The organism is Pandoraea aquatica, assembly GCF_902459565.1.
GTDB classification, from domain to species: domain Bacteria; phylum Pseudomonadota; class Gammaproteobacteria; order Burkholderiales; family Burkholderiaceae; genus Pandoraea; species Pandoraea aquatica.
In genome coordinates this window covers 343,000-399,549 of sequence record NZ_CABPSN010000005.1, presented here as the reverse complement: position 1 = coordinate 399,549, position 56,550 = coordinate 343,000, and the positions used below count along the sequence as shown (strand labels likewise).

Below are 56,550 nucleotides of genomic sequence, written 5' to 3'. Positions count from 1 at the left end.
TCACGGCACAGGAAAGACGTGCCGCGGCTGCGACGACGCTCGCACGCGAGAAGTTGTTGTGGGAAGAGAAGATTTCGGCGGAGCAGGATTACCTCCAGGCACAGCAAGCGCTTCGAGAGGCCGATATCACGCTGCGAAATGCCCGTCATAAGCTGGACGCCGTCGGGGCCGGTGCGCAAGGGGCAAGCGGCTTGAGCCGCTTCGAATTGCGCGCGCCGTTCGACGGCACGATCGTCGCCAAACATGCGGCGTTGGGAGAGGCCGTCACTGAAGCGACCAACCTGTTTACGCTGTCCGATCTTGCCACGGTCTGGACCGAGATCGCCGTGCCTGCGCAGTCCTTGGGCGCGGTGCGTGTCGGGACACCGGTGCTCGTGCGGGCGACGGCGTTCGAGTCGCAAGCGAAGGGCAGCATCGCGAACGTTGACTCGCTGCTGGGCGAGCAAACGCGTACGGCGAAAGCGCGCGTCGTTCTCGATAATCCGGAGCGGACGTGGCGGCCGGGCGTTTTCGTCAATGTCGTCATCGGCACGCGCGAGGCGCAGGTGCCGGTTGCGGTGACGGCCGACGCGATCCAGAACGTCGAAGGACGCACCGTGGTCTTCGTCAAAACCGACGAAGGCTTCAAAGCCACTCCGGTCGAGACCGGACGCAAGGATGCCGAGTTTGTCGAAATCGTCAGCGGCTTGCAGGCAGACACGCCGTATGCGGCAGCGAATAGCTTCGTCCTCAAAGCGGAGCTCGGCAAAAGCACCGCAGAGCATGGCCACTGATCGACGGGACACGACGTATGTTCGAACGCATTATTCAATTCGCGATTACGCACCGTTGGCTGACGCTCATCGTCACGCTGGCCATCGCCCTCGCAGGCGTGTTTTCGTATCAACGGCTGCCCATCGACGCCGTACCCGACATCACAAACGTTCAGGTGCAGATCAATACTAACGTGCCGGGCTACTCGCCGCTGGAGGCCGAGCAGCGCGTCACGTTCCCCATTGAAGCCGCCATGTCCGGCCTGCCGGGGCTGGAGCAAACGCGCTCCATGTCGCGATACGGGTTGTCGCAGATCACCGTGATCTTCAAGGACGGAACCGACGTTTATTTCGCGCGGCAACTGGTGAATGAACGTATCGGGCAAGCGAAGGCGAAATTGCCCGATGGCATCAATCCCGAGATGGGGCCGATTTCGACGGGGCTCGGCGAGATTTACCTGTGGACGGTCGAGGCGAGTCCCGAGGCGCGCAAGCCGGACAACACGCCTTATACGTCGACGGACTTGCGCGAGATCCAGGACTGGGTTATCAAGCCGCAATTGCGCAGCGTGCCCGGCGTGACCGAGATCAACACGATTGGCGGTTTCGCGAAGGAGTATCAGGTTGCGCCCGACCCTGCGCGGCTCAATGCCTACGGACTCACGTTCGCAGCAGTCGTGCAGGCACTGGAGCGAAACAACGCTAACGTGGGCGCGGGCTACATCGAGCGGCGCGGCGAGCAGTATCTGATTCGTGTGCCGGCGCAGGTCCGCAATACGGACGATATCGGCAATGTCGTGCTCAACAATGTGGGCGGCGTGCCGGTCAGGGTGAAGGATGTTGCCGACGTTTCCCTCGGCCGCGAACTCCGCACAGGCGCGGCCACGGAGAACGGTCGCGAAGTCGTGCTCGGCACGGTCTTCATGCTGATCGGCGAGAACAGCCGGACGGTGTCGCGTGCGGTGTCGGAAAAGATCACCACGATCAACAAGAGTCTGCCTGCCGGTGTCTCCGCCGTCCCGGTCTATGACCGCACGGTGCTGGTAGAGAAGGCGATTGCGACCGTCAAGAAGAACCTGCTTGAGGGGGCGGCGCTCGTCATCGCCATCTTGTTCCTGTTCCTCGGAAACCTGCGTGCCGCGCTGATCACTGCGATGGTGATTCCGCTGGCCATGCTCATGACCTTCACGGGCATGGCCGCGACCCGTGTCAGCGCGAATCTGATGAGTCTGGGCGCACTCGACTTCGGCATCATCGTGGATGGTGCCGTGGTGATCGTCGAAAACTGTGTTCGCCGTCTGGCGCACGCCCAGCAGGCGGCGGGGCGTCCGCTGCTGCTTCGGGAGCGACTGACCGAAGTCTTCGCCGCCGCCCGGGAGGCGCGTCGTCCGCTGCTCTTCGGGCAGGCGATCATCATGGTGGTGTATCTGCCGATCTTTGCGCTCACCGGCGTGGAAGGCAAGATGTTCCATCCGATGGCCATGACGGTGATGATGGCGCTGGCCGCCGCGATGGTGCTGTCCGTCACGTTCATTCCCGCTGCGGTTGCTGCGTTCATCGGTCATCGTGTGTCGGAGAAGGAGAACCGCATGATGGGGTTCGCCAAGCGCACCTATGCGCCGGCGCTCGACTGGGCGCTTGCGAATGGACGCACCGTGCTGATGGGGGCGAGTGTCACGGTGGTGCTGACGCTGGGCCTGTCCACACGACTTGGCAGCGAGTTCATGCCGAGCCTGAACGAAGGCGACCTCTCCATTCAGGCGCTGCGTATCCCGGGAACCAGCCTGACCCAATCCGTTCAGATGCAGCAACAGTTGGAAAAGGCGCTGGTCTCGCAGCTCCCGGAAATCGAGCGGGTGTTCGCGAGAACGGGGACGGCGGAAGTGGCGTCCGACCCGATGCCGCCGAACATCTCCGATGGCTACATCATGCTCAAGCCGAAGTCCGCGTGGCCGGACCCGAACAAGTCCCGTGAGCAGCTCATTGAAGAAGTCACGCGCATCGCCCAGTCGATTCCCGGTAGCAATTACGAGTTCTCGCAGCCGATTCAACTGCGCTTTAACGAGCTGATTTCCGGGGTTCGAAGCGATGTGGCGGTGAAGGTCTTCGGCGACGACATGAACGTGCTCAACGACGTCGCCAACCGTATCAGCACCCGTCTTCAGACGATTCCGGGAGCAACGGAGGTGAAGGTCGAACAGACGGTGGGGTTGCCGATGCTGACGATCAACGTCGACCGGGCAAAGATCGCCCGGTACGGGGTGAACGTCGCCGATGTGCAGGACACGGTGGCCGCAGCACTCGGCGGACAGACCGCAGGCACCTTGTTCCAGGGCGACCGCCGGTTCAGCATCGTTGTGAGGCTGCCGGATGGCTTGCGCGAAAACATCGACGCCATTCGCCGTCTGCCGATTGCGCTGCCTGCTGGAGCTACAGGCGCTACTGGCGCTGCGGTTGCGGGTGCACCGGGTGATGTCATCGGTGCAGAAGGCCCGGCGTTGCGGCCCGCGTTCATCCCCTTGTCTGAGGTCGCGACGCTGGATCTCGCGCCCGGTCCCAACCAGATCAGTCGCGAAGACGGCAAGCGCCGGATTGTCGTGAGTGCCAACGTTCGCGGCCGGGATCTCGGATCGTTCGTGGAGGACGCGCGTGTCGAGATCGACAAGGTGAGCGTGCCTGCCGGCTACTGGACGGCCTGGGGCGGGCAGTTCGAGCAACTTCAGTCCGCCTCGAACCGGCTGAAGGTCGTCGTGCCTCTGGCGCTGTTGCTGGTGTTCGGTCTGCTGTTCGCGATGTTCAACAACGTACGCGATGGCCTGATCGTCTTCACCGGGATTCCGTTTGCGCTGTGCGGCGGTCTGGTGGCGCTCTGGCTGCGCGGCATACCGCTCTCGATTACCGCGGCCGTCGGCTTTATCGCGCTGTCGGGCGTGGCGGTGCTCAACGGACTCGTGCTGATATCCTTTATCCGCAATCTGCGTGACGAAGGCCGTTCGTTGGACGAGGCGGTCAGAGAAGGTGCGCTGACGCGTCTGCGCCCGGTGCTGATGACCGCGCTGGTCGCATCGCTCGGCTTCGTGCCGATGGCGATTGCCACGGGGACCGGTGCAGAGGTTCAACGCCCGCTTGCGACGGTGGTCATTGGCGGCATCTTGTCTTCGACGGCGCTCACGCTCCTCGTGCTCCCGGTGCTGTACCAGATGATCGGCCGGCGTGAAGGGCAGCCCGGTCTGGGGCGCTGGGTGCAGGGACTGCGCCGTCGTGCGCCTGAGCAGGCTTAATTGGTAAGGACATGTAGAGATGCGCATCCTTGTCGTCGAAGACGAATACAAGACCAGTCAGTATCTGAAGAAGGGGCTCTCCGAAGCGGGCTACGTCGTCGACGTCGCGGGCGACGGCATCGACGGCCTGCATATGGCGGTGACGGGGGCGTATGACCTCGTCGTGCTCGACGTCATGCTGCCGGGCAAGGACGGGTGGGAGGTGCTGACGCAGTTGCGTGCGCAGCGCCATACCGCCGTGCTGTTCCTGACGGCGCGCGACGATCTCGGCGACCGCGTCAAAGGGCTGGATCTCGGCGCGGACGACTACATGACGAAGCCGTTCGCGTTCGCCGAGTTGCTGGCCCGGATTCGTACGATATTGCGCCGCGGCCGCACGCGCGAGCCGGACGTGCTCAACGTCGGCGATCTGGAGTTGAACCTGTTAGGGCACAAAGCGACCCGTCAGGGCATCAGCATTGCGCTGACGGCCAAGGAGTTTCTGTTGCTCGCGCTGCTCATGCGACGCCAGGGCGAGATCCTGCCGCGAAGCCTGATTGCGTCGCAGGTGTGGGACGTCAACTTCGATAGCGACACCAACATCGTCGATGTGACGCTGCGGCGTCTGCGGGCGAAAATCGACGATCCCTTCGACACGAAACTCATCCATACCATTCGGGGCATGGGGTACGTGATGGAGTCTCGCGAGGCGAACGTCTGATGGGCGGTCCGATGGGCGGTCTGAAGGGAGGCATTGCGCAGAGCCACCGTCCGGCCCGTTCCCTGCGCGCGCGACTGACGTATCTGGTGGCCGGTTGCATGTTCAGCGTGCTGGCGTTGATGCTGACCTATCAGTACTTCGCGCTGGCCGACAAGCTGCGGGTGAGGGCGCATCAGGATTTGCTCGGCACGGTCAATGCCTTGAGATCCGAGTTGAGCGGCATCTCGACGAAAAACCAGATCGGCGAAGAGCCGCGCCGCTGGTACGACGCCACGCACGGGCATCAAAACCTGGATTTCGCCGTGCTCGACGGGAATGGCAAGGCGCTCATTGCCAGTCGCGGCTATCGGGCACCGGACGTGCAGTTAAAACCCGTGGACAGCGCGAAGGTGTCGCATGAACGCGACGTCCAGAAGGTCGTCAACGCGGATCTGGGCGTGGCACTGCAGTATGTCGCGGCAGACGGCATCGTCGGCGGCAGCGGCGAGCGGGTCACGATCGTGGTGCAGCTCGATCCGCGAGATCAGGTCAGCGTGCTCTCGGGGTTTGCTTTGACGGCGGTTGCAGCCCAGATCATGGGCACGCTGCTGGTGGGCGCGATGGCGTACTGGCTCGTCACCGTCGGGCTTCGGCCGCTGCGCAAACTCACATTGGCCGCCGAGCAGGTGTCGAGCGAGCGGCTGGGCGCGCCGCTGACCGATGACGATACACCCGCTGAACTCCACGATCTCTCGCATGCGTTCAACCGCATGCTGGCCCGACTGAACGAGTCGTTCACCCGGCTATCGCAGTTCTCGTCCGACCTCGCCCACGACCTGCGCACGCCGCTGTCCAATCTGATGGGGGAGGCGCAAGTAGCGCTCACGCGTGAGCGCACCCCGGCCGAGTACAAAGCCATACTGGCGTCGAGCATCGAGGAATGCGAGCGGCTGTCGCACATGATTTCGTCGATGCTCTTTCTTGCACGGGCGGAATCTGCCTACACGGAGATCAAACGGTCGCTCACCGCGCTGGACGGCATTGCGACATCGCTCGCCGACGACTTCGCGCCGATGGCCGAGGACGTCGGCGTGACGATTCGCGTCAGCGGCCGGGCGCATGCCGACGTGGACCGGGGGCTGGTGCGCCGGGCGCTCTCCAACGTCATGGTCAATGCGATGCGCCACGCGCATGCCGGTTCGATCGTCGACATCCGATGCGTTGCGACCCCTGAGACAAGCGAAATCCACGTTCACAACCGTGGCGACGTGATCCCCCCAGAGCATTTGCCCAGAATCTTCGACCGTCTGTATCGCGTCGATGCCTCCCGGCATAGCGAGGGGGACGCCATGAGCGCCGGCACGGGGCTTGGCCTGGCCATCGTCAAATCCATCATGGAACTGCATGGCGGAACGGTCAGCGCCCGCAGTGGCGAGGCCGAAGGCACCACGTTTGTGCTCCGGTTTCCGGCGGCAGAACGAGGGCGCGAGCCATAGCGGGTGCCAAAACAACGCGTTTTAACAGGGCGGCGGCGCAGGCATGCTGACCGGACGTGTGGCCGAATCGCTCGCCGGACGCATGGGCATCGATCCGGCGACCGCGTCGACCGTGGCGGCCGCCGCAACGCCTTACATCGTCGCGTTCCTTAAGGAAAAGTTCGCCTGAGCTTACGCTGCGCGGGCGCCCCAGATCTTTTTTCGATTCAACATGAGCGGGATTGCGCCGATCGCGATCCCGCCCATACCGACGATGTTCGTCACCCAGTCGAACGTCGGCACGCTGTAGAGCGCAATAAAGAAAAGAAAAACACCGCTGACCACTGGCCAGATAACGTGCGTCACGGCCACCCACGGGCTCTGTGTGAGCGTCTTGCGGTAGTACCATCCGCACGCCATCCCCGTCAGCCCAAGATAGAAGCAGATCTGAAAGCCGATGGCGGTGATCGAATCCTGAAGGATGACGTTGATGGTCGGCAGATACGATGACATCAGCAGCAACACCATCCCGGCGACCCAGATGAAGAAGATGGCCACGTGCGGTGTCTGCCAGCGCGGATGCAACCGCGCGTAACGCGGGTGCAGCGCACCGTCGCGGCTCTTCGCGAAAAGGGTGCGCGTGAATTGCAGCACCTGCGTCTCGACCGTCCCCACCGTGCTTAGCAAAACGGCGACGATCGCCACATAGCCCCACGTCGGCCCGAAGAGCTTTTCCGCAATCGCGAAAATGATGTTCGTGTTGTAGTGCTGGATTTCGGCATCGGATAGCCCCAGCAGCGCGATGACGATGAAGATCAGGAAGAACACCATCAGAAACACCATCGACCAGAACGCCGCACGTCCCGGCGTGCGATTCGAGTCGCGTGTTTCTTCGCTGAGATTCATGGTGACGTCCCAGCCGTAGAAAAAGAAGATCGACACCAGTGCGCTGTTGGCGAAGGCCTGCGGTGTGAAAGCTAGCGGGGAGAACCAGGACAGCGAGAACGCGTGCTGTGGCGCATGTGGGAAGACGAAGAAACTTGCCACGATGATCGCGAACAGGATCACGCCTTCTACGATCGTCATCAATACCTGCACATGGCTCGTCAGCTTGATGCCCTTGACGACGACTGCGCTCACGAAGGTGAGCCACGCCGCGGCGATGAGCGTCACGTCGTGGACGTTGTTCATCATGGGCCGGTCGAAGATGAGCAGTGTGGCATTCGCCGCCGGGATCATGGCCGACACCATGAACACGCAGCACAACACCAGCAGCGCCCAGCCCGCGAAGAAGCCCAGCGTGCGCCCGAATACCATGCTGACCCACGAGTAGGACGTCCCGGCGCTCGCCAGCGCCCGATTCATGTTGATGAATGCGTAGGCAATGCCGAACATGATCAGCCCGCACACCAGAATGCTCGCGGGCGACAGGGTACCTGCCGTGCCGATGATCGTGGATGTCGTGATCTCGATGCTGTATGCCGGTGCGGTGCCGGCGATCCCCATGATCACGGACTCGGTGATCCCGAGCGAATCGGCGTTGAGCTTGACGGGCTGGTCCATCGGCGCACGACCCTCGGAACGGTGAATGGGTGATCCGACTTTTACTCCGTCCCTAATTCCCCGGCAAGTCAGGGGTTGCCCGAGAGACTCGGCGTGCGTCACCGCCATTCAGGCCGACGGATTTTCCCGTCCGCCTTATTCGCTGTAGGCGGACGCTGGCCGGGTAGTGTCATCAATCCAGCCCGCCCTGGCAGACGTACTTGATCGACAGATAGTCGTCGAGCCCATACTTCGAGCCCTCGCGTCCATAGCCGGAGGACTTCACGCCGCCGAACGGCGCGGCTTCGCTCGAGACGGCGCCTTCGTTCATGCCGATGACACCGGCTTCGAGACGCCGTGCCACTCGCTCGGCACGGCGCATGTTCTGCGTGTAGAAGTAGGCGGCCAGCCCGAACGGCGTGTCGTTGGCGCGTTGAATCACTTCGTCCTCGGTGTCGAAACGGAACAGCGGTACCACCGGCCCAAAGGTTTCCTCACGGCTGACGAGCATCTCGTCGTTCGCATCGGCCAGCACGGTCGGTGCGAAGTAGTGCGGCCCGAGCGACGGCAGCGTCGTGCCGCCTGTCAGCGTGCGGGCGCCATGCGAGCGCGCATCTTCGACATGACGGCTGATCTTCTCCACGGCCCGACGATTGATCATCGGGCCGATCTGCGCCTGGGCGTCGCTGGCCGGTGCCACATGCAGCGCACTCACACGCTGCGACAGCAACTCAGCAAACCTGTCGTAGACACCCGCTTGCACATACACCCGATTCGGGCACACGCACGTTTGTCCGCCATTGCGGAACTTCGACGCCATCAGGCCCGTGACCGCCGCTTCGAGATCGGCATCGTCGAACACGATGAACGGTGCGTTCCCGCCGAGTTCGAGTGACAGCTTCTTGAGCGTGCCCGCCGATTCGCGTGCGAGATGCACCCCAACCGCCGTCGACCCGGTGAATGTCACCTTGCGCACGCGTTCGTCGGCGAGCCAATCCGCCACGGCGTCAATGCCTTGCGTGCGCGACGCCGTGATCATGTTCAGCACGCCCGGCGGCACACCGGCTTCGAGGGCCAGCGCCGCGAGGGCGAGCGCGGTGAGGGGCGTGTCTTCGGCGGGCTTTGCAACCACGGTGCAGCCCACGGCAAGCGCCGGGGCAATCTTGCGGGCAATCATCGCGAGCGGGAAATTCCACGGCGTGATGGCGGCGACGACGCCAATGGGCTCCTTCACCGCCGACATGCGCTTGCCGGGCTGTTGTTGCGGAATCAGGTCGCCATAGACACGCGTCGCTTCCCCCGCGAACCAGTCGACGTACGACGCCCCATATGCCACCTCCCCACGCCCCTCTGCCAGCGGCTTGCCTTGTTCGAGCGAGATGATCCGGGCCAGATCGTCGGCGTTCGCCAGCATCAGTGCGTGCCAGCGCTTGAGCACTTCGGCGCGTTCGCGCGGCAGCTTGTCGCGCCACGCGGGCAACGCGCGGTAGGCGGCGTCAGTGGCGGCGCGGGCATCGGTGGCCGTGCTGTCGGCAACGTCTGCCAGCAACGCATCGCTGGCGGGGTCGTGTACGGCGTAGCGACCGGCATCGCGGGCGTCGGTCCATTCGCCGTTGATCAGGTTCTGACGGCGCATCAAATCGGGGCGTGACAGGGAAAGCGACATTCGAATGAATCTCCGGGAAAGCGGGGGCAGAAGTTATCGGGCGCAGCCGTAGCGCATTAGCAGATGCATCAGCGGACATCAGCCGCCATTGGTCGCCATCAACCGCGCAGGGCGGCGCGCACGTCGGCGGCGTCGAGTACTTCGTCGAGTGTCGTGCGCACGCGAGCGAAGAGTTCGGCGACATCGTCCGCCGTGTAGCAAAGGGCGGGAGCGAAGCCGAGAATGTTGTCGCCGAACGCGCGGAAGATCACACCGTTGCGATACGCGGCAGCGCCGATCCGCTCGGGAAGATTGAGCGACGCGTCGAAGCGCTGGCGGGTCGACTTGTCGGCCACGAGTTCGAGCGCACCGAGCAGGCCGCGATGACGCGAGTCGCCGACCAGCGGGTGGTCGAGGAAGGCATCCAGACCGTCGGCGAATGCCCTGGCCTGCGCCTGACCGTTCGCGAGCAAGCCGCCTTCCTCATAGAGCTTCAGGCAAGCCAGGCCGATGGCCGCACTGACCGGATGCGCCGAGTACGTCTGTCCGTGACCGACGGGCGTGCCGCGTGCGGCATCGGCCAGGGCTTGATAGATGGCGTCGGACATCAGCACGGCGCCCATCGGTGCATAACCGGCGGTCAGCCCCTTGGCCAGCGTCATGAGATCGGGCGAGACGTCTTCCGCTTCGCAGGCGAACATCGGCCCGGTGCGACCGAATCCGGTGATGACTTCGTCGGCGACGAACAGAATGTCGAGCTTCTTGCAGGCGTCTCGCATGGCGCGCAGCCAGCCCTTGGGTGGCACGATCACGCCTCCTGAGCCTTGCACCGGTTCGCAGAAGAACGCGGCGACATGCTCGGCCCCCAACTCGCCGACCTTGGCTTCGAGCGCGGCGACCGACGCGGCAATGATGGCCTGCGGATCGTTGGGCGTGGCGCTGCGATAGGGATAGGGCGATGCGATGTGATGCTGTGTCGGCAACGGCAGATCGAAGTTGCGGTGAAACGCAGGCAGGGCGGTGAGTCCTGCGCCAGTCGACGACGAGCCGTGATATCCGCGCTCCAGCGCGATGAAATGCTTCTTCGACGGCTTGCCGATGGCGTTGTAGTAATGGGTGATGAAGCGCACGGCGGCGTCGACGGCATCCGACCCGCCAAGCGTGAAATACACGTGCTGCAATGACGGCGGCGCGAGTTCCACGAGCTTTTGCGCCAGCTTGATGGCCGGTGCCGAAGCGAAGCCGAAATAGCCCGTGGCGTAGGGTAGCCGGTTCAACTGCTCGGTGGCGGCCTTGACGATAGACGCCTGTCCGTAGCCGGTATTCACGCACCACAGCCCGGCAAAACCGTCGAGCAGCGCGTGTCCGTTGGCATCGTGCAGCCAGGCCCCGTTGCCGCTGGTGAGCACCGTCGCCCCTCGCGCCTCATGCGCTCGGTAGTCGGCTACAGGATGGATCAGGAACTGGCGATCGGCCTCGATCAGCGATTCGATGGACATGCGCGGTACCTCGGGAGGTGGGGAGTGGAGAGGTGGCCCCTGAGTCGCCCCAGAACAGGCCGCCGTGTCATCCCATTAAAGCTGCGCCGAAAAGGGAGGTCATCCTACGAACCGATGGAGAGGGCGCGCGATGTGTCCTGCGATGTGCACGGTATTGCGACGTGCGACGAGCGCCGGAGCATTCCGGTCGCCCGCGCAGCACGTCATCCATGATCCATCGCAGCAATCATCCACACGTCCCGCCGATTGCGCTCAGCGCAGCACCTGCGCTGCCACATCGTCGACCGCGGCGCGGGCGATGCTCACCATCTCGTCGACGTCCGCCCGCGTGGCGATCAGCGGCGGCGCGAAGCCCAGGATGTCGCCGTGCGGCATGGCACGCGCGATCATGCCGCGTGCGAGCGCGGCGGCCGAGATACGTGGACCGATCTTCATGGCGGCATCGAACGGCTGACGCGCTGCACCATCGGCCATGAATTCGACGGCGGCGAGCATGCCGACGTTGCGCACTTCCCCGACGAGCGGATGCGCGTCGAACGCGGCGTGCAGTTTCTCACCGAAGTATCGGCCGACGTCGGCGGCGTTCTGCGTCAGATTCTCGCGCGCCAGAATATCGAGATTGGCTAGTGCGGCGGCAGCGCAGATCGGATGACCCGAGTAGGTCCAGCCGTGTCCCATCGGGCCGTGTTCGCGGGCACCGCGCTCGATCACGTCCCAGACGCGTTCACCGACGATCACGCCCGAGAGCGGGGCGTAGGCGCTGGTCAGACCCTTGGCAATCGTGATGAGATCGGGCGTCATACCGTAGTGTTGCGAGCCCATCGGCGAGCCGAGGCGGCCGAAGCCGCAAACCACTTCGTCGGCAATGAGCAGAATGTCGTGACGACGCAGCACGGCCTGGATGGCGTCCCAATATCCGGCCGGCGGCGTGATGATGCCGCCGGTGCCCATCACCGGCTCGCCGATGAAAGCCGCAATCGTGTCGGCCCCTTCGCGGGCAATGAGTTTTTCGAGCTCCTCCACGCAATGCGCAACGAATGCCTGCTCGCTCATTCCCTCAGGCGCCTTGCGGTACCAGTGAGGGCACACGGTGTGATGCACGCGCTCGACCGGCAGATCGAAATGCTGGTGAAAACTCGGCAGACCCGTCAGGCTGCCGGTCACGATGCCGGAGCCGTGATAGCCGCGCTCGCGCGAGATGATCTTCTTCTTTTTCGGTCGACCCAGCACGTTGTTGTAGTACCAGACGATCTTGATCTGCGTTTCGTTGGCGTCTGACCCGGAGAGCCCGTAATACACCTTCTTCATGCCCGCAGGCGACCAGTCGATGATGCGTTTGGACAGTTCGATGATGGCGTCCGTCGAATGCCCGACGTACGTGTGATAGTAGGCGAGCGAGGTGGCCTGCTTGTGGATGGCGTCGGCCACTTCGGTGCGACCGTAGCCGATGTTCACGCAGTAAAGGCCAGCGAAGGCGTCGAGATAGCGGCGGCCCTCGTGATCTTCAATGTGCATGCCTTGTGCGGTGCGGATGATCTTGCCCGGCAGCGTGCCGCTCGCATGATCGGCCGCGTGGGTGGACGGGTGCATGAAGTGCGCGCGATCCTGCGCGAACAATTGGTCGGTCGAAGCGGCCATGGGACGTCTCCTTGATGTCGATGAAGTGAAGCAATGAGGTGGATGGGGCGTGAATGCGTCAATGCGTTGAGGACGCGAGGACGGCAAACCTGGCGTCAGGCGTGATGCACGGGGATGCCGAGATTGCCGAGGCAGAAGTACTTGGTCTCGGTGAACGGCTCGAAGCCGTCGACGCTGCCCTCGCGCCCGAGCCCGGACGCCTTCATCCCGCCGAACGGCACGGGCGCGCCGGTGAATTTCACGCCGTTCACGCTGACCATGGCGAAGTCGAGCCGCCGGATCAGTGTGAAGATTTCGTCGACGCGACGCCCGCACACGTAAGCGGCGAGGCCGTGCTCGGTGTCGTTGGCCTTCGCGATGACGTCGTCGAGCGAATCGAACGCGCATACGGCCGAAATCGGGCCGAAGTTCTCTTCGTCGTAAATGCGCATGCCGGGGGCGGCATCGGCCACTACGGTGGGGCTGTAGAACCAGCCGCCCAGCGCATGGGGCTCGCCGCCAACGGTGATCTGCGCGCCCTTGCGCCGAGCGTCGTCCACACGCTGGGCCGTCGCGTCCAATGCCGCCTGATGCATGAGCGGACCTACGTCGATGTTTTTCGCGAAGGCGGGGCCGACGCGCAGTTTCGCTACGGCCTGCGTGTAGCGATCCACGAACGCACCGTAACGCGCGCGGGCGACGAAGATGCGGTTGGCGGCGCAGCAGTCTTGTCCGGACGTCTGAAACTTTGCGGCGACGGCGATACGCACGGCCGCGTCGAGATCCACGTCGTCGAGCACGATGAACGGGGCATTGCCGCCCAGTTCGAGCGCGAGCTTCTTCACGCCGCTGCCAGCGGCAGCCTGCGCGACCAACTGACCGACGCGCGTCGAACCGGTAAAGCTCACAGCGCGTACGCGGGCGTCGCCCACGAGGGTTCGCATGGCCATATCGGGCTCGCCCAGCACCACATTGAACAGGCCCGGCGGCAGCCCGGCTTCATCGGCCAATTGCGCGAGCGCCAGCGCGCTGAACGGTGTTTCATGCGCGGGCTTCACGACGACGGCGCAACCGGCAGCCAAGGCCGCCGCCGCCTTGCGCGTAATCATCGCGAAGGGGAAATTCCAGGGCGTGATGAGTGCGGCGACGCCGACCGGTTCGCGCACGGTGCCCAGTTGGGCACCGTCGATGTGGGAGGTGATGGTGCGGCCATCGAGGCGGCAGGCTTCGTGGGCGTACCACGCGATGAAGGACGCGCCATAAGCGATTTCCCCGCGCGCCTCGCGCAACGGCTTGCCCTGCTCGCGCGAGAGAAGGATGGCAAGGTCGTCGGCATGTTGTTCGATCAGCGCATGCCAGCGCAGCAGGGTGGCACAGCGGTGTGCGGCGGGTGTCCAGCGCCACGTGGTGAAGGCCCGCTGGGCCGCGTCGACGGCAGCGCGAATCTGATCGCGCGTGAGCATCGGCACGTGGCCGAGCGTGGTTTGATCGGAAGGATCGACAACAGCGATGGACGCGGCGTCTTCGCTATGCGTCCAACGACCGTCGATGTAGCACAGCGATTTGAACAGGACCGGGTGGTCGAGCAGCATCGGCAATCTCCTGGCATGGCATTCGTTCGTCATGCAGCGATTGTCGGGGGCGAGAGGCCGATGTTTTTTCTGATCGGTGGGTGCGGGTTGTGGTTTTTTTCTGAGTTGACGGCATCACGTAGAAAAATCTTTGCGCAGCCGGTACCGAGAGCGGATCAGTCCGGATCGACCCAGCCGGGAACGGCGTTGGCGTCGTCCTTGACGACCTTCGTGACGATGTACGTGAAGTAGCGCTCGATGCCGAAGTCGGCCATCAGCAGATCGTCGATGAAGCGCTGGTAATGGTCGATGTCGCGCGCGAGCACGTGCACGATGTAGTCGACGCCCCCGCCTGTGGCATGACATTGCACGACTTCGGGGGCTTCGCGAAGGTGGGCTTCGAAGCGATTCATGTCGTGCGCGGTGTGTCGCGCGAGCGTGATTTCCACGATGATGCGGCTAACCTGCACCACGCCGCTCCAGTCGACGTCGGCACGATAGCCGCGAATGACGCCTGCCGCTTCGAGTCGTTGCACGCGCTCCCACGTGGGCGATACCGACAAGTGAATCAGTTCGGCCAGACGTGACTTGGTCATGCGGCCCTCGCGGGCCAGCACTTGAAGAATTGCGATGTCGAAGCGGTCGAGTTTCACCATAGGCGCAGCGCTGGAAGGAACGGAGGGTCAGGCAAACCTTCGGGTCCTGCGGCGCGTCAGACCCGCACGTCGGCCAAGACACAAAGCATGTCGCCCATGCCGACGCGACCCGGGAAATGTCGGCCGATCAGCATACCATCGCGCGCCGCGCGGTACTCGACCGGGGCGGTGCCTGTGCGTGTCACGTCGTGAATGTGTGCGACGACATCGCCGCGCCGCACCATCGCACCGAGATCGTGACGCATCTCCAGCAAGCCGCCATGCTCACACGTCACGTAGCAGTCGTCGTCCGGCATGGATAACTGGACGGCCTGCGTGTTGGCGCTCAGGACAGCACCGTCTCGCTGTGCGGCATCGGCAGCCACGATCCCCGCCTGCACCAGCACGCCGTACACGCCGCGATGCGCAATCGCGACGCTTTGCGCGCTGGCCGTCCCACCGCCGCCGAGTTCTGTCGTCACGAACACTTTGCCCTGTGCTTCGGCGGCCGTGTCATAAAGCCCGTGCGGATCTGGGTCGCGCATGCGCAGGGAGTACGGCGCGCCGAATGCCTGCATTGCGGCGTCGGCGCGTGCCTGTTGTGCCGCATCGGCCAATTCATGGATCGCCGCGAACGGCAGGAAATCGAGCGTGCGGCCGCCAGAGTGAATATCGACCACGATGTCCGCCAACGGTAGCAGGCAGCGCGAGAAATAATCGGCGATGCGTTCGGTGACGGTGCCGTCGGCGCGCCCCGGGAACGCACGATTGAGATTGCCGCCGTCGAGCGGCGACGTGCGCTTTCCCGCAAGCACGGCGGGCGCATTCATGAACGGCACGACGATGACGGTCCCGTTCACGTCAGCCGCCTTTAGGGTATTCGCCAGTCGTGACAAGGCAATCGGGCCTTCGTATTCGTCGCCATGATTCCCGCCGGTGAATAGCGCAACCGGGCCGTCGCCACGACGGATCACGGTGATCGGAATCGTGACGGCGCCCCAGGCACTGGCATCGGTCGAGTGAGGCACCTTCAGGAAGCCATGCTGAACGCCGTCCCGATGGAAGTCGACGGTGGGATAAACGCGCGGCGGCTGCGCTGGCGCATCGTGATTGCGGTGCACGCTCAATACCCCCGCGCCAGATCGACGTTGCCGGGAATGCGACCCGTCGCGCGGAAATTCCGGAGATTAGCGGCAATGACGGCCGCCGCCGTTTCGTGATCGGTCGGGGCGGAGATGTGCGGCAACACGGTGACTGACGGGTGGTCCCAAAGCGTCGACGTCACCGGTAGCGGTTCTACGTCAAAGACATCGAGCACAGCATGCGAGAGATGCCCCCGGTCGAGCGCCGCGATCAGGGCGTCGGTCACAACGACGGGACCTCGCGAGAAGTTGATGAGTGCGGACCCCGGCTTCATCAGATTCAGACGCCGGGCGTCGAGCATGCCACGCGTCTGGGCCGTCAACGGAATCAGGCTCACGACGATGTCGCTCGCGGCGAGCATTGCCTTGAGTCCGTCGTCACCGGCAAGGGTTTCGATGCCGTCGAGCGCCTTGGGCGAGCGACTCCAGCCACGAACGGTAAACCCGGCATCACGCAGCCTTGCGGCAGCCGCCTGACCGAGTTCACCGAGTCCGAGTAAGCCGACACCCGTTTGCGAGGGCTTGCGATACGCCTGCTGCCGCCATTCATGCCGTGCCTGCTGCTTCGCGTAACGCGGCATGTCGCGTTGCAGGTAGTAGATCCAGGCGAGCACAGCCTCGGCCATCGTGCGAGACATTTCCGGATCGATCAGCCGCATGATCGGCGGGCTGCCCACCGGTAGCGTGCTGACGAGCGATTCGACGCCGGCCCAGAGACTCTGGATCCACTGAAGGCCGGGGAGATCGGCGAGATCGGCCGGGTCCGGATTCGCGACGATGGCAACCGACACCTGTTCGCGCTGGACCGTCGAAAGCTCGGCGAGCGGCGAGACGATGTCGCCCGGCAGTGCCGCACGCAAGGCGTCCAGATAGGGACGCTGATAGTCGGCGGACATCCGGCTAAGGAAGGCGATGACGGGCGGCATTGTGCGCTCGCTCAGGCGGTGGCGGCTGCGTCGTTCGCCATCTCTTCCATGTCCTGGAAGCGGTCGGCGATGCGCGGGTGTACACGACCGCCGTCTGCCGCGCCGATGGCCAGCAGAATTTCGTCGGCGGCCGGTGCGTCCGTCATCTGAAACGTGGCGGTGATGAAGTGCGAGCGTTTGCCGGTTTCCGACTTGTGGATCATCGGCACCGACACCAGCGCGCCGGGGCCAACGCGCGTGTTGGTGAAGGGCAGGAATGCCGTGCCGCTCACCGCGCTGCGGAACAGATTGCCGAAGCGCAGCGTGTGGATGATGGCGGAGGCGTGTTCGATCTCGCCGTGGGTGCCGACGACGGCGGCCTTGCCGTAGGCCTGGACACGATCGCCAGGCATCACGTCGACGAGACGTTGCGTCATGAGTGCGCCAAGTTCGGGCGCCAGACGAAGGATCTCGGGACGCAGGTTCTCTACGAAGCCAAGTCCCGCCCACGGATTACGGATCACGGCGGCGACGACGACGGTCGTGACGGGTTCGGCGGCCGCCTTGCCGCCTTCGCGGTAGGTCGTCTCGACAAAGGTGGCGATCTTGCGCAGCTCTTGTTTCACGGGTGTCTCCTGTTGCGGTGCAAAAACCCGCCGCGAGTGCGGCGTGGCGGTGTCGGGGAGGTGCGCTGACGGACTGAGGCGCGCGCGGCAAACATCGGAGGCTTGCCGATGGGACCCATGCTATTGCGCAGCGAAGGCGGGGTCTTCCCCCGGATCGTCGGAAGATCTTTTTTTTTCTTCCGACGCTTTGGTGTAGATTTTCCGCAGGCAAGGAGACAGACAATGCCGGAACAACACCAGCGGCTCATGGCGTTGCGCCATGTCGCCAGTCAGATCAGCAACGACGAAGACATCGAGGCGCTGTTTCGCGACCTCGTGCGTTGCGCGGTGCAACAAGGCGGTTGGGATCTCGGCTCGGTCATGAGCATCGATCTCGCGCATGGCTACGGACTCGTGATTACGCGCTACGAGACGAGCATGCTGCCGCAGCACGTCGAAGACCGCTGGGAGCTTGCGACCAGTCCTTCGCTCATCGCGTTGCAGACGAACGAGCCGGTCTACATTCGTGACGCGCTCGAGAGTACGCAATTCCCCGGCTATCGGCGTGAGGCGCACGAGCGCGGCTATCGCACGGTGCTCGTGCTGCCCATGGCGTCGCGCGATACGCAAGGCCACCCGATGGTGCTGACCGTCGCCTCGCGCAAGGTGCGTGACGTCGGCGACGACGATCTGACGTTCATGTCGACGGTCGTGCATCTGGGGGCGATCGCCGTCGAACGCGCGCACCGTCAGCGCGCGCAGGTGATGGCGCACGAGCGGCTGCAACGTACGCTCGAAGCGCAACGCACGCTCCTTGGCGACGTGCTCGCCGGCGGCTCACTGGAGAAGTTGACGTCGTCGCTGGGCGAGTTGCTCGGCCGGCCCGTACTCGTGATCGATTTCCTTGCGAACCAGTGGCACGCTTCGGCCTCGCCGGTACCGTCGCAAATGGACGATGCCGCCTGGGCACGATGGCTTGCGGGTGCGCAGGGGCGAGAACTCGGCGGTGCCGTGCGCGATGCACTCCAGCGCTACCGACAGTCGCGTCTGGACGTGCCGCTCGGGCGGCAGTCGGGTCAACCTACCGTCAGTGCGGCCATCGAGCCCCTGAGCGTCGACGACGATCTCGTCGGCGCACTGCTCACCTTCGGCGACGAAACTCCGGGCGACCTTCAGCAATTGCTGTTGGAAAGCGCACGCTTTGCGTTGAGCGTCCAATTGATGCGCAGCGTCGTGCGGTTCCGTTTCGAGACGCGCACACTGACCGAATTGTTCTTCGAAATCGTCGAGCGCCGGTGGCGCGACGAGGACGATGCGCTAGGTCGCGCACGCCGTCTCGGCGTGGCGCTGGATGCGCCGCTGCGCATGATGGTCGTCGACTATCCCGATCAACTCGGGCAAGCCGAGGTGGGACGGGCAGCCGGTCATTTGTCGCTGGAAAGCCATAGCACGGTGGAATTGCTGGCGCGACAGTTGAACGTATCCCTGCATGTCGTGACGGTGGGCGGCGGGCTGGTGTGTCTGGTGCCGCAGGACAGCGCGTCGGACGATGCGGCGCTTACGCGTTTCGCCCGACGCATGAGCGAAGCATTAGCGCGCTCGCTGGGGCGTGAGCCCATCGTGGTGATGAGCGACGTGTGCGACGGGCTTGAGCCGTTGGCACGCGAGTGGGAGCGCTGCTGGCGCATGATTCGCGTGGCGCGCAAGTTTGGCCGCAGCGGGCCGCTCGATATGCCGGGGCTGGGACCGTTACCCATGCTCATGGGCGCGGCGGATTCGTCCGACGTTCACGGCTTCGTCGACGGCACCATCGGCAAGCTGGTGGAGCACGACAAGCAATCCGGATCCCCATATCTGGAGACGCTGGCCGCCTATCTGCGCTCCGGCTGCCGCAGTCAGCCTTGCGCCGACGCCATGGGGCTGCACGTGACGACACTGCGTTATCGGCTCACACGCATTCAGGAACTCTTCGGCATCGACGTCGAAACCCCCGAGCGGCGATTCGCGGTGGAGCTTGCGATTCACCTGCATACGCTCACACGAGGGGCGTCACCGATGGGGGCCGCGGCATCGAAGGACGCCGCGTCTGCCCCGCGCGCTGGCGCTCGCGTGGCAGGGCATCCATGAAAACCCTGCCGCGCAATCGAGAGTAAATGATTTCACTTCTCCTGCGAATCGACGGAAGCTGACAAAAAAGTCCTCGCATATCGTTGACCTCAACGTAATGACGTTTCGAGGTGAACGACATGCAAGCTGTCGCCAAACAGCGCCAGACGGCAGACGCCGCCGGCGCTACCGCTCCGGCCTACCCGGGTGTTCAGTCCGAGCAATCCGCACAATCCGCGATCGATCCAGTCGCGTTGCGCCGCGCACTTGGCACATTCGTGACCGGTGTCACCGTCGTCACGACGCGTGACGACGAGGGTCGCCCGCGTGGCATGACGGCGAACTCCTTTACGTCCGTCTCGCTCGATCCGCCGTTGTTGCTGGTGTGTGTCGGCAAAGGGGCGGCGAGTTTTCCGGTGTTTCAGGGCACTGAGCACTTCGCGGTCAATCTGCTGCATGACGGGCAGACCGACGTGTCGAACCTGTTCGCATCGAAGTCGGCGGAAAAGTTTGCCGCCGTGGGGCACGATGTGGTTCACACGGGCGCCCCCGTGCTCACCGACTGCCTGACGTGGTTCGACTGCACGGTGCATGACCGTGTCGACGCAGGCGATCACGCGATCCTGATCGGCCGGATTCAGGCGTTCGGCACGAGCCCGGCCGCACCGCTCGGCTTCTGCCGTGGTCGCTATGCCCACGTCAAGGACCCGCTGCCGCCGGGCTGGCTTTCGTCGCACGACATGATCGTCGGCTATCTGATCGATGCCGACGGCAGCCTGCTTCTCGCGCAGGACGGCAAGGGCGGCTGGGTGCTTCCCAGCGCACCACGGCGCCTGACTAACGGGCGTCTGCCGCTGGCCGGCGGCGGTGAGCTGGCGCTGGTGCCGCACGACACCTTCCTCTACTCGGTGTTCGACACTGCGGAGAACGATCCCGGTTACCTGATGTACCGGGCGCGTCTCGCGCAGCCGCTCTCGCAGGCCGAGTTGCCGCCGCAGTTCCGGTTCTTCCCGTTCGACCAATTGCCCTTCGACGACATCGCTTCGCGCGAGATTCGCTCGATGGTGCGCCGGTATGTGCGCGAGACCGCAGGCGGCCACTTCGGCATCTACATGGATTCACACGACGGCGGACGCATCGCGATGGTGAGCGACGCGCAGCCGTGGACCCAACTCTCCCAAGTCTGACCCTGGAGTCAATCGATGCATACGACGATTCAAACGCTGGAGGGCTCTCGCCAGCAGTTGTTTATTGACGGGCAGTTCACCGCGCCGCATAGCGCCGAGTACGTGCCGAGCTATGACCCGACGACCGGCCGTCAATGGTACGAATTCGCGCAGGCCGACGCCGTCGATGTGGACCGCGCCGTGCGCTCCGCGCAGGCCGCGCTCGTCAATCCCGCATGGCGTCGCATGACGCAGACCGAGCGCGGCAAGCTGGTGCGCAAGCTCGGCGAACTGGTGCTGGCCAACGCCGATGCGCTCGCTGCCATCGAATGCCGGGACAACGGCAAGCTGCTCAAGGAAATGCGGGCGCAGATGCGCGCAATTCCCGACTCGTATCTGTATTTCGCGGGCATGGCGGACAAGCTGCAAGGCGACACCATTCCCGTCAACAAGCTCGACACGTTGAATTTCAACACGCGCGAGCCGATCGGCGTGGTGGGCATGATCATCCCGTGGAATTCGCCGCTGATGATGCTGACCGGCACGCTCGCTCCCTGTCTGGCGATCGGCAACACCATCGTGGTCAAGCCCTCCGAACACGCGACGGCGTCCACGCTCGCGCTTGCGGAACTGGTGATCGAAGCCGGAATTCCGCCGGGCGTGGTGAATGTCGTGACGGGCGATGGTGTGACCACTGGCGATGCGCTGACGCGTCACCCGGGCATCGCCAAATACGTCTTCACTGGCAGCACGGTGACGGGTCGCAAGATCGCAGGCAATGCCGCACAAAACCTCGTGCCGTGCCAGATGGAGCTCGGCGGCAAGTCGCCGCACGTGGTGTTCGGGGACGTGGACATCGAGCGCGCCGTCAACGGCGTGGTGTCCGGCGTGTTCGCTGCGGCGGGCCAGACGTGTGTAGCCGGTTCGCGCTGCTTCGTGGAGGCATCGGTGTACGACCGCTTCGTCGAGGCGCTGGTCGAGCGCACGCGCCGTGTGCGCGTGGGGCATCCGACGCATGAGGACACGGACATCGGCCCACTGGCGTTGGCGTCGCAACTCGACAAGGTGGAGACATACGTCGCCTCCGGCGTGCAGGAAGGTGCGCGCGTGGCGGCGGGCGGTCAGCGTCCGGCACGTGACGACCTCGCAGGCGGCTGGTACTACGAGCCGACTGTCATGACGCAGGCGCGCAACGAAATGCGTTTCATGCAGGAAGAGATCTTCGGCCCGGTCGTCGGTGTGATGCCGTTCTCCGGCGAGGCCGAACTGATCTCGCTCGCCAATGCCACGGAATACGGCCTGGCGGCGGGTATCTGGACCCGCGACATCGACCGTGCGCTGCGCTTCGCGCGCGACGTGGAAGCCGGCACCGTCTGGATCAATACCTATCGCTCGGCCGCCTATATGTCGGCCAACGGCGGCACCAAACACAGCGGCTATGGACGTCGTGGCGGCTTCGAAGTGATGCGCGAGTTCTCGCGCCTGAAGAACGTTGTGATCGATTACTCCGGGGCGATGCAAGACCCGTTCGTGATCCGTCTGCGCTGATCTCACTACACGCCACACTCACTGGAGACACACCTCATGAAATTCTCCGTTTCGCTCAGCATGGAGCGCTTTTCGCCGCAGGACACGATGAACGACGCCGTGCGCAACATGCTGCACCTCGCGCGCATCGCCGACGAAGGCGGCTTCGAGACGCTGTGGACCGCCGAGCACCACACCATCGAATGCACCATCTCGCCGAATCCGTTCATCACGCTGACGTGGCTGTCGCAGCACACCGAGCAGATTCGTCTGGGCACGGCCACCATCGTTGCGCCGTACTGGTCGCCGATCCGCCTCGCGGGTGAAGCGGCGATGTGCGATCACCTGACCGGCGGGCGCCTCGAATTCGGTATCGCCCGTGGGGCCTATCAATACGAGTTCGATCGCATGGCCGGCGGTATCCCGCAGCAAGAGGGCGTGGCGTATATGAAGGAGCTGGTGCCTGCGGTGAAGAAGCTGTGGGAGGGCGATTACGCGCACGAGGGGCACTACTGGAAATTCCCGCTCGCGACGTCGGTGCCGAAGCCGCTGCAACAGCCGCATCCGCCGATCTGGGTCGCGACACGCGACCCGGGCAGCTTCGACTGGGCCGTGGGGGTGGGGGCGAACATTCTGTCGACGCCGCTCGCGGCACCCGTGTCGGAGGTGGCCGTGCTCGGTGAGAAATTCCGCAAGGCGGTGGCCGATCATCCGGAGCGTCCACGTCCGCGCTTCATGATGCTGCGCCGCACGTGCGTGTACGACCGTGAGCAGGACTGGGAAGTCGCGGTGCGTCACAGCGTGGACTTCGGCCGCACGTTCGAGAACCTCATGCAGAACATCGGCTCGGTGACCAACGGATTCCCGGAGGCGGTGCCGTATGAGGCCGTTGTCGGACGGGCCAACTACGATCCTGCGTCGATCCGCGAAAACCTGATGTTCGGCACGCCCGACGAGATCGTGCGCAAGCTCGAAGTCTACGAAGCGCAGGGCGTCGACCAGTTCTGTCTCGGCCTGTCGTTCAACCTGCCGTTCGAGCTGCAAGTGAAGACGCTGCGCCTGTTCATCGATGAGGTGATGCCGCACTTTGCAGCACGCGAAGCTCGCCGCGCCAAGGAGGCTCAGGAAGCGCAGGCGTCGCAGGCAGCGCATTCGCACGCCGCCGAGCGTCCGGCGGCGTTGGCTTCGGCAGGCCGCTGACGCATGGACGCGCGCGCTATGACTCAACCTCCCGAGCGTCCCGAGCGTCCGGAGCGTCCTGAACGTTCCGCAGCGTCCGAAGCGACTGACGCCCCGCGTGAGCAGACATTGCAAGTGGGCGACGTCACGCTCGCCTACCGTTTACTCGGGCGTGGCGCTCGTGCGCTCGTCTGCATTCACGGCGTGGGCTCGTATCAGGAAGCGTGGGACGACGTGGCTGCCGCACTGGCCGACGATTTCCGCATCCTGACCTTCGATCTGCGCGGCCACGGCCGCTCGTCGCGGGTGAAGGGGCGCTACGAAATCGACGATTTTGTGACGGACGCACTGGCGCTGGCCGATCACGTGGGCTTCACCACGTTCGATCTGGCGGGCTTCTCGCTGGGCGGGTTGATTGCCCAGCGGCTTGCACTGTCGCATCCGTCACGGCTGCGCCGTCTGGTGTTGCTCGCGACGGTGTCGGGGCGCACCCGTGAGGAGCGTGAGCGTGTGCTGGCACGTCTTGCCGCACTGCAAAGCGGGGAGCGCGGCGCGCATTACGACGCATCGCTCTCACGCTGGCTGACCGAGGATTTCCAGGCGAAGCACCCGGCGCGGATCGCTTACTTGCGAGAGCGCAACGCCCAGAACGATCCGGATTGCTACGCGTCGGCGTATCGCGTGCTGGCGGAGACGGATTTCGGCGGGTTCATCGATCAGATTCGCATGCCGACGCTCATCGTCACCGGCGAAGACGATCAGGGTTCGAACCCGCGCATGGCCCATTTCATGCATGAGTGCATCGTCGGCTCGCAGTTGGCCATCCTGCAGGGCATGCGGCATTCGATTCTGGTCGAGGCGTCGGGGCAGGTGGCGGATCTGATGCGGGATTTCCTTGCCGGTGACAGCGAGCGCGCGGGTGCCAGCGAAGGAGCAGGGAGCGGAGCATGATTGTCGAAGAGCGCATTTACCGTATCCGGAACGGCTGCATGAGTCAGTACCTGAATCTCGTGCGTACTGAGGGATTGGCCATCCAGCAGCCCATTCTGGGGCATCTCGTCGGGTACTTCACGACGGATATCGGGCCGTTGAGTCAAGTGACGCATCTCTGGGCGTATCCCAGTCTGGACGAGCGGGCACGCCGGCGCGCGTCGCTCGCGCAGGACAAACGTTGGCAGGCGTTCATTCCGCGTCTGTCCGAATTGATCGAACAGGCAGAGAACCGCATTCTGATACCGACCGATTTTTCCCCGCTCACGGCGTTCACGCCGCAGGCACCCCAGGCAACTGATGTAAAGGAATCATGGGAGACAAGCCGTGACTGACCGACTGAGAATCGAAAACCTGTACAAGGTCTTCGCCGACAAGCCGGCGCGTGCGCTGGCCATGTTGCGCGATGGCAAACGCAAGTCCGACGTGCTCGAGGCACTGGGCCAGGTCGTGGGCCTGGACGACGTGTCGCTGACCGTGCCGTCCGGCGCCATCTACATGATCATGGGACTGTCGGGCTCGGGGAAATCGACGCTTGCGCGCTGCATCAACCGGCTTAACGAGCCATCCGATGGCCGGATTCTGCTCGACGGTGAAGACATCTGTGCGCTCGACGAGCGCGGACTGCGCGAGGTGCGCCGCAATCGCATCTCGATGGTGTTCCAGCACTTCGCGCTGCTGCCGAATCGTCGTGTGATCGAAAACGTCGAGTTCGGCCTCAAGCTGCGCGGCATGCCGACGGCTGAGCGTCGCCGCCGGGCTGAGGAAGTGCTGAGCGTGGTGGGGCTGGCGCGTTGGGCCTATCACATGCCGCACGAACTGAGCGGCGGCATGCGTCAGCGCGTGGGCCTCGCCCGCGCGCTCGCGACCGAGGCCGACGTGCTGATCATGGACGAGGCATTCAGCGCGCTCGATCCGCTGATCCGCACCGAGATGCAGGACGAGTTGCTGCGACTCCAACACACGCTCAACAAGACCATTCTTTTCATCACCCACGACTTTCAGGAAGCACTCAAGCTCGGCACACGCATCGCGATCATGGCCGATGGCCGCCTCGTGCGCGAAGGCACACCGCAGCAGATCGTGCTGGCGCCGGGGAGCGACTACGTGGCGGCATTCACGCGCGACGTAGACCGTGCGCGGCTGTTCGACGCCCGCTCGGTCATGAAGCCGCTCGACGCCACGCGCGACCCCCATCAGCGAATCGTTTGCGTGCCATCGGACATGCGTCTGGTGGATGTCGCCGCACGCGTGCGGTTTGACGAGCCGGTCGGCGTGACCGACGACGACGGCAAGTTGATCGGCGTTCTGGATGTGAATCAGCTACTTGCCCGGATCGGCACCGCTGCGGGCGCAGGAGACCACCATGCTTAATGCCGATCAACTCGCGGTATTCCCTATCGATCAATGGATTCAGGAAGGGGTCCAGTGGATGGCGATGCACATGCGTCCGCTGTTCCTGCTGATCAAATGGCCTGTCGAGCGGTTGCTGACCTTTAACGACAGTGCGATCCACGCCGCGCCGTTTCCTGTGCTGGTCGTGATCGCCTTCCTGATTTGCTGGCGATTGGCCAGCCTGAGCGTGGCGGTGTTCAGCGCAGTGGTGTTCGTGGCGATCGCCGTGCTCGGTGTCTGGAACGAGGCGATGACGACGCTCTCGCTCATCATGACGGCGATCTTTTTCTGTGCGCTTATCGGCATTCCGATCGGCATCTGGAGCGCGCGTAGCGAACGCGTCTGGTTGGTGGTGCGGCCGGTGCTCGACATCATGCAGACGACACCGACGTTCGTGTATCTCGTACCGGTGGTGATGCTCTTCGGCGTGGGCAATGTGCCGGGTGAAGTCGCGGTGGTGACCGCTGCGATGCCGCCGCTTATCCGTTTCACGCATCTGGGGATTCGCATGGTCGAACACGAGATCGTGGAGGCGGGGCTCGCATTCGGTGCGGACAAGCGGCAGTTGCTGTGGGAAGTGCAATTTCCCCTGGCGATTCCGACCATTCTCGGCGGTCTGAACCAGACGGTGCTGACTGCGATGGTGATGTCGGTCGTGGTGGCGATGATCGGCGCGGAAGGCCTCGGGCTGGTGGTGCTGCAGGGACTGGGACGTCTCGATGTTGGACGTGCGGCCGTTGGCGGCATCGCCATTGTGCTTCTGGCCATGATGCTCGATCGCTTCACGCAGAAGCTCGCGAGAACCCGGCCGCGTGACCAGCAGACATTCCGTGCCGTCATCTGGCGCTTGTTTCGCGGGGAGCCGAAGCGACAAGGCAGCGCCGGTGTGGGGCCGACGACGCAGGCAGACGCGCGCGAAGCCCTCTGAGCGTGAGTCCTGACCCTTTGAACCGCTGAAACCCGGTTTCGCAACAACTGGAAGGCTGGCCCTGACGACGGGGTGTTGACGTCAGGGACCGGCACCCGTGCCCGCATGCGCACGTCAGGCGGGCCGATAACTCGACGATCCGACGGATCGAACAAGTCTTGGAGAGCAGCAATGAAAGGATTGGCAAAGGCATTCGCCTCGTTCACGCTTTCGCTCGTCGCGGCGGGCGCGTTGCACGCGCAGACGCTTCCTGGCACGGGAAAGACGATTCGCTACGCGCAGAGCGATAGCTTCGGCGGGAATTACGTCGTCGCCCAGATCGTCTCGAAGGCATTCAAGGGGCTCGGCTACGACGTCAAGCTCAGCACGATGAACACCACGCTGTTCTTCCAGGCGGTAGCGCAGGGCGATATCGATATCGCGACCGACGTGAACTTCCCGCAGCGCGAGCCGGGCTTTCGCGCCGTGGCGGCGCAGGCCATGGTGGTTGGCTCCGGCCTGATTTCGGGCGATGGGATCAACGGCTATCTCATCGACAAGAAGACAGCGCTGCAATATCACATCACCAGTCTTGAGCAGATGAAGGACCCCAAGATCGCCGGACTCTTCGGCAGGGACGGCAAGGCCGAGTTGATCAGTTGCGACCCGGGCTGGAGCTGTGGCGATGTCGTCGATTATCAGATCGACAAGTTCGGCCTGAAACAGACGGTCAAGGCGGTGCGCGGCAAGTACGAAGCACTGATGGTCGAGGCGGTCACGAAGGTCAAACAGGGCAAGCCGGCATTCTTCTATGCGTGGAGCCCGTCGTGGGTGACGAACGCGCTCGTGCCGGGTGTGGATGTCGTGTGGTTGCCGACGCCGGCAGACGCGCTGCCGCCGAACGTCCCGAACAAGGGCTCGGCGCTCGTGAACAACGTGGAAGGGTGTGCGGGCGGTGCGAATCCGTGCCGCATGGCGATGGCGTCGTGGAACTGGGGTTCGGTGGCGAACAAGCAGTTCGTCGCGGCCAATCCGGCCGTGAAGACGCTGATCGAGCAGATTCGCTTCCCGGGCAAGACGTGGTCGCAGTGGGAGGCCATCATCAGCAAGGAAGGCGGTTCGCCCGCGCTGATCACGAAACTGTCCGACGAGTGGATTGCTGCCAACAAGGCGCAGATGGATCAATGGGTGGCGACGGCGCTCAAGGCGCATTGAGCGAAGGCATGGCCGCTCACGCGGCCTTGCTTCTGAGGTCGTGAATCAGCGGTCAGGAATCAGCAGTCAGAACATGAGGAGAGCGTTCGATGAGTTCGGAATTGTTTGAAAGAGGGCTGAAGACACGCCGCGAGGTGCTGGGTAGCGAGTACGTGGACAAGTCGATTGCCTCGGCCGATGCGTTCAATCGTCCGATGCAGGAACTGGTGACGGAGTACTGCTGGGGGGAGATATGGAATCGCCCCGGACTGGACCGGCGTACCCGCAGTCTGCTCAACCTTGGCATGCTCACCGTCATGAACCGTCCGCACGAACTGAAGTTGCACGTGCGCGGCGCGTTGACCAACGGCGTGACGAAGGAAGAAATCACGGAGGTCTTCCTGCAAGCAGCGATCTATGCGGGGGTTCCTGCTGCGATCGATAGCTTCCGCGTGGCGCGGGAAGTATTCGATACCCTGGCCGCCGAAGCCTGAGCCGAGAGATCGTCAGGGACCGGCAACGATGTCTGCCGACGTCGTTGCCGGGTGCCCATAGTCGTTTACCGTACAAGTCTCGTCGCGGTTCACCGCAAGGGTGAGGGCCGCAGTTGTCGCATATGTTGTTGATTCAAAAGGGTTTGTCTTGGCTGTCCATCCGGCGAGTTCAAAGTTGAGCGAACAAAATTAAAAACTCAACGAATCTCGACATCTCGACCGTTAGGGATAAATCTCACCTCCGGGAAAACCCCGCGTCTTGAAATCGTAAAACCCCGTCCCTATAATTAGCACTCGTTGGCGCAGAGTGCTAACGCCATGAATTCACCAAATATGCAAATGTTTGCATATTTAGTTTTGACGATCTCACTGAGAGAAAGAGGAGCTTGTAATGAACCTTCGTCCCTTGCATGACCGCGTAATTGTCAAGCGCCTGGACAACGAAACGAAGACGGCTTCGGGCATCGTGATCCCGGAAGCCGCCGCCGAAAAGCCGGACCAGGGCGAAATCCTGGCTGTCGGCCCGGGCAAGCGCGATGATCAAGGCAAGTTGATCGCACTCGACGTGAAGGTGGGCGACCGCGTTCTGTTCGGCAAGTACGCCGGCCAAGGCGTGAAGGTCGATGGCCAGGAACTGCTGGTCATGCGCGAAGAAGACATCATGGCCGTCGTGGCCGCCTAAGACTGTCTGCCCCCAGACATCTACGTAAAGAATCCAAGGAGTTAATGCAATGGCAGCTAAAGAAGTCGTTTTCGGCGATGCCGCTCGTTCCAAGATGGTTGAGGGTGTCAACATCCTCGCCAACGCCGTCAAGGTGACCCTGGGCCCGAAGGGCCGTAACGTCGTGCTCGAGCGCAGCTTCGGCGGCCCGACCGTGACCAAGGACGGTGTGTCGGTCGCCAAGGAAATCGAACTCAAGGACAAGCTCCAGAACATGGGCGCGCAAATGGTCAAGGAAGTGGCTTCCAAGACCAGCGACAACGCCGGCGACGGTACCACCACCGCAACGGTGCTGGCTCAGTCGATCGTTCGCGAAGGCATGAAGTACGTTGCCTCGGGCATGAACCCGATGGACCTGAAGCGCGGTATCGACAAGGCTGTCGCCGCTGCTATCGAAGAACTGCGCAAGATCAGCAAGCCCTGCACCACGAACAAGGAAATCGCTCAAGTCGGCTCGATCTCGGCCAACAGCGACACCTCGATCGGTGACTACATTGCCAAGGCAATGGACAAGGTCGGCAAGGAAGGCGTGATCACCGTCGAAGACGGCAAGTCGCTGCAAGACGAGCTGGACGTCGTCGAAGGTATGCAATTCGACCGCGGCTACCTCTCGCCGTACTTCATCAACACCCCGGAAAAGCAAGTCGCGATCCTGGAGAACCCGTTCGTCCTGCTGTTCGACAAGAAGGTGTCGAACATCCGTGACCTGCTGCCGGTGCTCGAGCAAGTCGCCAAGGCTGGCCGTCCGCTGCTGATCATTGCCGAAGACGTCGAGGGCGAAGCCCTGGCAACGCTGGTGGTCAACAACATCCGTGGCATCCTGAAGACCTGCGCCGTCAAGGCTCCGGGCTTCGGCGACCGCCGCAAGGCCATGCTGGAAGACATCGCCATCCTGACGGGCGGCCAGGTCATCGCCGAAGAAATCGGCCTGACGCTGGAAAAGGCTACGCTGGCTGAGCTGGGTCAAGCCAAGCGCATCGAAATCGGCAAGGAAAACACCATCATCATCGATGGCGCCGGTGAAGCTGTGAACATCGAAGCGCGCGTCAAGCAGATCCGCGCCCAGATCGAAGAAGCCACCAGCGACTACGACCGTGAAAAGCTGCAAGAGCGCGTGGCCAAGCTGGCCGGCGGTGTTGCCGTGATCAAGGTCGGTGCTGCGACCGAAGTCGAAATGAAGGAAAAGAAGGCACGCGTGGAAGACGCGCTGCACGCAACCCGCGCTGCCGTGGAAGAAGGCATCGTCCCGGGCGGCGGTGTTGCGCTGCTGCGTGCTCGCGTGGCTGTGTCGGACCTCAAGGGTGCCAACGCTGACCAGGACGCCGGTATCAAGATCGTGCTGCGCGCGATGGAAGAGCCGCTGCGTCAGATCGTCACCAACGGTGGCGAAGAAGCCAGCGTCGTTGTGGCTAACGTCGTTGCCGGCAAGGGCAACTACGGCTACAACGCATCGTCGGGCGAGTACGGCGATCTGGTGGAAATGGGCGTTGTGGACCCGACCAAGGTCACCCGCACCGCACTGCAAAACGCCGCTTCGGTGTCGGGCCTGCTCCTGACGACCGACTGCGCCGTTGCCGAACTGCCGAAGGAAGATGCTCCGATGGCCGGCGGTATGGGCGACATGGGCGGTATGGGCGGCATGGGCATGGGCATGTAAGTCTCGCAAGAGACTGCATGACCGGGGTGCCGCAAGGTGCTCCGAATGCCCGGCTGCCGGGCTTCGCGCAAGGATCTCGATCCGAGCGCCGAAGCCCGCGCCTGAAACGGCAACGAACTCCTTGGAATTCGTTGCCGTTTTTTTATGCGCGCTTCAAAGGTCCCGATCAGCGGGATTTGATCGGTGACGGCTGCAACGGCACCGTGGCCGCAATTTCATCCTGCATCCAGTCCCAGAAGGCGTGAATCGCCCGTTCGCGCGGATGGTTCTCTCGCCAGTTCACGTGGTATTCCAGACTCGGCGGAATCCGCACATCGCCGATCTGTACCAATTCCCCTGACGCCAGCGTGTCGCGCACCAGCAAACTACGCGCGGTGGCCACGCCATGTCCCGCCAGCGCTGCGCGCAACAACAACCCCGAATCGTCGAAAATCGGTCCGCGTGTCGGCTCATGCGGCGGTAATCCGGCGGCCACCTGCCAGTCCCGCCATGATCGGTAGGCGAAGCGCAGCATCGGCAGTTTGGGCGTATCGGCGAGCGTGAAACCCGGCACGGTGGCGATCAGGTCAGGGCTGCCTACTGCAATCACGAAGTCGTCGAGCAGCTTGCGGGTGACGAATCCCGGCGTCTCCACGCGCTGATGCCAGATGCCGACGTCGACGGAATAGGGGTCTGGAGCCGAGATATCCGCGTGAATACGCACGACCAGATCGATGCCCGGGTGAAGTTTGCTGAAGCGGTCGAGCCGGGGAATCAGCCATTGCACCGCGAGATCGGTCATCACGCTGATTTCGAGGCGGACGATGGCCGGCGTGGCGTCGGGCGTAATGCCCGCTTTGGCTTCGGTCATCGCCTCGTCCAGTTCCGTCATGCCGATGCGGACCCGCTCGGCCAGACGCGCCCCGACACTCGTCGGAATCATCCGCGCGCCGACCCGCCGGAACAGTGCGGTGCCCAGTTGCTGTTCCAGCGACCGCATATGGTGGCTGACAGCACTGTGCGTCAAATTCAATTCCTCGGCGGCGCGGGTAAAGCTCCGATGACGCACGGCTGCCTCAAGCGCACGCAGGGATTGGAGGGGAGGGAGGTGTTGGAACATGATGTCAAATTCTACTCACAATACGAGCACAAAGGTTTCGTTGGCTTCAGTGCACCGTTCCACCGACAATCGATACCCAAGCTGGTTTTAGGGTTTACACCATGTCAAAAGCACTTCGGATTTTCGTTCTGTTCGCCTGCGGATACTTCGTCTCATACGTGTATCGCGGTGTGAACATCGGGTTTGCGCCGTTTATGACGCATGACCTCGGTCTCTCGTCCGCCGATCTCGGTCTGCTCACGAGTCTTTATTTCCTCGGCTTTGCCGGTGCGCAATTGCCGGCCGGCGTTTTGCTCGACAAGTTCGGGCCGCGCCGGGTGTCGTCGATCGTGCTGTTGCTCGCGGCGGCCGGCGCGGCGCTGTTCGGTCTGGCGCAGGGCGTTGGCGCGCTGATGGTCGGGCGTCTGCTGATCGGCGTGGGCGTGTCGGTGTGTCTGGGCAGCGCGTTCAAGGCGCTGGCGCAGTGGTTTCCGGTAGCGCGTCTGCCGTTGCTCAACGGTCTGGTGATGGCTGTGGGTGGCCTGGGCGGCGTGGTCGTCGGTACTCCTTTGAGCTGGCTGCTCGAATTGACGGACTGGCGCGTGGTGTCGTTCGGACTGGCGGCGCTCACGGTGTTCATGTCCGTCGCGCTGTGGTTCGGCGCGCCGGAGAAGCCGGATTCGCATGCGCAGGGCGGTTTGTCGGAGGCGTTGCATGGCGTGCGTCAGGTGTTCGGCAGCGCGATGTTCTGGAAGGTGACGTCGTTCTCGGGCATCACGCAGGGTGTGTTCTATGCAATGCAGTCGCTGTGGATGGCACCGTTCATGCGCGACGTCGAAGGATTGTCGGCAGCGGAAGCGGCGTCGCTCGTGTCGGTCGTGGGGCTGGCGATGATGGCCGGCAGCGTGGTGTTCGGTGCGGCCGCTCGCTCGCTGGAGCGTCGTGGTGTGAGCGTGTTCGCCTTCTCCGGCGTCGGCATGTTGCTGTTCGTCGTGGTGCAGTTGCTGTTGATGCTGCGTGCGCCGATTCCGCCGGTCTGGTTGTGGGCTGCCTACGGCATCTTCGGTGGCACGGGCATTCTGTCGTATGCCGTGCTCGCGGAATACTTCCACGGCACGCTGATCGGACGCGTCAATACGTCGCTCACCCTCGTCATCTTCCTGCTGATCTTCTTGTGCCAGGTCGGCGTGGGTGCGGTACTCGGTGCGTACGCGGCACACAGCCCGGCAGGTCACTTCTCGGCGTGGACGGTGCTGATCGTGCTGCAAGTGGTCGGTGCGGTGTGGTACTTCTGGCCGCAGCGCCAGAGCGTCGGCAAGGTCGCGGCGGCCTGATTCGCGAAGGCCGCGGCAAAGTCACCGGACTTGCCGCAGCGTGCTGAAGTCGAAAAGGCTCGCCACGGCGAGCCTTTTTCTTTACGTCGAGATAACTTTCACTTTCCGCTTTCGAGCACCTTCAGCCAGTCGCTCAGCCCGGACTCGACGTTGATCAGCGTTGCCTTGGTGAGCGGTGCGAGCATGCGGTGTTCGTTGGCCACGTGCGCCTCGACCGCGCGCTCGATCAGGGCGAAGCCGTCGTCGGTCAACTGGACGAGCGTACTGCGCGCGTCGTCCGGGTTCGGCACACGGGCGATCCAGCCGCGCGCTTCGAGACGCTGTAACCGGTGCGTCATGGTGCCCGACGTCACCATCAGCGTGGAGAACAGCGCTGTCGGTGCGAGTCGGTAAGGCGCGCCGGAGCGACGCAGCGTCGCCAGCATGTCGAACTCCCATCCACTCATATCGAACTCGGCGAACGTGGCGTCGATCTGCTGCTGGACGAGCGCCGCGCACCGCTTGAGGCGGCCAATCACGCCCATGGGCGACACGTCCAGATCCGGACGCTCGCGATGCCACTGCGCGAGGATGCTGTCGACCGCGTCGCCGTTCGTAGACGCCTTGCCCTGCCTCTCATTCCCTGCATCCCCCGTCGGTCGCTTCGCCATGCCGCTCACTCCTTTTGTCTTGACATCAAGACAAAAGGATACCAAACTTCGATTTATCTTGAATTGAAGATAAATTGCGATGACTCGAATTTCTACACAGCCGACAAGCGCCGCGTGGCTGGATGTGCTCTTCACGGCACTCGCCCCGATGATCTGGGGATCGACCTACATCGTGACGACGCAGGTGTTGCCCCCCGACCGACCGTTCACGGCGGCGCTGATTCGCGTGCTGCCGTCGGGATTACTGCTGTTGCTTTACGTGCGACGTTGGCCTGCACGTGGCGACTGGGCGCGATTGTTGACGCTCTCCGCATTAAACATCGGTGCGTTTCAGGCATTGCTGTTCGTCGCGGCTTATCGGTTGCCGGGAGGTCTGGCGGCGGTCGTCGGTGCGATTCAGCCGTTGCTGGTCATGGGGCTGGCGTGGGGCGTGGATCAGCGGCGACCGCTGATGACGACGGTATGGGCGGCGGTCGCCGGTGTCGTCGGGATGGGGGTGTTGCTGCTCTCGCCGGGGACGGTGTTCGAGCCGGTGGGCATTCTGGCGGCGCTTGCGGGGGCGGCATGCATGGCCGCCGGCACTTATCTGACGCGTCGCTGGCGACTGAGCATGCCTGTGCTGGCGCTGACCGGCTGGCAACTGTTGCTGGGAGGTTTGATGCTGACGCCGGTGGCGTTGCTGGTCGACCCGCCTCTGCCGTCGCTCACGTGGTGGCAGACGGCAGGGTACGTTTATCTGTCGATGGCGGGGGCGTTGCTGGCGTATGCGTTGTGGTTCCGTGGCATCGCCCGTCTTGCGCCGGTAGCGGTGTCGTCATTGGGCTTGCTCAGTCCGTTGACGGCGGTTGTGCTCGGCTGGGTGTTGCTCGGTCAATCCATCAAAGGCCTGGCATTCGTGGGACTTGCGATGGTTTTCGCGAGCATTCTGGCCGTGCAGTGGACGGCGTCGCGGACGTGATTTTCGTCAGGGTCGCCGCCCGATTTTCGCGCAATGGTGCTGGAAAGTGCCGTGTTACTCCGCTGACACCCAGTCACCCGACTTGCCGCCGTGCTTCTCCAGCACGCGAACGTCGGTCATCGTCATGCCGCGATCCACGGCCTTGCACATGTCGTAAATCGTCAGCAAGCCGACTTGCACGGCGGTGAGGGCTTCCATTTCGACGCCGGTACGCCCGATGGTCTCGACCTGCGCCCGGCAGTGCACGGCGTTTGCGCCATCGTCGACGAGAAACTCGACCGTCACGCGGGTGAGGGCCAGCGGATGGCACAACGGAATCAGATCGGCCGTGCGCTTGGCACCCTGAATGGCGGCGATGCGGGCGATGCCCAGCACGTCGCCCTTCTTGGCCGTGCCGGTGCGAATGAGCGCCAGCGTTTCCGGCTTCATGCGGATAGTGCCGCGCGCAACCGCGATGCGGTGCGTGCTGTCCTTGCCGCCGACGTCAACCATGTGGGCCTGTCCGGCGGTGTCGAAGTGGGTGAGTTCTGCCATGAGTCGATGCTGAGAAAGTGCGGGAAGTCGGGCTGAGCGTGGTCGCGAGTCCGTCGAGAATCGTTTCGAAATCGTGCGCGATCACGCGGCCTGCGACGGTGAATTTGCCAATGTTTTTATCGTTCGGGCGACGGTGCGGAACGTCCGCGTCTGGCTGCTATCATAGCAGCAGCCTCGAATGATCAGCGCCACGCTGCGCCCACGCCCATGACGTCCATGCCGACGCACGCCCGTCATCCCAATCCCTTCGATGCAAGTTCATCCGGCGTCGTGCGCTGGCGGCACATCGTTGCCGCCGTGATGCTGCCGGTGATGACGGCGGCGACGTTCGCCACCGCCATCGTGCCGACGCAGGCGGCCGCGCAGAGCTTGCCCACGCTCGGCCAAAGTTCGGCCGCCGATCTTTCGCCCGCGATGGAGCGCAAGCTGGGCGAGCGCGTGATGCGCGAGATCCGCGCCGATCCCGATTACGTCAACGATCTGCTGCTCTCCGACTATGTCAATGCGCTGGGCAGCAAGCTTGTCTCGGCCACCCGCAAGATCGGGATCGACGCCAGCCAGAGCTTCGAGTTCTTCGTCGTGCGCGACGCCGCGATCAACGCCTTCTCGCTGCCCGGGGGCTTCATCGGCATCAACACCGGGCTGATCGTCACCACACGTACCGAGTCGGAACTCGCTTCCGTGGTCGGACACGAGACGGGGCACGTCCTTCAGCATCACATCGCACGCATGCTCGGCCAGCAGTCGCAGAACTCGTGGATTGCGCTGGGCGGCCTGCTGCTCGGCTTGCTCGCCGGTATCGGCGCGCGTAGTTCGGATCTTGGGATGGGTATTGCGATGGGCGGGCAGGGGCTGGCCGTCGACCGGCAACTGCGGTTCTCGCGCGACGCGGAGCGCGAAGCGGATCGCGTCGGCTTCCAGTTGTTGCAGGCGGCCGGTTTCGACACGTATGCGATGCCGACATTCTTCGAGCGGCTGCAACGGGCCGATTCGATCAACGAAGCCGGCGTGCCGGAATACGTGCGGACTCACCCGCTCACGACCGAGCGCATTGCCGACATGCTCAACCGCTCGCGCAGCGCCGGTTATCGTCAGCCGGAGCAGTCGCCGGAATATGTGTTCGTGCGCGCTCGCTCGCTGGTCTTGCAGCAGAAGTCGGCGAGCGATTTCGCGGCCATTGCAGACGCGCAACGCACGGCCATCCGGACGCAGACCACGCCGAGCGTCGCAGGGGCATGGTATGCGGTGGCACTGGCCGAAATGAAGCAACGCCGCTGGGAGCCCGCACGCGACGCGCTTGAGCGCGCTCGCACGGCCTTCGGCGGCACTGGGCCGGGCACGCCGAGTCTGGCGGTGCTGGCCTCAGATATCGCCCGGTTGTCCGGCCGACCGGACGAGGCGCTACGGATCGCGACACAGGCGCGCGCAGCGTTCCCGCTGTCACAAGCATCGGACATGGCCTATGCGGACGCGCTCATCGCTAGCCAACGCGTGCCCGAAGCCACGAAGTTCCTGCAATCGCAGGTCGAGCGCTATCGCAGCGAGCCGATCTGGTGGCGTGCGCTGGCCGGCGCATGGGCCGCAGGCGGCAAGCGGGCGCGTCAGCATGAGGCGCTCGCCGAGCAATACGCGCTGCAAGGTCAGTGGATGGCGGCGGTGAGTCAGCTCAAGCTCGCGCGCGACGCCGGGGATGCCGACTTCTACGAGCTGTCGACCATCGACGCGAAACTGCACGAGTTCCAGCGTCGATATAAGGAAGACAAGGAAGACGAGAAGGACTTCAACAAGCAGTTTGGCTGACGGGCGCTAAGGGCGTCCCGTCGCGAGGTCTATCGGGGCGTGATCGAAAATCAGTCGGCCGGCGCCTGCGGATCACGCTCGAAGCCATACGTCTGCGGCAACGTGCCCGCGTGAACGGTAGCAAGCGGCAGCGAATCACCCGAATCACCATTGCACCAATGCAGACGCACCGCAGCCTTCGCGTCCGCCGTGTTGTCCGCCGTCTCCGCCACTTCGAATGCCTGCGCCAGATCCGAGACCTGCGTGAGCAGATCGATGTCGTGATCGTGCAGCAGCGCTAGCGGCGCATTCGCCTCCCCCTCGGCCTTCGTGCCCACGAAGGCGACACTGCCATCCTCGTCGAGCAGGCATGCCTGCGGCACGAACGTCTTGCCCAACTGATCCGTCAGCACGGGCGCGCCGCGTCCGTCGTTCGCCGTGGCATCCCACGTGAGGCGAACCACGAAGGGTGCGTAAGCGAGCGACACGTACACGCGCTGGGGGCCGTTCTGGAAGTACCAGCGGCCAGCGTCGTCGCTGGTGTAGTTGCGGGCGATGAACGCGATCAGCGCGGTATGTCGAATGGGGTCACCCGCCGTGCCTTCCGTCTGCGCCTGTTCGTCGCGCATGCGCCACTGGCCGCGACGATCCAGTGCGAGCCAGCCGTAGCAGTGCGGCACATTGGGCCATTTGGCCATCGCCTGTCGAACGATCTCATCCATTCGGAACCCTTAATTTATGCCGATTGTGTGCCAATGATGCGCTGAGGCTGCGCGTGAGTCTCACGCAGCGCTCGGCAGAAATTGACGGAAGTAGTCGACGACGGTATGCGGCATCCACGTCAGCCCGCCCGGAAACGGCCCGCTCATGAAGCCGACGTGCCCGCCATGCGCCGGTTGCAGCAGTTGGACGTAACGGCCGACGTCGCCTTCCCCGGGCAGGGCGCTCGCGGGTTGGAACGGGTCGTTGCGGGCGTTGATGACGAGCGTCGGGACTTCGATGGCGGGCAGAATCGGTTTGCTCGACGCCCGTGTGTAGTAGTCGAACGCGCTGTGATAGCCGTGCAGCGGTGCGGTGACGACGTGATCGAATTCGCCGAGATCGCGCGCGGCCATCATCAGATTGCGGTCGTAAAGGCCGGGGTACTGATCGAGCTTGGCGAGCGCCTTCTTCTTGAGGGTGCCGAGGAAATTGCGCGTGTACACCATGTTGAAACCGTGCGAGAGCGCGAGACCCCCCGCGCGCAGATCGAGCGGCGCGGAGATCGCGCAGGCCGCGCTGACGATTTGCGTCGCGTGCCCTTCGCGCTCGCCGAGCCAGCGCAGCAGCACATTGCCGCCGAGCGACACACCCGCCGCGAAGATCGGGCCGGACGTGTGGGCGCGCAGGCGTTGCAGCATCCAGTCGATTTCGGTGCTGTCGCCGGAGTGATAGAAGCGCGGCGCGCGGTTCATGCGTCCGCTGCAACTGCGAAAGTGGGGAATCACGCCACGCCAGCCCTGCGCTTCGACCTCGCGCATCAGCGTGCGGGCGTAATGACTGCCCGAGCCACCCTCCAGACCGTGGAACAGCACGACCAGCGGCGTTTCGACGAGACCGTCGGGGGCGGGCGGGGATTTCTGCGAGGCGGGCGGCGCGACCAGCCAGTCGACGTCGACGAAATCGCCGTCGGGCGTGTCCCAGGTCTCGCGACGGAACTCGACCGACGGGCGGCGGCCCAGCAACGCGGGATAGATCGTCTGGCTGTGGCCGTCGGGCAGCCACCGGGGCGGCCGGTAATCCTGAGGCAGAAAGACGGCCGGGCGCGCGGTCATGCGAACACCGTACGCCTTAGTGCAGTCCGTCCGGACGCGCGTGCATCATCAGGCTGAATTGCTCGACAGCATGCGGCGGCAGGGGGCTTGAGTGGATGTGGGCGAAGCGCCAGTCGCCTTGCTCGTGCACCAGCACGTAAGTCGTGTGGATGAGCTGGGCGGTCGTTTGGCCTGCGTCTTCCTTGCCCACGCGGATGGCTTCGGTCGCGGTGTGCACGACCGTGCCGACGGTGTCGTACTCGGTCGTGTCGAGCGAGTCGATCAGCACCACGCTCTGCGCGAACTGGGCGACGAGACCGCTGCGGATCTGCTCAAGCCCGTCCCAGCGCGTGCCGTCGGCGCGAATGTAGCTGACGAAATCCTCGTTCGCCCAGAGCGTCATCGCGCGATCCGTCTGACCACGGCGCAGCGCGTCATAAAAGGCCGTGATGGTTTCACTGGCGGCATCGAACAGACGGACAAAACGTGGCATGAGGATTTACCGTTGAGTGTTACCGGGATCGAACCGAAAGCTTGCCGTGCGCGGCGCTCAGCGCTGCGTCAGCAGAATGTTGCGCAGATTCGCGAACACATGCTCGGGCATCAACTCGTTCAGGCAGCGTGTATGGCCCAGCGGACATTCGCGGGCAAAACACGGGCTGCATTCCAATTGTAGCCACAGGATGTGCGCGTGCTCGGACAGCGGCGGCGTGTGGCGCGGATCGGACGAACCGAACAGCGCGATCTGCGGGCGACGCAGGGCGGCCGTCACGTGCATCAGGCCCGAATCGTTGCTCACCACGGCGTTTGCGCGTGCGAGCAGGGCGCAGGCCTCGGCCAGCGACGTCTGCCCGCAAAGGTTACGCACGAACGGCGCATCGGCGGCGATTTGCTGCGCCAGCGCCCCGTCCTTGCCCGAACCGAGCGCGATGATCTGCGCGTACGGGAACGATCGGCGCAACAATTGCGCGAGCTGCGCGAAGTGTCCCGGCGGCCAGCGCTTGGCCGGTCCGAACTCAGCGCCCGGGCAGAACACCACGAGCGGCACGCGCAGATCGAGGCCGAAGCGCGCGAACACGCGGGCCGATTCGTTCAGGTCGGCTTCGATGCGCGGCGTCGGCAGCGTCTCGGGCAGCTTGGCCCCCGGGGCGAACGCGAGCGCAGCGTAGTGCCGCACCATCGGCGGGCGCTCGTCCTTGCGCGGATTGGCGTGACGCACGTTGAGCAGGCCGTAGCGCTGCTCGCCCTTGTAGCCGATGCGCAACGGAATGCGCGCCAGCCATGGAATCAGCGACGACTTCAGGGAATTCGGCAGCACATAGGCGGCGTCGTACCCCTCGTCGGCCAGCACGCTTGCGAGCCGGTAGCGCTCGAGCGGCTGCAACTTGCCGTGCGCGAGGTCGGTGGCGACGACGCGCGAAATCTCCGGCATGCGTTCGAGCACCGGGGCGACCCAGCCGGGCGCGATCGCGTCGATGGTCAGACGCGGATGCAGACGCTTGAGCAGGGTAAACAACGGCTGCGCCATCAGCGCGTCCCCAATCCAGTTGGGGGCGATCACCAAGGCTTTATGCATCGTGGCGGAGACTCAATTCGTTAAGCGTGGCGATGAAACGGACCCGGCGGCCGGGCCGTTTCACGAGAAAGACGGACGATCAGTGACCCTTGATCACGGTGCCGGGCTTCAGGCGATAGCGTGTGCCGCAATAGGCACAGGCGGCTTCGCCGTGGCTCACGTCGATGAACACGCGCGGGTGGCTGCTCCAGAACTGCATCTTCGGGTTCGGGCAGTGGACCGGGAGATCTTCAGCGCCGACTTCGACGACGGGCATTTGTTTGACTTCGCTCATGGGGTTCGGACCGTGGTGATATTCGATGAATTCGCGGTGGGCCGCGAATCCGAAGTTTCGAGGATTGCCCGGACGGTGTCGGTCACTGGGTGACGTCCGCCCGTTTACCAAAAGACGCTATTGTAAAGCAGCCGCCGCCCTTTGCGGACGGCTAGCGGCCCAGACGGCCATGGCAGGGTCCGCGTGGCGCGTATGCCACAGCGGTGGCGTTGCATCAGAAAAAACACGCGAGTGACGGCTTTGCGCGTACTAAGTAACTATTTACCGTGGCTATAATGGCCTGACGTCCGCCGCCAATGATGAACATATTCACGAGACAATCCGGCAACCCTGGCGGGCGCCATGACCGCTAGCGGTCATCTCGGGCGTGCCGGGCGCCGTCGGGACCGCTTCGCCCCGTAATGCCAGACACCGCGTCGCTCACCCCGGCGCTGCCCCCCAAGCCGACCATGTCAATGTTTCGTTTGCCTGCCGCTGAACGTGAAGGGTTCGCGGCCGGTTTTCGCATTATTTCGCCGCTTTTACCTGCCATCTTTTCATGGGGGCTGGTGACGGGCGTCGCCATGAGTAAATCGGTGCTGACCGTGCCGCAGGCCATCGGCATGAGCCTGATGCTCTACGCGGGATCGGCGCAACTGGCCTCGCTGCCGCTCTTTGCTGCCGGGATGCCGCTCTGGACGATTCTGCTCACGGTCGGCATCGTCAATCTGCGCTTCGTAATTTTCAGCGCGGGCCTCCAGCCGCATTTCTCCTATCTGTCGCTGCCGCGTCGCATCGCGCTCGGGTACGTCAACGGCGATCTGGGCTTTGTGATGTTCATGAACCAGAACTTCGCGAACGGCTATGTGCCGGGCAAGGAGGGGACGTACTACGGCATCACGCTCTCCAACTGGGCGGTCTGGCACGTGTCGTCGATTCTCGGCATCGTGCTCGGCGCGCTGGTGCCCGATAGCTGGGGGCTGGGATTCGCAGGCACGCTCGCACTCATTCCCATGATGGTGCACACGATCAATAGCCGCTCGACGATGCTGGCGGTCGCGCTCGCGTCGCTCATCGGAGTGCTTGCGTTCGACCTGCCGTATCGCCTCAATCTGGTGCTGGGCGTGCTCGGCGCGCTGGCTGCGGGCATGGTGTGCGACGAACTGGCGTCGCGCCACGCGAAGCGCCTTGCGCTGGCCAATCCGGTGCGGGTGCCGATTTCGACGGGCGATGACGTGGCAGCCAACGCGCCGATGGCCACGCAGAGCGTCGAGCCGCAGAAAGACGCCGTCCATGAAGACCGCCGCACGTCGGGAGAGCGTCGCTGATGAGCACCTTCGAAATCTGGTTTGCCTTTGTCGCGATGACGGCGATCACCATCGTCACGCGCACCTTCTTCATGCTCGCCGGTGAGCGCGTGACGCTGCCGCAACGCCTGCAACGCGCCCTGCGCTACGCACCGGCGGCGGCGCTTGCCGTCATCGTCGTACCGGAGGTCGTGCTGCTCGATCATCAGTTCGCCATGCATCTGGGCAATCACAAGCTCGCGGCGGCGGTGGCGGCCACCGGCTGGTTCATCTGGCGTCGGAACATGATCGAGATGATCGTGATCGGGATGGTCGTTTATACGCTGGGCCGACTGTTCCTGTAGGTGGAACGCCGGACCTGCAAAATGGGCATCGGGGCGGTCGGATCAGTTAAAATGCATGTTTTTCCCACCATTTATTCCGGATTCTCATGGCTTCCGTCGTACGTCTTTCCGATTTGATCGCCCAGGGCCGCCTCGCCGGCAAACGTGTCTTCATCCGCGCCGACATGAACGTGCCGCAAGACGATGAGGGCCGAATCACGGAAGACACGCGTATTCGCGCCTCGGTGCCGGCCATCCAGATGTCGCTCGACGCGGGCGCTGCCGTGATGGTCACCTCGCATCTGGGCCGTCCGACGGAAGGCGAATTCAAGCCCGCCGACTCGCTTGCCCCGGTGGCAAAGCGTCTGGCGGAGCTGCTTGGCCGCGACGTGAAGCTGATCACCGACTGGGTCGACGGCGGTTTCGATGCGGCCCCGGGCTCGGTCGTGCTGCTGGAGAACTGCCGCGTCAACAAGGGCGAGAAGAAGGACAACGACGAACTGGCGCAGAAGATGGCCAAGCTGTGCGACGTCTACGTGAACGACGCGTTCGGCACGGCCCACCGCGCCGAAGCCACCACGCACGGCATCGCCAAGTACGCACCGGTCGCCTGCGCAGGCCCGCTGCTCGCCGCCGAACTCGAAGCGCTGGGTAAGGCGCTCAATGCACCGGCGCGTCCGCTCGTGGCCATCGTGGCCGGCTCGAAAGTCTCCACCAAGCTCACCATTCTGAAGACGCTGGCCGACAAGGTCGATCAACTGATCGTGGGCGGCGGCATCGCCAACACGTTCATGCTGGCCGCCGGCCTGCCGATCGGCAAGTCGCTCGCCGAAGCCGATCTGGTCGAAGAAGCCAAGGCGATCATCGACGCCATGGCCGCACGCGGCGCATCGGTGCCGATCCCGACGGACGTGGTGTGCGCGAAGGAATTCAGCGCGAACGCCGAAGCGACCGTCAAGGCGGCCGCCGACGTGTCGGCCGACGACATGATCCTCGACATCGGCCCGCAAACGGCCGCCAAGCTGGCCGAGCAACTGGGCAGCGCGGGCACCATCGTCTGGAACGGTCCGGTCGGCGTGTTCGAATTCGACCAGTTCGGTCACGGCACGGAAACCCTGGCGCGTGCCATCGCCGCAGCCAAGGGCTTCTCGATTGCCGGTGGCGGCGACACGCTCGCGGCCATCGCCAAGTACGGTATTGCCGATCAGGTCAGCTACATCTCGACCGGTGGCGGCGCTTTCCTCGAATTCCTCGAAGGCAAGACGCTCCCCGCTGTCGACGTGCTGGAAAAACGCGCGGCCCAGTCGAACTGATCGGCGGACTACGCGGAATTTGCGCTGGGTTTGCTCTGAACCGTGCAAACCCAGGTGGAGCGGGGCTCGCAGGGCGGCTCGACGGTCCGGAAAACGTGCGCCGACGGCGGTTTTGATCGCTTTATTGCGAACGTTAGAGATCGAATCAAACGATTTCGTACGGACAATACAAACTTTTTGGTTAACCTGCGGCGGCCTAATTGCGTTACAAACCCTCTAAGCGCCAGTAATGTCGAAAGCGCTGCTACCCAAAGAGGATGAAGAGATGGATGTAATGAACCGCTCCACCAAGATCGTCGCCACCATCGGTCCGGCATCGAGCACGCCGGAAGTGCTTTCGCGCATGATCGCCGCAGGCGTCGACGTCGTTCGCCTGAACTTCTCGCACGGCAAGGCGCAGGACCACATCGAGCGCGCCGAAATGGTGCGCGCGGCCGCGAAGGCGGCGGGCCGCGAAGTGGCCATCATGGCCGACCTGCAGGGCCCGAAGATTCGCGTCGGCAAGTTCGAGAACGGCAAGACCACGCTCGAAGCCGGTGCCAAGTTCATTCTGGACAGCGAGTGCGAACTCGGTAACGACGAGCGCGTCGGTCTGGACTACAAGGAACTGCCGCGCGACGTGCGCACGGGCGACGTGCTGCTGCTCAACGACGGCCTGATCGTGCTGATCGTCGACCGCGTGCTCGGCAGCGAGATCCACACGACCGTGAAGGTCGGCGGCGACCTGTCGAACAACAAGGGCATCAACCGCCAGGGCGGCGGGCTGACGGCGCCGGCGCTCACGTCGAAGGACATGGAAGACATCAAGACCGCGATGGCGCTGGGCGCCGATTACGTCGCGGTCTCGTTCCCGAAGAACGCCACCGACATGGAAATGGCGCGGCGTCTGGCGAACGTGGCGGGCGAGCCGTATGGCATCAAGCCGCTGATGATTGCGAAGATCGAGCGTGCGGAAGCGATTCCGGCCCTTGAAGAGATTCTGGCGGCTTCGGACTGCATCATGGTTGCGCGTGGCGATCTGGCCATCGAAGTGGGCAATGCGGCCGTGCCGGCGCTGCAAAAGCGCATGATCAAACTCGCGCGCGAGATGAACAAGACGACCATCACGGCCACGCAGATGATGGAGTCGATGATTCACAACCCGGTGCCGACCCGCGCCGAGGTGTCCGACGTCGCCAACGCGGTGCTCGACGGCACCGACGCGGTGATGCTGTCGGCGGAAAGTGCGGCGGGCAAGTACCCGGTCGAGACGATCGAGACGATGGCGGCGATTTGCGTCGAAGCCGAGCGCTCGGAAACGGTGGAACTCGACCGCGACTGGCTGAACCAAACTTTTACGCGCATCGACCAAACGATTGCGGCCGGTGCCCTGTTTACCGCGTATCATCTTGGCGCGAAAGCCATCGTGGCGCTGACCGAATCGGGCGCGACCGCGTTGTGGCTGTCCCGTCACAAGATCCATGTGCCGATTTTTGCGCTGACGTCGCAGATGAGCAGCCATCGCAAAATGGCGCTGTATCGCAACGTCTACGCGATGCGCGCCGACGCCACGCATGACCGCGATCACGCGCTCAAGCAAGCCGAACAGCTGCTGCTGTCGAACGGCGTTGTGAAGCGTGGCGACACGATCGTGCTGACGGTAGGCGAGCCGATGGGGCAACCCGGCGGCACCAATACGTTGAAGATCGTTCAGGTGGGCCAGGCATGACCAAGCGGGCCGCGCGAGTGCGGCGAGGCGGTGCGTACAGCACCTGCCGCGCCGGGCGCGAGCTGTCGTCATGCGGGGCACCTCCGGATCGAAGAAAGATTTGCTTAGTTTTGTGATTCCAAGGAGAACATCATGCCCCTAGTCTCTATGCGACAGCTGCTGGACCACGCCGCCGAAAACGGCTACGGTCTGCCGGCCTTCAACGTCAACAATCTGGAACAGGTTTCCGCGATCATGGCCGCCGCCGACGAAGTTGGCGCGCCGGTCATCATGCAAGCCTCGGCCGGTGCCCGTAAGTACGCTGGCGAAGCGTTCCTGCGTCACCTGATCTCGGCTGCCGTGGAAGCCTACCCGCATATCCCGGTCGTGATGCACCAGGATCACGGCCAGTCGCCGGCGGTCTGTATGGCAGCGATCAAGAGCGGCTTCTCGAGCGTGATGATGGACGGTTCGCTCGAAGCCGACGGCAAGTCGGTTGCCAGCTACGAGTACAACGTCGAAGTGTCGCGCAAGGTCGTCGAGTTCTCGCACTACATCGGCGTGACGGTGGAAGCCGAACTGGGCGTGCTGGGTTCGCTCGAAACGATGAAGGGCGACAAGGAAGACGGCCACGGTGCCGACGGCACGATGACCCGCGAACAACTGCTGACCGATCCGGATCAGGCTGCCGACTTCGTGCACCAGACGCAGTGCGACGCGCTGGCGATCGCCATCGGTACCTCGCACGGTGCTTACAAGTTCAGCCGCAAGCCGACGGGCGACATTCTCGCCATCGACCGCATCAAGGAAATCCACCGCCGCATTCCGAACACCCACCTGGTGATGCACGGTTCGTCGTCGGTGCCGCAGGAACTGCTCGCCGAGATCCGTGAATTCGGTGGCGACATGAAGGAAACGTACGGCGTGCCGGTCGAAGAGATCGTCGAAGGCATCAAGCACGGCGTGCGCAAGATCAACATCGATACCGACATCCGCCTGGCCATGACCGGCGCGATCCGTCGCTATCTGTTCGAAAACCCGAGCAAGTTCGACCCGCGTGACTACCTGAAGCCGGCGCGCGAAGCCGCCAAGCAGGTTTGCAAGGCGCGCTACCTGTCGTTCGGCTGCGAGGGTCAGGCCGGCAAGATCAAGACGGTCTCGCTCGACAAGATGGCCGAGAAGTACAAGAGCGGCGATCTCGCTCAGATCGTGAAGTAATCAGGCGCATTGTCGTCGCGCCGGGCTACCCGGACGACGCAATGCCCGACCTGCGAGGGGTGGACGCTGACGGATGTCGGACGGTCGCTTCCGCTCAGGTCGCAGGCCCGGCTTTCGCCAGCACGCGCTGGAACAGAAGCCGGGCCTTTTCTTTGGGCATCTGCAACTGGAATTTGCCGCCCAGCTCGGAGCGGATGGTGGCGGTGATCATCTCCACGCCGTCGACGATCAGCGTCATCGGCTCGTTCATATGCTGACGTGAGAAGTCGCGCATGCGCGTGGTCGCGCTGTCGCGCAGGCTCATCGTGATGATGACCTCGGTGTCCGTTGACGCAGAAGCGCCATTGGGTGCCTGCGCCGGAAACTGCAATCCCAATTGTTCGATATCGCGCGCGGCGTAAAGCGCGAAGCGCGGGATGGCATCGTCGTCGTCCGGCGGCGCAATGGCGATCAGCCGGGGCAGGACGGGGCGCTCGCTGGCGTCGGTCGCGCTGCCAGCGGACGCCGCGCGGGGCGGCGTTGCCCGATGAGCGGGCGCGTGCTGGGCCTGTGGGGTCGCCGTCAGGGCGGCCGTCTGCGCCAGCGCGGGCGCGTTTGGCAGCGAGAGCAGGGCGACGGCAGCAAACACGACTGCGGCAAAGCGACCGAACACGGCACTGCGACCGCCTTTGTCGGGCCATCTCTCCATCCGCCCAATGCATGGCTGCCGGACAGTGCGCGGTGTCGATGAGATCGTCATGGCAGCCCCCTCGGCCTCGTCAGGCCACTTTGGTCGGGTGAACGTTTCCATTGTAGGTAACATCCGCCCCGGTCGACGGGCGTTGCAACGCTTCGTTACACGTCCCGTCCTGCTTCCGTCCAGCGCCCCAACACCGATGCAAAACGACAGGCATCTACCCGTTCCCGGAAGTCCGTGGGGATGACGCGTGGCAGTCTCCTGCCTCCCGTCAACCTGCCCGTTCCGGGCACTCCGGAGTTATCGATGCCGTTCAATCGCTTCCCCAAGACAATGACCTGGTGTTTTGGGATTTCGAGACCCGAAGCCTCTCCACCGCCTGCGCGTTCCCATCCGATGGCAGACGCGCTGACCGGTACCCGTCATCCTGATCCCTCGACGGCCGGGACAAGTGGCGCTTCCCAAGTTTCTCAAACCACGTCCACAACCGATTCGCCGTCGGTGGCCACACGCTCGACGATGGCGGCGGACTGGAAGCGCGCCACGTCGCACGATCTCAGAGATCCTGTCGCATCCGGCCAGAGCGCTGCTGTCGCGCCTCCCATCTCGCTTTGGGAGTGCGACGATCCGACGCCCGACTGGTCGGTGCCGCTGCGCGAGACGGCGCAAGCGTGGGTCGAGCGCTATGGCGTGAAGACGGCGAAGCTCATTCGCGTGGACGGCGAATGCACGCGATTCGGCTTGTTGGAACTGGACGGCTACCGCTTCATCGTCGGGCCGACCGCCACGCCAGCCGAAGCGCGCAGCCTCACGCATATGCTCAAAACGCACCCTCAGATCGGCGCGATTTTCTGTGTCGAACCGGGCACGATGCAGCAGCCGCGCGACGATGGCGAGCCGGAAGTGACCGGCTATCGGGAGCGTCCGATAGGTGCGTATATCACGCGTTTAGCCCGCTCGGGCGGAGGCTGCGGCGCACCGGATGCCGGTATGAACGCCTGCGCGAACGCCGCGAGGCGGCCGTCGGCCGCATCCAACCGTCTGGATGGTGGCCTGTCGCACGTCCAGTTCATGGAGTTCGACGGCATGGAGCGCTTCGATACCCAGATCGACGGCGCTGCGCTCTGGCGCTCCGGCAAAGGCGTGGCGGATTTCATGCGGCAGCATCCGGGCAAGATCCCGCTCGTCTGCTCGGAGCGCGGCATTGCCCGGCCGTGCGCCGTCATTGCCAGCGCGGTGCTGCAATTGCGCGGTGGCGACGCCCGCCTGCGCAGCCTCCTTGCTCACGAAGTCGTCCAGCAGCGCGCCGAAGCCAGCGATCACCACATCAACGTGGCGGCGCGCAGCTTTGACCTGATCGCGGAACTGTCCCGGCTCACAACCATGCTGCGCGAGCCGGGGCGGGGTGAAACACGTGCCGAGCGCCGCGTGCACATCCTCAGGCAGCAACTGATGGGAAAAGACCATGGGGTCAAGATCGGCTGGCAAAGCCGGGAGGGACGCCGCAGGCTCGCCGACTACCTCGAAGCGAACTTCGAGAAGGCGTCGCCGTTGCTGGCGTCGGGGGGCTTGCCACCCGGTACGGCCATGCTGTGGTTGCGTGACGAACTCGACATGCTGAACGGTATCCGCTTCCTGTCCCCCGCGTACATCGACGGCCACACGGACAGGATCTCGCAGGAGGCCATCGCAGTCGAGGACCCGAACGCCGTGCGGCTGGTGTCGTTCGACGACTACGGGCTGACGTGCGACAACAAGTATTACGACGTCAGTTCGGTGGCTGGCTGGTACCGGCACTGTCTGGGCGCATCGAAGCCCCTGTCGAATCCGGTCTCGCGTGCGCCGGTCGTGGCGCTGCTGGTGAAGGCCGCCGAAAAGTCGCGGCTGGAAGCGCAGTTCCGCCGCTGGCCGGTCTAAGCCGTCGAAGGGCAAAGGCGGCGCGGCCCACGGGCAGTGCAGATGACGGCCCCAGACGATGGCCCCATCAACGCACCGGACCGACATCTTCGTGAAACGCCCCCCGACGCGCGTATAATTACGCCTTTGCCCTTCCTGATATTGGGTCCCGCCGTGACTACCCCCGCTCTGAACGCCCTGTACGAATCCTCCCTCAAGAGCCTGCCGCTGCTCTCGCGCGGCAAAGTGCGCGATAACTACGCCGTCGGCGACGACAAGCTGCTGATCGTGACGACGGACCGCCTCTCGGCGTTCGACGTGATCATGGGCGAGCCGATTCCGGGCAAGGGCCGTGTGCTCAACCAGATGGCCAACTTCTGGTTCGACAAGCTCGCACACGTCGTGCCGAACCACCTGACGGGCGTGGCCCCGGAGACGGTCGTCTCTGCCGACGAAGCCGCGCAGGTCGCCGGCCGTGCGGTCGTGGTCAAGCGTCTGAAGCCGATCCTCGTCGAAGCCGTGGTGCGTGGCTATCTGGCCGGCAGCGGCTGGAAGGACTATCAGGCAACGGGCGCGGTGTGCGGCGTGAAGCTGCCGGCCGGTCTGCAAAACGCGCAGCAACTCCCCGAACCGATTTTCACCCCGGCGGCCAAGGCCGAACTGGGTGAGCACGACGAGAACATCAGCTTCGACGACATGGCGAGCCGCATCGGTCGCGAACTGGCCGAGCAGATCCGCGAGATCTCGATCCGTCTGTACAAGGAAGCCGCCGCTTACGCCGCCACGCGCGGCATCATCATCGCCGACACGAAGTTCGAATTCGGTCTGGACGACGACGGCAAGTTGCACCTGATGGACGAAGCGCTGACCGCTGATTCGTCGCGCTTCTGGCCGGCTGACTCGTACGCCGTGGGCAGCAACCCGCCGTCGTTCGACAAGCAGTTCGTGCGCGACTGGCTGGAAACGCAGCCTTGGGGCAAGACCCCGCCCGCACCGGCGCTGCCGACGGAAGTCGTCGAGAAGACGGCCGCCAAGTACCGCGAGGCGCTCGAGCGCCTGACCGGCCAGCAACTGGCCTGAGCGGGGCACCGAGACTATGAGCGACAAACAAGCCGTGGCGCCGCGCGTTGGCGTGGTAATGGGGTCCAACTCGGACTGGGAAGTGATGAAGAACGCGGCCGCCATTCTGGCTGAGTTCGGCGTGCCGTACGAGGCGCAGGTCGTCTCGGCACACCGCATGCCGGACGACATGTTCCGTTACGCCGAAGCCGCACGCGAGCGCGGTCTGGTCGCGATCATCGCCGGTGCCGGCGGTGCCGCGCACCTGCCGGGCATGATCGCCGCCAAGACGACCGTGCCGGTGCTGGGCGTGCCCGTGCCGAGCAAGTATCTGCGTGGCGAAGATTCGCTGCTGTCCATCGTGCAAATGCCCAAGGGCGTGCCGGTCGCAACCTTCGCCATCGGTGAAGCCGGTGCGGCCAACGCGGCGCTGTTCGCCGTCTCGATGCTGGCTGCCGACGACAAGACGCTCGCCGACAAGCTCGAAGCATTCCGTGCGAAGCAGACCGAAGCGGCGCGCGGCATGACGCTGCCTGCGCTGTAAAAGAAAAAACGTCCCCGCTACCGTCTGTTCCTAAACGTCGATGAATTCCGTCTCCGCTGCGCCCGTCCTTCCCGGCCAATGGCTGGGTATGCTGGGCGGCGGCCAACTCGGCCGCATGTTCTGTTTTGCCGCCCAGTCGATGGGTTACAAGGTCTGTGTGCTGGACCCGGACCCGCGCTGCCCGGCCGGCGCCGTCGCCGACCGTCTGATCGTGGCCGATTATCGTGACGAGACGGCGCTCGCCGAGCTGGCCGCGCTGTGCCCGGCCGTGTCGACCGAGTTCGAGAACGTGCCGGCGCAGTCGCTGGATTTCCTCGCGCAAACCACGACCGTGAGCCCTGCCGGGCGCTGCGTCGCGATTGCGCAGGATCGGGTGGCGGAGAAGCGCTTCATCGAAAGCTGCGGTGTGCCTGTGGCCCCGCATCTGGTGATCGAGTCGAACGAGGCGCTCGCCGCCGTGGGCGATGCAGCCATTGCCAGCGTGTTGCCAGGCATTCTGAAGACGGCGCGTCTGGGTTATGACGGCAAGGGTCAGGTGCGCGTGAATACGCCCGCTGAAGCCCGTGACGCCTACGCTGCGCTGGGTGGCGTGCCGTGCGTGCTGGAGAAGCGTCTTGCGCTGGCGTTCGAAGTGTCGGTGCTGAGCGCGCGCGGTGCAGATGGCAAGGTCGCCACGTACCCGCTCGCCCAGAACGTCCACATCGACGGCATTCTCGCGACGACGACGGTGCCTGCCCCCGATGCAGCCCCGGCCATTGCCGATGCCGCGCGTGCGGCCGCTGCGGCGATTGCGTCGCAAATGGATTACGTGGGCGTGCTGTGCGTCGAGTTCTTCATCCTGAAGGACGGTTCGCTGGTCGCGAACGAGATGGCACCGCGTCCGCACAACAGCGGTCATTACACCATCGACGCCTGCGCTTCGAGCCAGTTCGAGCAGCAGGTGCGCGCGATGGCCGGACTGCCGCTCGGCGAGACGCGTCAGCACTCGCCGGCCGTGATGCTCAACATCCTCGGCGACATCTGGTTCGAGGGTCCCGCCAAAGACCAGCCCCGTACGCCTGCCTGGGCGGCGGTGGCGGCACTGCCGTCCGCACGCGTGCATCTGTACGGTAAGGAAGACGCGCGCGTGGGCCGCAAGATGGGCCACATCACGTTCGCCGGTGCGACGCTCGACGAAGCCCGCAAGGCGTGTGTGAGTGCCGCTGCGAGCCTCGACATTCCGCTGGAAGACTGAGCGCGCGATGTCCACGCCGTCCACGCCTCACACGCCCTCTACGACGTCCCCGTCCGACGCCCCGCGCATCGTCATGCCGCCGGCGGCTGCCATCACGCAAGCGGCCGAGCAACTGGCCGCGGGCGAGCTGGTCGCGTTCCCGACGGAGACGGTGTACGGGCTTGGCGGCGACGCGGAGAATCCGGCGGCTGTGGCGTCGATCTATGCGGCGAAGGGGCGTCCGGCCAATCATCCGGTCATCGTGCACTTTTCGCCGGAAGGCGATCCCGGTTACTGGAGCGACGACGTCACGCCTGCCGCGCGCAAGCTGATGGACGCGTTCTGGCCCGGTCCCCTCACGCTCATTCTCAAACGCGCGCCGCATATCCCGGACGCCGTCTCCGGCGGTCAGGATTCGGTCGGTTTGCGCGTCCCGTCGCATCCGGTGTCGCAGGCGCTGCTGCGCGAGTTCGCTCGGGTCAAGGGCGGTAAAAGTGGTAACGGTGGTCAGGGCGGCGTAGCAGGCCCGTCCGCCAACCGGTTCGGTCAGGTGAGCCCGACCGCCGCTCAGCACGTACGCGACGAGTTCGCCGGACTGCCGGGCGTTACCGTGCATGTGCTCGACGGCGGCGAAGCAGCCGTCGGTATCGAATCGACCATCGTGGATCTGTCGCGCGGATTCCCGGCGCTGCTGCGCCCCGGGCATATCACGCCGGAACAGATCGCCGAAGCGCTGGGCGAAATGCCGCGTCTGCCCGGGCAGGATAGCAATGCACCGCGTGCGTCCGGCACGCTCAAGGCGCATTACGCGCCGCGCACGCCGCTGTATCTGTGCGACGCCGGGCAGTTTGCGGCGGCGCTGGCCGTGCATCCCGCAGGCGAGCGTGTGGCCGTGGTCGCCTTCGCACCGACGCTGGCGACGTTGCCTGCCGACATCGCTGCATCGACCGACATCGTGAAGCACGTGCTGCCGGCAACGCCCGCTGGCCTCGCAACCGATCTGTACGCAATGTTGCGTCGCCTCGACCGCGCCAACGTCACGCACATCCTGTTCGAGCGTCTGCCGGACACGCCCGCCTGGGCCGCCGTCGGCGACCGCCTTGGCCGCGCCGCTGCGGCATTCGAACGCGCTTAAAACAGCGCCCGCTTCAGGTCGTCTTTCCCTCGGGCATCGGCGTCGTCTCACGTGCATGACGCCATTCCGGTGGCCCGAACAACGCCATCCACTTGTTGCGCCAGCCCGGCATCGTGACGACGTCACGCGCCATCGTGCGCCATTCGTGGAACGTCAGCGTGATCGGGTTGTGGGTGTGAATCTGATCGACGATGCCGTACTCACAGGGTTCTGCATCGCTCTCCTCGACGTATGAGCCGAACATGCGGTCCCAGATCACCAGCACACCTGCGTAATTCCGGTCGATGTAGCGCGGATTGCGTGCGTGATGCGCGCGATGGATTGACGGCGTATTGAGCACATACTCCAGCCAGCCGAGCTTCGGAATCGCCTGCGTGTGCACGAAGAACTGGAACGCGAGATTGAGCAGCACCACGCCGACGATCTGGATCGGTGTGAAGCCGATGAGCGCCATCGGTGTCCAGAACAGCCACATGCCCGCCACGGGATACATCAGGCTCTGCCGGAACGCCGTCGACAGATTCAGCCGCTCGGACGAGTGGTGCACGACGTGCGCCGCCCACAGCCAGCGAATGCGATGGCTGGCGCGGTGAAACACGTAGTAGAGAAAATCCTGAACGACGAAGAGCAGCACGAAGCCGACCCATCCGGCAGGCATCGTGTAGATACGGTGATGGTCGTAAAGCCACGCGTAGAACGGCACGATGAGCAGCCACGCGAGCTTGTCGGCGCCCTGATGCATGAGCGCGAGCGTTGCGTTGCTGATGGTGTCCTTCAGGCTGTACATGCCCGGACGGCGGCGTCGCCAGTACCACGCCTCGATGCCAATGCACAGCACGAAGACCGGCGCGAGCGCCAGCAGAATCAACTCGACGTTCATGACCTCGCGTCTCCTCACGATTGGGTCATCTGAATCGGTGTCCCTGCATCTCTTGTCTTAACCGTGGATAAGACTGGCGCAGGTGACACCGATGGAACGTCTATTCTGACGCGAATCGCCCTTGCTGGCGCTGTCGTTAGAGGGAAACGTCAAGTGCCGCGTCGGGCCTCGCTTCTACGTCGATGCACGACGAAAGCCCGACGCGAGCTGCACTCAAGGGGCGCTCATGGGGCGCTCATGGGGCATTTTCGTAGACCCACGAAATCAGCGCATCGTTGAACGGACGCGCGTTGCTGGCCTTCGGGTCGTTGATCAGCGAGACCACGACATAGGTGCTGCCCGAGCGCGTTGCAACGTAGCCTGCGACCGCGCCCACGTCGTCGAGCGTGCCCGTCTTGATGTGCGCGTTACCCGCCACGTCACGGTTAGTCAGACGATTGCGCATGGTGCCGTCGACGCCGACCGTCGGCATCGATTCGATGAGCACCTGTCCGGTCGGGCTATTGATGCCGTGTTGCAGCAGCCGCGCCAGTTCCGAGGCACTGATGCGCTCCACGCGCGACAGACCGGAGCCGTTCTCCACGACGAGTCCCGGCGTGGCGAGATCGTTCTTCTCGAGCCAGCGCGTGAGGACTTCACGCGAGCGCGCAATGCTGGCCGGTGTCTTGCCGTCGGCGGCCAACCCCAGCGTGAGGAACAACTGACGCGCCATCACGTTGTTGCTGAACTTGTTCATGTCGTGCACGACTTCGGCCAGCGTCTGACCGCGATGCGTGACGAGCAGACGCGCGCCCTGCGGTACCACACCCGTACGCACGTTGCCGTTGAACTGGCCGCCCGACGCCTGCCACAACGCACGGAAGCCGCCGAGGAAGAAGCGGTCGCGATCCGGCGCGGCGATGTTCCATCCCTTGTCTTCGCACGATGCCGGATACGTCCCCGAGAAATGCGCTACGTAAGCGCCATCGGGCGTCGTGCTCAGCGTGGGATGAATCCGCGTGAGCCAGTCGCCGCAATTGCCTGCGGCCGTCGAGGACATCTCGTTCGCCACTTGCAGATTCGCGAGCGGCGGCAGCACGCCGACATCCACGGTGCCGTTCGGATTGCCGGTGAAGCTGAAGGACATCGCCTTGAACGAGTACAGCAGCGGGTCCGGCGAGACGTTGTAGGGGCGGTCGCTGTCGCCGTCGATCGGCCCCTGCGCGCCGATGTCCGCGCTGTAGGCCGAGCGGTCGAGCACGATGTCGCCATTGATGTTCGTCACACCGGCGTTGTGCAGCTCAGCGACGAATTTCTCCATCTCCTCCGGTACCAGCTTCGGATCGCCCGTGCCTTTGAAGTAGAGATTGCCGTTGAGCGTACGACCGTCGGACGCACCGTCGGTGAACGCCTGTGTGCGCCAACGGTAATCGGGGCCGAGCGTGTCGAGTGCGGCAATCGTCGTGACCAGCTTCATCGTCGACGCAGGATTGCGCGGCACATTCGGATTGACGGCGAGCAACGGTGCAGGCACCGCGCCGCGCGTTTGCAGCGGGTTATCCACCTTCGCGACGATCACGCTGACGTGCGACGCGGGCACCTTGCTCGCTGCCAGCGCGCGTGCCAGCGGTTGCGGCAGCGGCGTGGCGTGCGGTGCCGTCACCGGCACCTTCGGCATCTTGCGCTTCGCCTGCTTTTCGGTTTTCGCCTGTACGGGCATGCTTGCCAGCATGGCAATGGCCAGCACCGCGCCACAGGCGCGCGCTACGTTGGGCATCGGGGAAACGGCGGAGCGGGACGAAAGTGACGACGGTGACGAAGGCGGGAGGGAGCTGAGGCTGTGCAGTGCGTCGGACGCGTGACGAAGGGAATGCAAAGGGCGGCGGGGCAGGCGTAGCAAACGCATGACGGGCGGAGTTCTCCAGTGTTGCGCGCTGCGAAACCCCACAGCGCGGTGCGATGCGTGCCATTGTAAGTCCGACGTGCAACGAACTGTCGCTACAATGAGTCGAATTCCGGTGAGTGTCACTCGAAGGCAACATTGAGCGATCCCTCGCAACGCTCGCTGCGTTGTGGAGAACCGCGTACGAGACACCCCGGGCAAAGCCTCAACCGGTGCCAAACCATGCGAATTTTGTTGGTGGAAGACGATACGATGATCGCCACGGCCGTCATGAAAGGTCTGCGCCAGGACGGCTGGACCGTCGACCATGTCGGCGACGGGCAGCGCGCACTCGACGCGCTCGCCGTGGAGTCGTACGACGCGCTGCTGCTCGATCTCGGTCTGCCGCGTCGCGACGGCATCGACGTGCTGCGCACACTGCGTGGTCGCGGCCAGACGCTGCCAGTGCTCATTGCCACCGCGCGTGATGCCGTGGCGGACCGCGTCAAAGGACTGGACGCCGGTGCCGACGATTACCTCGTTAAACCCTTCGATCTCGACGAACTCGCCGCACGGCTGCGTGCGCTGGTGCGGCGTCAGGCTGGACGCAGCGAGCCGTTGCTGCGTCATGGCGGCATCGTGCTCGACCCTGCAACGCGTCAGATTACCTGCGACGGCGCGCCCGTTGTGCTCTCGGCGCGCGAATACGCCGTGCTCGAAGCGTTGCTCAATCGCCCTGGGGCGGTGTTATCCAAGTCGCAGCTTGAAGAACGTATCTACGGATGGGGCGAGGAAGTGG

General features: G+C 64.1%; 51 protein-coding genes (2 of these 51 cut by a window edge). 31 read left to right on the top strand and 20 right to left on the bottom strand.

Annotation, left to right across the window (positions count from 1 at the left end; translation table 11 throughout):
* The 5 genes in view from PAQ31011_RS18855 to PAQ31011_RS26925 are tightly spaced (at most 43 nt apart) and all read left to right on the top strand, a layout consistent with a single transcriptional unit that may run on beyond the window.
* Positions 1 to 773, top strand: the 3' portion of a protein-coding gene (locus PAQ31011_RS18855; RefSeq protein ID WP_150577245.1) for an efflux RND transporter periplasmic adaptor subunit. The gene continues 487 nt to the left of window position 1, outside the view; the window shows 773 of its 1,260 coding nt (coding positions 488-1,260); its start codon lies off the left edge, out of view; the stop codon is at positions 771 to 773.
* Between the two features lie 17 nt (positions 774 to 790).
* Positions 791 to 4,033, top strand: a complete 3,243-nt coding sequence (locus PAQ31011_RS18850) for an efflux RND transporter permease subunit (RefSeq protein ID WP_150577244.1) — start codon at positions 791 to 793, stop codon at positions 4,031 to 4,033.
* Positions 4,034 to 4,052: 19 nt separating this feature from the next.
* Positions 4,053 to 4,733, top strand: coding sequence for a heavy metal response regulator transcription factor (locus PAQ31011_RS18845; RefSeq protein WP_150577243.1), 681 nt, complete (start codon positions 4,053 to 4,055; stop codon positions 4,731 to 4,733).
* Positions 4,733 to 6,208: a heavy metal sensor histidine kinase gene (locus PAQ31011_RS18840; RefSeq protein WP_150577242.1), complete on the top strand. Its 1,476-nt coding sequence runs from the start codon at positions 4,733 to 4,735 to the stop codon at positions 6,206 to 6,208. Before PAQ31011_RS18845 ends, PAQ31011_RS18840 begins: the two co-directional genes overlap by 1 nt.
* A 43-nt stretch (positions 6,209 to 6,251) precedes the next feature.
* On the top strand, positions 6,252 to 6,377 hold the full coding sequence (locus PAQ31011_RS26925; protein ID WP_281350013.1) for a hypothetical protein: 126 nt from the start codon (positions 6,252 to 6,254) through the stop codon (positions 6,375 to 6,377).
* A gap of 2 nt (positions 6,378 to 6,379) precedes the next feature.
* On the opposite strand, the gene PAQ31011_RS18835 is transcribed toward PAQ31011_RS26925, so the two are convergent.
* The 9 genes from PAQ31011_RS18835 to PAQ31011_RS18795 form a co-directional block, all read right to left on the bottom strand.
* Positions 6,380 to 7,750, bottom strand: a complete 1,371-nt coding sequence (locus PAQ31011_RS18835; protein WP_150577241.1) for an APC family permease — start codon at positions 7,748 to 7,750, stop codon at positions 6,380 to 6,382.
* Positions 7,751 to 7,922: 172 nt separating this feature from the next.
* Complete coding sequence (locus tag PAQ31011_RS18830; protein WP_150577240.1) at positions 7,923 to 9,395, bottom strand: NAD-dependent succinate-semialdehyde dehydrogenase; 1,473 nt, start codon at positions 9,393 to 9,395, stop codon at positions 7,923 to 7,925.
* A gap of 98 nt (positions 9,396 to 9,493) precedes the next feature.
* Complete coding sequence (locus PAQ31011_RS18825; RefSeq protein ID WP_150577239.1) at positions 9,494 to 10,873, bottom strand: aspartate aminotransferase family protein; 1,380 nt, start codon at positions 10,871 to 10,873, stop codon at positions 9,494 to 9,496.
* A 252-nt stretch (positions 10,874 to 11,125) separates the two neighbouring features.
* Positions 11,126 to 12,511 carry an aspartate aminotransferase family protein gene (locus tag PAQ31011_RS18820; protein WP_150577238.1) on the bottom strand — a complete coding sequence of 462 codons (1,386 nt, stop codon included), beginning with the start codon at positions 12,509 to 12,511 and terminating at the stop codon, positions 11,126 to 11,128.
* Between the two features lie 95 nt (positions 12,512 to 12,606).
* Positions 12,607 to 14,082, bottom strand: a complete 1,476-nt coding sequence (locus PAQ31011_RS18815) for an NAD-dependent succinate-semialdehyde dehydrogenase (RefSeq protein WP_150577237.1) — start codon at positions 14,080 to 14,082, stop codon at positions 12,607 to 12,609.
* Positions 14,083 to 14,237: 155 nt separating this feature from the next.
* Positions 14,238 to 14,717 (bottom strand): Lrp/AsnC family transcriptional regulator, encoded by a 480-nt coding sequence (locus tag PAQ31011_RS18810; RefSeq protein ID WP_150577236.1) that lies wholly within the window; start codon positions 14,715 to 14,717, stop codon positions 14,238 to 14,240.
* Positions 14,718 to 14,773: 56 nt separating this feature from the next.
* Positions 14,774 to 15,817, bottom strand: coding sequence for a N(2)-acetyl-L-2,4-diaminobutanoate deacetylase DoeB (gene doeB, locus PAQ31011_RS18805; RefSeq protein WP_150577235.1), 1,044 nt, complete (start codon positions 15,815 to 15,817; stop codon positions 14,774 to 14,776).
* 2 nt (positions 15,818 to 15,819) lie between these two features.
* Complete coding sequence (locus PAQ31011_RS18800; RefSeq protein ID WP_150577234.1) at positions 15,820 to 16,764, bottom strand: 2-hydroxyacid dehydrogenase; 945 nt, start codon at positions 16,762 to 16,764, stop codon at positions 15,820 to 15,822.
* 11 nt (positions 16,765 to 16,775) lie between these two features.
* A complete protein-coding gene (locus PAQ31011_RS18795; RefSeq protein WP_150577233.1) occupies positions 16,776 to 17,369 on the bottom strand; it encodes an amino acid synthesis family protein in 594 nt (197 codons plus the stop codon).
* Between the two features lie 222 nt (positions 17,370 to 17,591).
* Here PAQ31011_RS18795 and PAQ31011_RS18790 point away from each other — a divergent pair, with 222 nt between their 5' ends.
* The 12 genes from PAQ31011_RS18790 (at position 17,592) to groL (ending at position 30,684) form a co-directional block, all read left to right on the top strand.
* Positions 17,592 to 19,475, top strand: a complete 1,884-nt coding sequence (locus PAQ31011_RS18790; RefSeq protein ID WP_150577232.1) for a helix-turn-helix domain-containing protein — start codon at positions 17,592 to 17,594, stop codon at positions 19,473 to 19,475.
* A 119-nt stretch (positions 19,476 to 19,594) separates the two neighbouring features.
* On the top strand, positions 19,595 to 20,641 hold the full coding sequence (locus PAQ31011_RS18785; RefSeq protein ID WP_150577231.1) for a flavin reductase: 1,047 nt from the start codon (positions 19,595 to 19,597) through the stop codon (positions 20,639 to 20,641).
* Positions 20,642 to 20,656: 15 nt separating this feature from the next.
* Complete coding sequence (locus PAQ31011_RS18780) at positions 20,657 to 22,168, top strand: aldehyde dehydrogenase (protein WP_150577230.1); 1,512 nt, start codon at positions 20,657 to 20,659, stop codon at positions 22,166 to 22,168.
* Positions 22,169 to 22,204: 36 nt separating this feature from the next.
* Entirely contained in the window at positions 22,205 to 23,347 is a 1,143-nt protein-coding gene (locus tag PAQ31011_RS18775) for an LLM class flavin-dependent oxidoreductase (protein ID WP_150577229.1), read from the top strand.
* Positions 23,348 to 23,365: 18 nt separating this feature from the next.
* Complete coding sequence (locus PAQ31011_RS18770; protein WP_150577228.1) at positions 23,366 to 24,277, top strand: alpha/beta fold hydrolase; 912 nt, start codon at positions 23,366 to 23,368, stop codon at positions 24,275 to 24,277.
* Positions 24,274 to 24,651, top strand: a complete 378-nt coding sequence (locus PAQ31011_RS18765; protein ID WP_150577227.1) for an NIPSNAP family protein — start codon at positions 24,274 to 24,276, stop codon at positions 24,649 to 24,651. Before PAQ31011_RS18770 ends, PAQ31011_RS18765 begins: the two co-directional genes overlap by 4 nt.
* Positions 24,644 to 25,690 carry a quaternary amine ABC transporter ATP-binding protein gene (locus PAQ31011_RS18760; RefSeq protein ID WP_150577226.1) on the top strand — a complete coding sequence of 349 codons (1,047 nt, stop codon included), beginning with the start codon at positions 24,644 to 24,646 and terminating at the stop codon, positions 25,688 to 25,690. The genes PAQ31011_RS18765 and PAQ31011_RS18760 overlap by 8 nt, the downstream gene beginning before the upstream one ends.
* The gene (locus tag PAQ31011_RS18755; RefSeq protein WP_150577225.1) at positions 25,683 to 26,639 is read left to right on the top strand and encodes an ABC transporter permease; all 957 of its coding nucleotides are present in this window, start codon (positions 25,683 to 25,685) and stop codon (positions 26,637 to 26,639) included. The genes PAQ31011_RS18760 and PAQ31011_RS18755 overlap by 8 nt, the downstream gene beginning before the upstream one ends.
* A gap of 171 nt (positions 26,640 to 26,810) precedes the next feature.
* Positions 26,811 to 27,833 (top strand): glycine betaine/L-proline ABC transporter substrate-binding protein ProX, encoded by a 1,023-nt coding sequence (proX, locus tag PAQ31011_RS18750; protein ID WP_150577224.1) that lies wholly within the window; start codon positions 26,811 to 26,813, stop codon positions 27,831 to 27,833.
* A gap of 89 nt (positions 27,834 to 27,922) precedes the next feature.
* Entirely contained in the window at positions 27,923 to 28,306 is a 384-nt protein-coding gene (locus tag PAQ31011_RS18745) for a carboxymuconolactone decarboxylase family protein (RefSeq protein ID WP_039396565.1), read from the top strand.
* A gap of 391 nt (positions 28,307 to 28,697) precedes the next feature.
* On the top strand, positions 28,698 to 28,988 hold the full coding sequence (locus PAQ31011_RS18740; RefSeq protein WP_039396568.1) for a co-chaperone GroES: 291 nt from the start codon (positions 28,698 to 28,700) through the stop codon (positions 28,986 to 28,988).
* Positions 28,989 to 29,037: 49 nt separating this feature from the next.
* Entirely contained in the window at positions 29,038 to 30,684 is a 1,647-nt protein-coding gene (gene groL, locus PAQ31011_RS18735) for a chaperonin GroEL (RefSeq protein WP_150577223.1), read from the top strand.
* 166 nt (positions 30,685 to 30,850) lie between these two features.
* Here the strand turns inward: groL and PAQ31011_RS18730 are convergent, their stop codons facing one another.
* Positions 30,851 to 31,783 (bottom strand): LysR substrate-binding domain-containing protein, encoded by a 933-nt coding sequence (locus tag PAQ31011_RS18730; RefSeq protein ID WP_150577222.1) that lies wholly within the window; start codon positions 31,781 to 31,783, stop codon positions 30,851 to 30,853.
* A 101-nt stretch (positions 31,784 to 31,884) separates the two neighbouring features.
* Between PAQ31011_RS18730 and PAQ31011_RS18725 the strand changes: the two genes are divergently transcribed.
* Positions 31,885 to 33,096, top strand: a complete 1,212-nt coding sequence (locus tag PAQ31011_RS18725) for an MFS transporter (protein WP_150577221.1) — start codon at positions 31,885 to 31,887, stop codon at positions 33,094 to 33,096.
* A 98-nt stretch (positions 33,097 to 33,194) separates the two neighbouring features.
* On the opposite strand, the gene PAQ31011_RS18720 is transcribed toward PAQ31011_RS18725, so the two are convergent.
* Positions 33,195 to 33,746, bottom strand: coding sequence for a MarR family winged helix-turn-helix transcriptional regulator (locus PAQ31011_RS18720; protein ID WP_150577220.1), 552 nt, complete (start codon positions 33,744 to 33,746; stop codon positions 33,195 to 33,197).
* Between the two features lie 79 nt (positions 33,747 to 33,825).
* On the opposite strand from PAQ31011_RS18720, the gene PAQ31011_RS18715 reads away from it, so the two are divergent.
* Complete coding sequence (locus tag PAQ31011_RS18715; RefSeq protein WP_150577219.1) at positions 33,826 to 34,704, top strand: EamA family transporter; 879 nt, start codon at positions 33,826 to 33,828, stop codon at positions 34,702 to 34,704.
* A gap of 54 nt (positions 34,705 to 34,758) precedes the next feature.
* On the opposite strand, the gene moaC is transcribed toward PAQ31011_RS18715, so the two are convergent.
* Positions 34,759 to 35,238: a cyclic pyranopterin monophosphate synthase MoaC gene (gene moaC, locus PAQ31011_RS18710; RefSeq protein WP_150577218.1), complete on the bottom strand. Its 480-nt coding sequence runs from the start codon at positions 35,236 to 35,238 to the stop codon at positions 34,759 to 34,761.
* 207 nt (positions 35,239 to 35,445) lie between these two features.
* On the opposite strand from moaC, the gene PAQ31011_RS18705 reads away from it, so the two are divergent.
* Entirely contained in the window at positions 35,446 to 37,038 is a 1,593-nt protein-coding gene (locus PAQ31011_RS18705) for a M48 family metalloprotease (RefSeq protein WP_246179654.1), read from the top strand.
* Between the two features lie 50 nt (positions 37,039 to 37,088).
* Here PAQ31011_RS18705 and PAQ31011_RS18700 read toward each other — a convergent pair whose 3' ends face one another.
* The 5 genes from PAQ31011_RS18700 to PAQ31011_RS18680 all read right to left on the bottom strand — a co-directional run bounded on the left by PAQ31011_RS18700 (position 37,089) and on the right by PAQ31011_RS18680 (position 40,660).
* Positions 37,089 to 37,739, bottom strand: coding sequence for a DUF2946 family protein (locus PAQ31011_RS18700; RefSeq protein WP_150577217.1), 651 nt, complete (start codon positions 37,737 to 37,739; stop codon positions 37,089 to 37,091).
* Between the two features lie 60 nt (positions 37,740 to 37,799).
* A complete protein-coding gene (locus tag PAQ31011_RS18695; RefSeq protein ID WP_150577216.1) occupies positions 37,800 to 38,831 on the bottom strand; it encodes a YheT family hydrolase in 1,032 nt (343 codons plus the stop codon).
* Positions 38,832 to 38,847: 16 nt separating this feature from the next.
* A complete protein-coding gene (locus PAQ31011_RS18690) occupies positions 38,848 to 39,303 on the bottom strand; it encodes a nuclear transport factor 2 family protein (protein WP_046292789.1) in 456 nt (151 codons plus the stop codon).
* Positions 39,304 to 39,360: 57 nt separating this feature from the next.
* Complete coding sequence (gene waaF / locus PAQ31011_RS18685; protein ID WP_150577215.1) at positions 39,361 to 40,386, bottom strand: lipopolysaccharide heptosyltransferase II; 1,026 nt, start codon at positions 40,384 to 40,386, stop codon at positions 39,361 to 39,363.
* A gap of 79 nt (positions 40,387 to 40,465) precedes the next feature.
* Positions 40,466 to 40,660: a zinc-finger domain-containing protein gene (locus tag PAQ31011_RS18680; RefSeq protein ID WP_039396595.1), complete on the bottom strand. Its 195-nt coding sequence runs from the start codon at positions 40,658 to 40,660 to the stop codon at positions 40,466 to 40,468.
* A 449-nt stretch (positions 40,661 to 41,109) separates the two neighbouring features.
* On the opposite strand from PAQ31011_RS18680, the gene PAQ31011_RS18675 reads away from it, so the two are divergent.
* The 5 genes from PAQ31011_RS18675 to fba all read left to right on the top strand — a co-directional run bounded on the left by PAQ31011_RS18675 (position 41,110) and on the right by fba (position 46,487).
* On the top strand, positions 41,110 to 41,967 hold the full coding sequence (locus PAQ31011_RS18675) for an AzlC family ABC transporter permease (RefSeq protein ID WP_425495116.1): 858 nt from the start codon (positions 41,110 to 41,112) through the stop codon (positions 41,965 to 41,967).
* Positions 41,967 to 42,290: an AzlD domain-containing protein gene (locus PAQ31011_RS18670; RefSeq protein ID WP_150577214.1), complete on the top strand. Its 324-nt coding sequence runs from the start codon at positions 41,967 to 41,969 to the stop codon at positions 42,288 to 42,290. Before PAQ31011_RS18675 ends, PAQ31011_RS18670 begins: the two co-directional genes overlap by 1 nt.
* Positions 42,291 to 42,376: 86 nt before the next feature.
* Positions 42,377 to 43,582, top strand: a complete 1,206-nt coding sequence (locus PAQ31011_RS18665) for a phosphoglycerate kinase (RefSeq protein ID WP_150577213.1) — start codon at positions 42,377 to 42,379, stop codon at positions 43,580 to 43,582.
* A gap of 274 nt (positions 43,583 to 43,856) precedes the next feature.
* Positions 43,857 to 45,290 (top strand): pyruvate kinase, encoded by a 1,434-nt coding sequence (gene pyk, locus PAQ31011_RS18660; RefSeq protein ID WP_150577212.1) that lies wholly within the window; start codon positions 43,857 to 43,859, stop codon positions 45,288 to 45,290.
* 132 nt (positions 45,291 to 45,422) lie between these two features.
* Positions 45,423 to 46,487, top strand: coding sequence for a class II fructose-bisphosphate aldolase (fba, locus tag PAQ31011_RS18655; RefSeq protein WP_039396607.1), 1,065 nt, complete (start codon positions 45,423 to 45,425; stop codon positions 46,485 to 46,487).
* A gap of 94 nt (positions 46,488 to 46,581) precedes the next feature.
* On the opposite strand, the gene PAQ31011_RS18650 is transcribed toward fba, so the two are convergent.
* Positions 46,582 to 47,175 carry a hypothetical protein gene (locus PAQ31011_RS18650; protein ID WP_150577211.1) on the bottom strand — a complete coding sequence of 198 codons (594 nt, stop codon included), beginning with the start codon at positions 47,173 to 47,175 and terminating at the stop codon, positions 46,582 to 46,584.
* 489 nt (positions 47,176 to 47,664) lie between these two features.
* Here PAQ31011_RS18650 and PAQ31011_RS18645 point away from each other — a divergent pair, with 489 nt between their 5' ends.
* The 5 genes from PAQ31011_RS18645 to PAQ31011_RS18625 all read left to right on the top strand — a co-directional run bounded on the left by PAQ31011_RS18645 (position 47,665) and on the right by PAQ31011_RS18625 (position 53,010).
* Positions 47,665 to 49,080 carry a hypothetical protein gene (locus PAQ31011_RS18645; protein WP_150577210.1) on the top strand — a complete coding sequence of 472 codons (1,416 nt, stop codon included), beginning with the start codon at positions 47,665 to 47,667 and terminating at the stop codon, positions 49,078 to 49,080.
* A 168-nt stretch (positions 49,081 to 49,248) separates the two neighbouring features.
* Positions 49,249 to 50,139, top strand: coding sequence for a phosphoribosylaminoimidazolesuccinocarboxamide synthase (locus tag PAQ31011_RS18640; protein ID WP_150577299.1), 891 nt, complete (start codon positions 49,249 to 49,251; stop codon positions 50,137 to 50,139).
* 16 nt (positions 50,140 to 50,155) lie between these two features.
* Positions 50,156 to 50,662 carry a 5-(carboxyamino)imidazole ribonucleotide mutase gene (gene purE / locus PAQ31011_RS18635; protein WP_039396619.1) on the top strand — a complete coding sequence of 169 codons (507 nt, stop codon included), beginning with the start codon at positions 50,156 to 50,158 and terminating at the stop codon, positions 50,660 to 50,662.
* A 40-nt stretch (positions 50,663 to 50,702) separates the two neighbouring features.
* Complete coding sequence (locus PAQ31011_RS18630; RefSeq protein ID WP_150577209.1) at positions 50,703 to 51,896, top strand: 5-(carboxyamino)imidazole ribonucleotide synthase; 1,194 nt, start codon at positions 50,703 to 50,705, stop codon at positions 51,894 to 51,896.
* A gap of 73 nt (positions 51,897 to 51,969) precedes the next feature.
* Positions 51,970 to 53,010: an L-threonylcarbamoyladenylate synthase gene (locus PAQ31011_RS18625; RefSeq protein ID WP_150577298.1), complete on the top strand. Its 1,041-nt coding sequence runs from the start codon at positions 51,970 to 51,972 to the stop codon at positions 53,008 to 53,010.
* Positions 53,011 to 53,023: 13 nt separating this feature from the next.
* Here the strand turns inward: PAQ31011_RS18625 and PAQ31011_RS18620 are convergent, their stop codons facing one another.
* Entirely contained in the window at positions 53,024 to 53,890 is an 867-nt protein-coding gene (locus PAQ31011_RS18620) for a sterol desaturase family protein (RefSeq protein ID WP_150577208.1), read from the bottom strand.
* Positions 53,891 to 54,125: 235 nt separating this feature from the next.
* Positions 54,126 to 55,646, bottom strand: coding sequence for a D-alanyl-D-alanine carboxypeptidase/D-alanyl-D-alanine endopeptidase (gene dacB, locus PAQ31011_RS18615; protein WP_150577207.1), 1,521 nt, complete (start codon positions 55,644 to 55,646; stop codon positions 54,126 to 54,128).
* A 348-nt stretch (positions 55,647 to 55,994) separates the two neighbouring features.
* On the opposite strand from dacB, the gene PAQ31011_RS18610 reads away from it, so the two are divergent.
* On the top strand, positions 55,995 to 56,550 hold the 5' portion of the coding sequence (locus tag PAQ31011_RS18610; RefSeq protein WP_150577206.1) for a response regulator. It continues 149 nt past the right edge of the window; only the first 556 of its 705 coding nucleotides appear in the window; it begins with the start codon at positions 55,995 to 55,997; its stop codon lies beyond the right edge, outside the window.

Excerpts from the sequence above, each read along its gene's own strand:
- groL (WP_150577223.1), top strand. The coding sequence starts at position 29,038 with ATGGCAGCTAAAGAAGTCGTTTTCGGCGATGCCGCTCGTTCCAAGATG.
- PAQ31011_RS18850 (WP_150577244.1), top strand. The coding sequence starts at position 791 with ATGTTCGAACGCATTATTCAATTCGCGATTACGCACCGTTGGCTGACG.
- PAQ31011_RS18695 (WP_150577216.1), bottom strand. The coding sequence starts at position 38,831 with ATGACCGCGCGCCCGGCCGTCTTTCTGCCTCAGGATTACCGGCCGCCC.
- PAQ31011_RS18675 (WP_425495116.1), top strand. The coding sequence starts at position 41,110 with ATGTCAATGTTTCGTTTGCCTGCCGCTGAACGTGAAGGGTTCGCGGCC.
- PAQ31011_RS18620 (WP_150577208.1), bottom strand. The coding sequence starts at position 53,890 with ATGAACGTCGAGTTGATTCTGCTGGCGCTCGCGCCGGTCTTCGTGCTG.
- PAQ31011_RS18790 (WP_150577232.1), top strand. The coding sequence starts at position 17,592 with ATGCCGGAACAACACCAGCGGCTCATGGCGTTGCGCCATGTCGCCAGT.
- PAQ31011_RS18755 (WP_150577225.1), top strand. The coding sequence starts at position 25,683 with ATGCTTAATGCCGATCAACTCGCGGTATTCCCTATCGATCAATGGATT.
- PAQ31011_RS18725 (WP_150577221.1), top strand. The coding sequence starts at position 31,885 with ATGTCAAAAGCACTTCGGATTTTCGTTCTGTTCGCCTGCGGATACTTC.
- PAQ31011_RS18770 (WP_150577228.1), top strand. The coding sequence starts at position 23,366 with ATGACTCAACCTCCCGAGCGTCCCGAGCGTCCGGAGCGTCCTGAACGT.
- PAQ31011_RS18780 (WP_150577230.1), top strand. The coding sequence starts at position 20,657 with ATGCATACGACGATTCAAACGCTGGAGGGCTCTCGCCAGCAGTTGTTT.
- PAQ31011_RS18705 (WP_246179654.1), top strand. The coding sequence starts at position 35,446 with ATGACGTCCATGCCGACGCACGCCCGTCATCCCAATCCCTTCGATGCA.
- purE (WP_039396619.1), top strand. The coding sequence starts at position 50,156 with ATGAGCGACAAACAAGCCGTGGCGCCGCGCGTTGGCGTGGTAATGGGG.
- PAQ31011_RS18630 (WP_150577209.1), top strand. The coding sequence starts at position 50,703 with ATGAATTCCGTCTCCGCTGCGCCCGTCCTTCCCGGCCAATGGCTGGGT.
- PAQ31011_RS18625 (WP_150577298.1), top strand. The coding sequence starts at position 51,970 with ATGCCGCCGGCGGCTGCCATCACGCAAGCGGCCGAGCAACTGGCCGCG.
- PAQ31011_RS18670 (WP_150577214.1), top strand. The coding sequence starts at position 41,967 with ATGAGCACCTTCGAAATCTGGTTTGCCTTTGTCGCGATGACGGCGATC.
- PAQ31011_RS18700 (WP_150577217.1), bottom strand. The coding sequence starts at position 37,739 with ATGGATGAGATCGTTCGACAGGCGATGGCCAAATGGCCCAATGTGCCG.
- PAQ31011_RS18820 (WP_150577238.1), bottom strand. The coding sequence starts at position 12,511 with ATGGCCGCTTCGACCGACCAATTGTTCGCGCAGGATCGCGCGCACTTC.
- pyk (WP_150577212.1), top strand. The coding sequence starts at position 43,857 with ATGAACCGCTCCACCAAGATCGTCGCCACCATCGGTCCGGCATCGAGC.
- PAQ31011_RS18765 (WP_150577227.1), top strand. The coding sequence starts at position 24,274 with ATGATTGTCGAAGAGCGCATTTACCGTATCCGGAACGGCTGCATGAGT.
- PAQ31011_RS18815 (WP_150577237.1), bottom strand. The coding sequence starts at position 14,082 with ATGCTGCTCGACCACCCGGTCCTGTTCAAATCGCTGTGCTACATCGAC.
- PAQ31011_RS18730 (WP_150577222.1), bottom strand. The coding sequence starts at position 31,783 with ATGTTCCAACACCTCCCTCCCCTCCAATCCCTGCGTGCGCTTGAGGCA.
- PAQ31011_RS18715 (WP_150577219.1), top strand. The coding sequence starts at position 33,826 with ATGACTCGAATTTCTACACAGCCGACAAGCGCCGCGTGGCTGGATGTG.
- PAQ31011_RS18775 (WP_150577229.1), top strand. The coding sequence starts at position 22,205 with ATGAAATTCTCCGTTTCGCTCAGCATGGAGCGCTTTTCGCCGCAGGAC.
- PAQ31011_RS18845 (WP_150577243.1), top strand. The coding sequence starts at position 4,053 with ATGCGCATCCTTGTCGTCGAAGACGAATACAAGACCAGTCAGTATCTG.
- PAQ31011_RS18825 (WP_150577239.1), bottom strand. The coding sequence starts at position 10,873 with ATGTCCATCGAATCGCTGATCGAGGCCGATCGCCAGTTCCTGATCCAT.
- PAQ31011_RS18680 (WP_039396595.1), bottom strand. The coding sequence starts at position 40,660 with ATGAGCGAAGTCAAACAAATGCCCGTCGTCGAAGTCGGCGCTGAAGAT.
- PAQ31011_RS18665 (WP_150577213.1), top strand. The coding sequence starts at position 42,377 with ATGGCTTCCGTCGTACGTCTTTCCGATTTGATCGCCCAGGGCCGCCTC.
- PAQ31011_RS18830 (WP_150577240.1), bottom strand. The coding sequence starts at position 9,395 with ATGTCGCTTTCCCTGTCACGCCCCGATTTGATGCGCCGTCAGAACCTG.
- PAQ31011_RS26925 (WP_281350013.1), top strand. The coding sequence starts at position 6,252 with ATGCTGACCGGACGTGTGGCCGAATCGCTCGCCGGACGCATGGGCATC.
- fba (WP_039396607.1), top strand. The coding sequence starts at position 45,423 with ATGCCCCTAGTCTCTATGCGACAGCTGCTGGACCACGCCGCCGAAAAC.
- PAQ31011_RS18650 (WP_150577211.1), bottom strand. The coding sequence starts at position 47,175 with ATGGAGAGATGGCCCGACAAAGGCGGTCGCAGTGCCGTGTTCGGTCGC.
- PAQ31011_RS18745 (WP_039396565.1), top strand. The coding sequence starts at position 27,923 with ATGAGTTCGGAATTGTTTGAAAGAGGGCTGAAGACACGCCGCGAGGTG.
- dacB (WP_150577207.1), bottom strand. The coding sequence starts at position 55,646 with ATGCCCAACGTAGCGCGCGCCTGTGGCGCGGTGCTGGCCATTGCCATG.
- PAQ31011_RS18720 (WP_150577220.1), bottom strand. The coding sequence starts at position 33,746 with ATGGCGAAGCGACCGACGGGGGATGCAGGGAATGAGAGGCAGGGCAAG.
- PAQ31011_RS18740 (WP_039396568.1), top strand. The coding sequence starts at position 28,698 with ATGAACCTTCGTCCCTTGCATGACCGCGTAATTGTCAAGCGCCTGGAC.
- PAQ31011_RS18835 (WP_150577241.1), bottom strand. The coding sequence starts at position 7,750 with ATGGACCAGCCCGTCAAGCTCAACGCCGATTCGCTCGGGATCACCGAG.
- waaF (WP_150577215.1), bottom strand. The coding sequence starts at position 40,386 with ATGCATAAAGCCTTGGTGATCGCCCCCAACTGGATTGGGGACGCGCTG.
- PAQ31011_RS18810 (WP_150577236.1), bottom strand. The coding sequence starts at position 14,717 with ATGGTGAAACTCGACCGCTTCGACATCGCAATTCTTCAAGTGCTGGCC.
- proX (WP_150577224.1), top strand. The coding sequence starts at position 26,811 with ATGAAAGGATTGGCAAAGGCATTCGCCTCGTTCACGCTTTCGCTCGTC.
- PAQ31011_RS18800 (WP_150577234.1), bottom strand. The coding sequence starts at position 16,764 with ATGCCGCCCGTCATCGCCTTCCTTAGCCGGATGTCCGCCGACTATCAG.
- PAQ31011_RS18690 (WP_046292789.1), bottom strand. The coding sequence starts at position 39,303 with ATGCCACGTTTTGTCCGTCTGTTCGATGCCGCCAGTGAAACCATCACG.
- moaC (WP_150577218.1), bottom strand. The coding sequence starts at position 35,238 with ATGGCAGAACTCACCCACTTCGACACCGCCGGACAGGCCCACATGGTT.
- PAQ31011_RS18785 (WP_150577231.1), top strand. The coding sequence starts at position 19,595 with ATGCAAGCTGTCGCCAAACAGCGCCAGACGGCAGACGCCGCCGGCGCT.
- PAQ31011_RS18840 (WP_150577242.1), top strand. The coding sequence starts at position 4,733 with ATGGGCGGTCCGATGGGCGGTCTGAAGGGAGGCATTGCGCAGAGCCAC.